Source organism: Bacillus sp. TH22 (assembly GCF_016651015.1).
In the GTDB taxonomy this organism is placed as follows: Bacteria; Bacillota; Bacilli; order Bacillales; family Bacillaceae_G; genus Bacillus_A; species Bacillus_A mycoides.
The window spans coordinates 3,700,697-3,758,367 of sequence record NZ_JAEKER010000001.1 but is presented as its reverse complement, the minus strand read 5'-3'; the positions used below and the strand labels follow the sequence as shown (position 1 = coordinate 3,758,367).

The 57,671-nt window shown below is 34.7% G+C and carries 58 protein-coding genes and 1 riboswitch (1 of these 59 cut by a window edge); of the genes, 17 read left to right on the top strand and 41 right to left on the bottom strand.

The features are described from left to right. Together cydA and cydB are read left to right on the top strand one after the other, a co-directional pair. Positions 1-13, top strand: partial view of a cytochrome ubiquinol oxidase subunit I gene (gene cydA / locus JFU18_RS19100; RefSeq protein ID WP_201034403.1) — the 3' end only. It extends 1,337 nt beyond the left edge of the window; the window shows 13 of its 1,350 coding nt (coding positions 1,338-1,350); its start codon lies off the left edge, out of view; the stop codon is at positions 11-13. Further along, entirely contained in the window at positions 3-1,031 is a 1,029-nt protein-coding gene (gene cydB, locus JFU18_RS19095; RefSeq protein ID WP_002164909.1) for a cytochrome d ubiquinol oxidase subunit II, read from the top strand. Before cydA ends, cydB begins: the two co-directional genes overlap by 11 nt. A 165-nt stretch (positions 1,032-1,196) precedes the next feature. On the opposite strand, the gene JFU18_RS19090 is transcribed toward cydB, so the two are convergent. Beyond that, complete coding sequence (locus tag JFU18_RS19090) at positions 1,197-1,430, bottom strand: spore germination protein (protein WP_002015747.1); 234 nt, start codon at positions 1,428-1,430, stop codon at positions 1,197-1,199. Positions 1,431-1,514: 84 nt separating this feature from the next. Further along, positions 1,515-2,315: an S-layer homology domain-containing protein gene (locus JFU18_RS19085; RefSeq protein WP_201034404.1), complete on the bottom strand. Its 801-nt coding sequence runs from the start codon at positions 2,313-2,315 to the stop codon at positions 1,515-1,517. 744 nt (positions 2,316-3,059) lie between these two features. Here JFU18_RS19085 and JFU18_RS19080 point away from each other — a divergent pair. Together JFU18_RS19080 and JFU18_RS19075 are read left to right on the top strand one after the other, a co-directional pair. Continuing rightward, on the top strand, positions 3,060-4,094 hold the full coding sequence (locus tag JFU18_RS19080; RefSeq protein ID WP_201034405.1) for a YdcF family protein: 1,035 nt from the start codon (positions 3,060-3,062) through the stop codon (positions 4,092-4,094). Positions 4,095-4,281: 187 nt separating this feature from the next. Then, entirely contained in the window at positions 4,282-5,154 is an 873-nt protein-coding gene (locus JFU18_RS19075) for a YitT family protein (protein WP_201034406.1), read from the top strand. Positions 5,155-5,760: 606 nt separating this feature from the next. On the opposite strand, the gene JFU18_RS19070 is transcribed toward JFU18_RS19075, so the two are convergent. The 4 genes from JFU18_RS19070 to JFU18_RS19055 form a co-directional block, all read right to left on the bottom strand. Continuing rightward, complete coding sequence (locus JFU18_RS19070) at positions 5,761-6,579, bottom strand: DUF4247 domain-containing protein (protein WP_002129590.1); 819 nt, start codon at positions 6,577-6,579, stop codon at positions 5,761-5,763. Positions 6,580-6,592: 13 nt separating this feature from the next. Then, positions 6,593-7,099, bottom strand: coding sequence for a DUF4178 domain-containing protein (locus tag JFU18_RS19065; RefSeq protein WP_201031961.1), 507 nt, complete (start codon positions 7,097-7,099; stop codon positions 6,593-6,595). A gap of 21 nt (positions 7,100-7,120) precedes the next feature. Continuing rightward, entirely contained in the window at positions 7,121-7,525 is a 405-nt protein-coding gene (locus JFU18_RS19060; protein ID WP_137058501.1) for a DUF350 domain-containing protein, read from the bottom strand. 230 nt (positions 7,526-7,755) lie between these two features. Then, the gene (locus tag JFU18_RS19055; RefSeq protein ID WP_002015754.1) at positions 7,756-8,421 is read right to left on the bottom strand and encodes a PspA/IM30 family protein; all 666 of its coding nucleotides are present in this window, start codon (positions 8,419-8,421) and stop codon (positions 7,756-7,758) included. 402 nt (positions 8,422-8,823) lie between these two features. On the opposite strand from JFU18_RS19055, the gene JFU18_RS19050 reads away from it, so the two are divergent. Beyond that, a complete protein-coding gene (locus JFU18_RS19050) occupies positions 8,824-9,402 on the top strand; it encodes a lipoprotein BA_5634 family protein (protein WP_201031962.1) in 579 nt (192 codons plus the stop codon). 35 nt (positions 9,403-9,437) lie between these two features. Here JFU18_RS19050 and JFU18_RS19045 read toward each other — a convergent pair whose 3' ends face one another. From JFU18_RS19045 to JFU18_RS19035, 3 genes are read right to left on the bottom strand one after another with little or no spacing between them, the layout of a single operon-like run. Beyond that, entirely contained in the window at positions 9,438-9,605 is a 168-nt protein-coding gene (locus JFU18_RS19045) for a FeoB-associated Cys-rich membrane protein (RefSeq protein ID WP_033708410.1), read from the bottom strand. A gap of 16 nt (positions 9,606-9,621) precedes the next feature. Continuing rightward, positions 9,622-11,610: a ferrous iron transport protein B gene (feoB, locus tag JFU18_RS19040; RefSeq protein ID WP_201034407.1), complete on the bottom strand. Its 1,989-nt coding sequence runs from the start codon at positions 11,608-11,610 to the stop codon at positions 9,622-9,624. Beyond that, positions 11,607-11,834: a FeoA family protein gene (locus JFU18_RS19035; protein ID WP_201034408.1), complete on the bottom strand. Its 228-nt coding sequence runs from the start codon at positions 11,832-11,834 to the stop codon at positions 11,607-11,609. Before JFU18_RS19035 ends, feoB begins: the two co-directional genes overlap by 4 nt. Positions 11,835-12,028: 194 nt before the next feature. Then, positions 12,029-12,130: riboswitch (TPP riboswitch) on the top strand. 86 nt (positions 12,131-12,216) lie between these two features. Here JFU18_RS19035 and thiT point away from each other — a divergent pair. Beyond that, complete coding sequence (gene thiT, locus JFU18_RS19030; protein ID WP_201034409.1) at positions 12,217-12,876, top strand: energy-coupled thiamine transporter ThiT; 660 nt, start codon at positions 12,217-12,219, stop codon at positions 12,874-12,876. Between the two features lie 219 nt (positions 12,877-13,095). Here thiT and JFU18_RS19025 read toward each other — a convergent pair whose 3' ends face one another. The 6 genes from JFU18_RS19025 to JFU18_RS19000 all read right to left on the bottom strand — a co-directional run bounded on the left by JFU18_RS19025 (position 13,096) and on the right by JFU18_RS19000 (position 17,798). Then, on the bottom strand, positions 13,096-14,949 hold the full coding sequence (locus JFU18_RS19025) for a sensor histidine kinase (protein ID WP_201034410.1): 1,854 nt from the start codon (positions 14,947-14,949) through the stop codon (positions 13,096-13,098). Then, entirely contained in the window at positions 14,946-15,635 is a 690-nt protein-coding gene (locus JFU18_RS19020; protein ID WP_201034411.1) for a response regulator transcription factor, read from the bottom strand. Before JFU18_RS19020 ends, JFU18_RS19025 begins: the two co-directional genes overlap by 4 nt. Positions 15,636-15,683: 48 nt before the next feature. Then, on the bottom strand, positions 15,684-16,304 hold the full coding sequence (locus JFU18_RS19015; RefSeq protein WP_201034412.1) for a class D sortase: 621 nt from the start codon (positions 16,302-16,304) through the stop codon (positions 15,684-15,686). A gap of 89 nt (positions 16,305-16,393) precedes the next feature. Continuing rightward, positions 16,394-16,888 carry an LPXTG cell wall anchor domain-containing protein gene (locus JFU18_RS19010; RefSeq protein ID WP_201034413.1) on the bottom strand — a complete coding sequence of 165 codons (495 nt, stop codon included), beginning with the start codon at positions 16,886-16,888 and terminating at the stop codon, positions 16,394-16,396. Positions 16,889-17,065: 177 nt separating this feature from the next. Next, positions 17,066-17,398 (bottom strand): hypothetical protein, encoded by a 333-nt coding sequence (locus tag JFU18_RS19005; RefSeq protein ID WP_201034414.1) that lies wholly within the window; start codon positions 17,396-17,398, stop codon positions 17,066-17,068. 184 nt (positions 17,399-17,582) lie between these two features. Beyond that, entirely contained in the window at positions 17,583-17,798 is a 216-nt protein-coding gene (locus JFU18_RS19000) for a hypothetical protein (protein ID WP_000976189.1), read from the bottom strand. 161 nt (positions 17,799-17,959) lie between these two features. On the opposite strand from JFU18_RS19000, the gene hpt reads away from it, so the two are divergent. The 3 genes from hpt (at position 17,960) to JFU18_RS18985 (ending at position 19,954) form a co-directional block, all read left to right on the top strand. Next, a complete protein-coding gene (gene hpt / locus JFU18_RS18995; protein ID WP_000687585.1) occupies positions 17,960-18,487 on the top strand; it encodes a hypoxanthine phosphoribosyltransferase in 528 nt (175 codons plus the stop codon). Between the two features lie 235 nt (positions 18,488-18,722). Beyond that, complete coding sequence (locus JFU18_RS18990; protein ID WP_085312640.1) at positions 18,723-19,625, top strand: diacylglycerol/lipid kinase family protein; 903 nt, start codon at positions 18,723-18,725, stop codon at positions 19,623-19,625. A 149-nt stretch (positions 19,626-19,774) separates the two neighbouring features. Then, positions 19,775-19,954, top strand: coding sequence for a cold-inducible protein YdjO-related protein (locus JFU18_RS18985; protein WP_201034415.1), 180 nt, complete (start codon positions 19,775-19,777; stop codon positions 19,952-19,954). Positions 19,955-20,171: 217 nt separating this feature from the next. Here the strand turns inward: JFU18_RS18985 and JFU18_RS18980 are convergent, their stop codons facing one another. From JFU18_RS18980 to JFU18_RS18925, 12 genes are all read right to left on the bottom strand, one after another. After that, positions 20,172-22,019: an FtsX-like permease family protein gene (locus JFU18_RS18980; RefSeq protein WP_201034416.1), complete on the bottom strand. Its 1,848-nt coding sequence runs from the start codon at positions 22,017-22,019 to the stop codon at positions 20,172-20,174. A gap of 15 nt (positions 22,020-22,034) precedes the next feature. After that, a complete protein-coding gene (locus JFU18_RS18975; RefSeq protein ID WP_201034417.1) occupies positions 22,035-22,796 on the bottom strand; it encodes an ABC transporter ATP-binding protein in 762 nt (253 codons plus the stop codon). Between the two features lie 503 nt (positions 22,797-23,299). Beyond that, the gene (locus JFU18_RS18970; RefSeq protein ID WP_085312643.1) at positions 23,300-23,764 is read right to left on the bottom strand and encodes an LPXTG cell wall anchor domain-containing protein; all 465 of its coding nucleotides are present in this window, start codon (positions 23,762-23,764) and stop codon (positions 23,300-23,302) included. 333 nt (positions 23,765-24,097) lie between these two features. Continuing rightward, entirely contained in the window at positions 24,098-24,754 is a 657-nt protein-coding gene (locus tag JFU18_RS18965) for a YkyA family protein (protein WP_201034418.1), read from the bottom strand. Positions 24,755-24,771: 17 nt separating this feature from the next. Next, a complete protein-coding gene (locus JFU18_RS18960) occupies positions 24,772-25,593 on the bottom strand; it encodes a peptidoglycan-N-acetylglucosamine deacetylase (RefSeq protein WP_201034419.1) in 822 nt (273 codons plus the stop codon). 77 nt (positions 25,594-25,670) lie between these two features. Continuing rightward, on the bottom strand, positions 25,671-27,533 hold the full coding sequence (locus tag JFU18_RS18955; protein ID WP_201050335.1) for an FtsX-like permease family protein: 1,863 nt from the start codon (positions 27,531-27,533) through the stop codon (positions 25,671-25,673). A 666-nt stretch (positions 27,534-28,199) separates the two neighbouring features. Continuing rightward, a complete protein-coding gene (gene mreC / locus JFU18_RS18950; protein ID WP_201034420.1) occupies positions 28,200-28,967 on the bottom strand; it encodes a rod shape-determining protein MreC in 768 nt (255 codons plus the stop codon). Between the two features lie 194 nt (positions 28,968-29,161). Beyond that, positions 29,162-29,527: a YxeA family protein gene (locus JFU18_RS18945; RefSeq protein ID WP_085312648.1), complete on the bottom strand. Its 366-nt coding sequence runs from the start codon at positions 29,525-29,527 to the stop codon at positions 29,162-29,164. Between the two features lie 112 nt (positions 29,528-29,639). Beyond that, positions 29,640-31,148: a sensor histidine kinase gene (locus JFU18_RS18940; protein ID WP_201034421.1), complete on the bottom strand. Its 1,509-nt coding sequence runs from the start codon at positions 31,146-31,148 to the stop codon at positions 29,640-29,642. Then, complete coding sequence (locus JFU18_RS18935; RefSeq protein ID WP_201031978.1) at positions 31,132-31,833, bottom strand: response regulator transcription factor; 702 nt, start codon at positions 31,831-31,833, stop codon at positions 31,132-31,134. Before JFU18_RS18935 ends, JFU18_RS18940 begins: the two co-directional genes overlap by 17 nt. A 28-nt stretch (positions 31,834-31,861) precedes the next feature. Further along, on the bottom strand, positions 31,862-32,476 hold the full coding sequence (locus JFU18_RS18930; RefSeq protein WP_201031979.1) for a DedA family protein: 615 nt from the start codon (positions 32,474-32,476) through the stop codon (positions 31,862-31,864). After that, the gene (locus tag JFU18_RS18925) at positions 32,476-33,054 is read right to left on the bottom strand and encodes a class I SAM-dependent methyltransferase (protein WP_201031980.1); all 579 of its coding nucleotides are present in this window, start codon (positions 33,052-33,054) and stop codon (positions 32,476-32,478) included. The genes JFU18_RS18930 and JFU18_RS18925 overlap by 1 nt, the downstream gene beginning before the upstream one ends. Before the next feature lie 308 nt (positions 33,055-33,362). Here JFU18_RS18925 and JFU18_RS18920 point away from each other — a divergent pair, with 308 nt between their 5' ends. Beyond that, a complete protein-coding gene (locus tag JFU18_RS18920) occupies positions 33,363-33,821 on the top strand; it encodes an epimerase (RefSeq protein WP_201034422.1) in 459 nt (152 codons plus the stop codon). A gap of 66 nt (positions 33,822-33,887) precedes the next feature. Here the strand turns inward: JFU18_RS18920 and JFU18_RS18915 are convergent, their stop codons facing one another. Together JFU18_RS18915 and JFU18_RS18910 are read right to left on the bottom strand one after the other, a co-directional pair. Next, the gene (locus JFU18_RS18915; protein ID WP_201034423.1) at positions 33,888-35,837 is read right to left on the bottom strand and encodes an ABC transporter permease; all 1,950 of its coding nucleotides are present in this window, start codon (positions 35,835-35,837) and stop codon (positions 33,888-33,890) included. Further along, complete coding sequence (locus JFU18_RS18910; protein ID WP_000859659.1) at positions 35,824-36,594, bottom strand: ABC transporter ATP-binding protein; 771 nt, start codon at positions 36,592-36,594, stop codon at positions 35,824-35,826. Before JFU18_RS18910 ends, JFU18_RS18915 begins: the two co-directional genes overlap by 14 nt. A gap of 305 nt (positions 36,595-36,899) precedes the next feature. Between JFU18_RS18910 and JFU18_RS18905 the strand changes: the two genes are divergently transcribed. Beyond that, entirely contained in the window at positions 36,900-37,772 is an 873-nt protein-coding gene (locus tag JFU18_RS18905) for an AraC family transcriptional regulator (protein WP_201034424.1), read from the top strand. A gap of 190 nt (positions 37,773-37,962) precedes the next feature. On the opposite strand, the gene JFU18_RS18900 is transcribed toward JFU18_RS18905, so the two are convergent. From JFU18_RS18900 to JFU18_RS18880, 5 genes are all read right to left on the bottom strand, one after another. Continuing rightward, the gene (locus JFU18_RS18900; protein WP_201034425.1) at positions 37,963-39,537 is read right to left on the bottom strand and encodes a putative ABC transporter permease subunit; all 1,575 of its coding nucleotides are present in this window, start codon (positions 39,535-39,537) and stop codon (positions 37,963-37,965) included. Continuing rightward, the gene (locus tag JFU18_RS18895; RefSeq protein ID WP_002067760.1) at positions 39,527-40,243 is read right to left on the bottom strand and encodes an ABC transporter ATP-binding protein; all 717 of its coding nucleotides are present in this window, start codon (positions 40,241-40,243) and stop codon (positions 39,527-39,529) included. The genes JFU18_RS18900 and JFU18_RS18895 overlap by 11 nt, the downstream gene beginning before the upstream one ends. 160 nt (positions 40,244-40,403) lie before the next feature. Continuing rightward, positions 40,404-41,042, bottom strand: coding sequence for an SdpI family protein (locus JFU18_RS18890; protein WP_016092519.1), 639 nt, complete (start codon positions 41,040-41,042; stop codon positions 40,404-40,406). Positions 41,043-41,066: 24 nt separating this feature from the next. Continuing rightward, complete coding sequence (locus JFU18_RS18885; RefSeq protein WP_078421880.1) at positions 41,067-41,705, bottom strand: SdpI family protein; 639 nt, start codon at positions 41,703-41,705, stop codon at positions 41,067-41,069. Further along, positions 41,702-41,974 carry an autorepressor SdpR family transcription factor gene (locus tag JFU18_RS18880; protein WP_001070536.1) on the bottom strand — a complete coding sequence of 91 codons (273 nt, stop codon included), beginning with the start codon at positions 41,972-41,974 and terminating at the stop codon, positions 41,702-41,704. The genes JFU18_RS18885 and JFU18_RS18880 overlap by 4 nt, the downstream gene beginning before the upstream one ends. Before the next feature lie 415 nt (positions 41,975-42,389). On the opposite strand from JFU18_RS18880, the gene JFU18_RS18875 reads away from it, so the two are divergent. The 6 genes from JFU18_RS18875 to JFU18_RS18850 all read left to right on the top strand — a co-directional run bounded on the left by JFU18_RS18875 (position 42,390) and on the right by JFU18_RS18850 (position 50,961). Then, the gene (locus JFU18_RS18875; RefSeq protein WP_002089212.1) at positions 42,390-43,085 is read left to right on the top strand and encodes a response regulator transcription factor; all 696 of its coding nucleotides are present in this window, start codon (positions 42,390-42,392) and stop codon (positions 43,083-43,085) included. 2 nt (positions 43,086-43,087) lie between these two features. After that, complete coding sequence (locus JFU18_RS18870) at positions 43,088-44,110, top strand: sensor histidine kinase (protein WP_002015836.1); 1,023 nt, start codon at positions 43,088-43,090, stop codon at positions 44,108-44,110. A gap of 94 nt (positions 44,111-44,204) precedes the next feature. Next, positions 44,205-46,175, top strand: a complete 1,971-nt coding sequence (locus JFU18_RS18865; protein WP_201050332.1) for an FtsX-like permease family protein — start codon at positions 44,205-44,207, stop codon at positions 46,173-46,175. An 85-nt stretch (positions 46,176-46,260) separates the two neighbouring features. Then, positions 46,261-48,219: an FtsX-like permease family protein gene (locus JFU18_RS18860; protein WP_201034426.1), complete on the top strand. Its 1,959-nt coding sequence runs from the start codon at positions 46,261-46,263 to the stop codon at positions 48,217-48,219. A gap of 19 nt (positions 48,220-48,238) precedes the next feature. Further along, entirely contained in the window at positions 48,239-48,991 is a 753-nt protein-coding gene (locus JFU18_RS18855) for an ABC transporter ATP-binding protein (RefSeq protein ID WP_085312659.1), read from the top strand. Further along, positions 48,988-50,961 carry an FtsX-like permease family protein gene (locus JFU18_RS18850; protein ID WP_201034427.1) on the top strand — a complete coding sequence of 658 codons (1,974 nt, stop codon included), beginning with the start codon at positions 48,988-48,990 and terminating at the stop codon, positions 50,959-50,961. The genes JFU18_RS18855 and JFU18_RS18850 overlap by 4 nt, the downstream gene beginning before the upstream one ends. Before the next feature lie 54 nt (positions 50,962-51,015). Here the strand turns inward: JFU18_RS18850 and JFU18_RS30380 are convergent, their stop codons facing one another. From JFU18_RS30380 to JFU18_RS18815, 7 genes are all read right to left on the bottom strand, one after another. Next, positions 51,016-51,210 carry a YjcZ family sporulation protein gene (locus JFU18_RS30380; protein WP_061674573.1) on the bottom strand — a complete coding sequence of 65 codons (195 nt, stop codon included), beginning with the start codon at positions 51,208-51,210 and terminating at the stop codon, positions 51,016-51,018. Between the two features lie 179 nt (positions 51,211-51,389). Further along, positions 51,390-52,715 (bottom strand): gluconate permease GntP, encoded by a 1,326-nt coding sequence (gene gntP, locus JFU18_RS18840; RefSeq protein WP_201034428.1) that lies wholly within the window; start codon positions 52,713-52,715, stop codon positions 51,390-51,392. A gap of 65 nt (positions 52,716-52,780) precedes the next feature. Next, positions 52,781-53,506: a GntR family transcriptional regulator gene (locus tag JFU18_RS18835; RefSeq protein WP_002015828.1), complete on the bottom strand. Its 726-nt coding sequence runs from the start codon at positions 53,504-53,506 to the stop codon at positions 52,781-52,783. Continuing rightward, positions 53,506-54,522 carry a sugar kinase gene (locus JFU18_RS18830; RefSeq protein ID WP_201031989.1) on the bottom strand — a complete coding sequence of 339 codons (1,017 nt, stop codon included), beginning with the start codon at positions 54,520-54,522 and terminating at the stop codon, positions 53,506-53,508. The genes JFU18_RS18835 and JFU18_RS18830 overlap by 1 nt, the downstream gene beginning before the upstream one ends. Next, positions 54,515-55,270 carry a 2-dehydro-3-deoxy-phosphogluconate aldolase gene (gene dagF / locus JFU18_RS18825; RefSeq protein WP_201034429.1) on the bottom strand — a complete coding sequence of 252 codons (756 nt, stop codon included), beginning with the start codon at positions 55,268-55,270 and terminating at the stop codon, positions 54,515-54,517. The genes JFU18_RS18830 and dagF overlap by 8 nt, the downstream gene beginning before the upstream one ends. A 1-nt stretch (position 55,271) precedes the next feature. Next, complete coding sequence (locus tag JFU18_RS18820) at positions 55,272-56,375, bottom strand: DgaE family pyridoxal phosphate-dependent ammonia lyase (protein WP_201034430.1); 1,104 nt, start codon at positions 56,373-56,375, stop codon at positions 55,272-55,274. Then, positions 56,353-57,453, bottom strand: coding sequence for an amidohydrolase/deacetylase family metallohydrolase (locus JFU18_RS18815; protein WP_201034431.1), 1,101 nt, complete (start codon positions 57,451-57,453; stop codon positions 56,353-56,355). The genes JFU18_RS18820 and JFU18_RS18815 overlap by 23 nt, the downstream gene beginning before the upstream one ends. Positions 57,454-57,671: the final 218 nt, after the last annotated feature.

Below are 57,671 nucleotides of genomic sequence, written 5' to 3'. Positions count from 1 at the left end.
TCATGTCTCATGATATGCTTGCAATTATCTGGTTCGGTTTATGGGGCGTAATTTGGACAGTTTACTTCATTCTTGATGGCTACGCACTCGGTAACGGGATGATTTTCCCATTCGTGGCGAAAGACCGACAAGAACGAAATCAATTACAAGAAGCTATCGGCCCGTTCTGGGGTGGTAATGAAGTATGGTTAATTACAGCTGGTGGCGCAACATTTGCTGCCTTCCCAATCACATATGCAAATATGTTTAGTTACCTATATACACCACTGTTTTTAGTATTACTTGCACTATTTGCTCGTGCCGCTGGACTTGAATTTATGCATAAAGACGATTCACCAATTTGGCAAAAAACTTGTAAATGGGCATTTACAATTGGTAGTTTCCTAATCGCCTTCTTATTCGGCGTTACATTCGCTAACCTATATTACGGGCTGCAAATCGGAAAAGATGGTTATGAAGGAACTTTACTTAGCTTACTAAACCATTATGGTATTTTAGGTGGTCTTTTCTTCACTGCTATATTCGTCGTATCTGGTGCCCTTTGGATTATGATTAAAACAACTGGCGAAGTATCTGATCGTGCTTATAAAATCGCAAGACCATTTTCAATGGCAGCTGCTATCATTTTAGCTATTTTCTACGTAGCAACTGCAAATCGTACAAATTTATTCCAAAACTTCACGGAATATCCTGTACTATTCATTCTTCCAGTACTTGCAATGTTAATGAGTGTACTCACACTTATTATGGTGTACAAACATAAAATCGGCCTTGCCTTCACATTCGTTTGCTTAACAATCGCAATGTTTATGACAACCGGTTTTGCAGGTATGTTCCCGAGAATGTTACCATCACGTATTAACGACGCATACAGTACAACGTTATATAACGCAGCTGGTAGTCAATTAAACTTAAAAATTATGTTCTTCGTTGCAATCGTCATGGTACCAATCGTTATTGGATATCAGCTTTGGAGCTACAGCATATTTAAAAATAAAATTCATAAAGACTCTGCTAAAGGATATCACTAAAATGAAAAAGACACTTCGCTTGAAGTGTCTTTTTTTACGTATGATTTTCGATAAGATGTTACATTTCTAATCTAACAACTATGATAAAGAAGAATCACTAACAGCTCACAACTAAATTGTATCACAGGGCAAGCACATCATTTTATGCAATTTTACATACAAAAATTATAACGTAGATTGAATTACTTGGTCATACACATCGTTATCCGTTACATCTGCCGTACTAATACCACTGAATGTCCTCACATTTAGTCCCGTATTTGAAGATCCAGATCCATTATAAGCTTTCGTTTTTTCAATTGGATGTACGTTATATTTATCACCTAAGTTAATTGTCCCGTTACAGTTCTCAATAATAACCCCTTCCACAATAGCTGGCATTTTGTCACCTACTTTCATTTCGTTACTCCCATTCTATGAGAAACGCCTACAAAAATAGCATGTGTAAATAAGAAAAAAGCACTCAGGCTGAGTGCTTTTTTCTTATTTACCGCTCTTCTTTCTCTCACAAGCAATTCCATCGCCATCACGATCTAAATGCTTACCGTAATACGGACTATCTCTTGTAATATCGTAAACCCCAGCATCATTTGCTTCTTTACAGTTAGCAAAGCGTTTTGGTTCCGGCTTCACCTCTGGTTCTGGTTGTTCTTGTCTTGCTCCTGGTCTTTCTTCAAGCGGTAATGTCGCGTTATATAAGAACTGAACGTATTGCTCACGACTTACATGCATTCTAGGTGCGAATTTACCATCACCAGTTCCAGCTGTAATATAATTTGATTTAACTGCAGTAATCGCAGGATTCGCCCATCCATTTCTATCTACGTCCGGGAAATTATGATCCCCTCTTATTTGCAATTGGAACCCTTTTGTTAAAATTTGTGCCATTTCATCGCGAGTTAACGAATCTTTCGGTCTAAAGTTCCCTGTGCCATCTCCAGCGAATACACCGATCTCTGTTAAAGCAAGAATCTCTTTTTTAAACTGAGTCGAACGATCAGTAACATCTTTATACGGATTATTATACTGTTCTTTTACTGCTGGCTTTAATTGACGGAACATAAGGGCTGCAACTTGCTCACGAGTTACATCATCACCAAATCCAAAAATCCCATTTCCATATCCAGCAACAATATTTTTATTTGCTAAATCCATAATTGCCTTATAAGCCCAATGATTGTTTGGAACATCTTTAAACTCTATACTTGCCTGCGCTGTCCCGATTGAAGTAAATGCTGTAGTTGCAACAATTGCACCTGTTAAAAGTAATTTTTTAAATCCCATACTTAAGTCTCCTTCTCTTTTCCATAATAACCATCTAACAATATAACAAATTATATAGCTTCGTTTTGTCATATTCTGTCGAATACAAAAAAGAACCCCGAAGGATTCTTTTTTGCTAAGCACAAATGGCAATTTTGGAGACAGTTGACTTTTTCAAAAATTTATTAGGGGTAATATTTTGAAAAAGAAAGCCTTTCATATTTAACTTAACACCACTGGAATATATAGTAAATTGATAATATTTATACGGAAGATTGCTAATGTTTAGTATAGATAGTTTGCACTACGTTAATAGTGGAAATTATCTATACTAAGAAACAAAAAGACGCCTTTCAAGAAGACGTCCTTTCCCCTGTTTATATATACCCCATCCCGCTTTTTGTAAACACACACTAGAAAACAGAATCATGAATTATTACAAGATTGTTAGGTACAAAAAGAGTAGAGGTAAATATTAATATAAAATTCTGCTTTATAGCGTGTATCCACAACTTATATTTTAATCCTCTTCTCTTGAAAATAAACATAATATGCATAATTACATACCAAAAAGAAAAAGACACTCCACAGAGTGCCTCCTCAACCATTTTACTTTTAATATATCGCTTTGAATACATTTTACCATATTTAACTATATCGGTTGTTTAGAAAATTCAAAATCGTTATTTTTTTATCAACATCTTCAAAATCATGTAATATTAAGGATGCAATAAAACATTATACAAATTGAGGTGTACTATATTTATGTATTTCGGAATTATTCCTCTTATATTGTTTATTATTTTTCTTATCTCTTACTTAAAGGATCCACGAAAAATAATAAACGGCTTTTTATTTAATGCCTTTTTCTGTTTTTTCCTTATTTTTTGTATGCTTGTAGCTTATGACTCAGGTAATGATACTCTACACTACATCATGTTTTTACCTATTTTAGCACTTATCATTATGATTCCTTTCGGTATTGTTGCTTTAATGTTTGGGTTATTTCTTAACGCAAGAATTTTAATGAAACGAGAAGGAAGACGTTTCACTAACTGTTTAACACTCATTGCTGCTTTAGGGATTTTATTCTTGATGTTACTCCCTATTATAAATCCAGCAAGTTTATTCTCATCACATTTAAGGCCTATTTTCGCTGGTATTTCTCTTATAACTTTATATTTCTTTATACACTTATCTAACTTCTTAACCGCTTATTTTTTATACCAATTCAACAGACCAAGACGTAATCAAGATTTCATCATCGTTCTTGGTAGCGGCTTAATTAATGATAAAGTACCGCCTTTACTTGCAAGTCGTATTAATAAAGCAATCGACTTTTATTGGAAACAAGCTGCTGTGAATACACCACCAACAATCATTTTCTCTGGTGGACAAGGTCCGGATGAAGGCCTTCCAGAAGCAGAAGCGATGCAAAAGTACGCTGTTGAAAAAGGAATTCCTCTTGAACATACAGTGCAAGAAAATCGCTCTGTAAACACATATCAAAATATGTCGTTCTCTAAAGAAATTATGGATTCTTTAAAGCCTGAAGATAAGTATAGAAGTATTTTTACAACGAACAATTTCCACCTTTTCCGTGCTGGTATATATGCAAGACAAGCTGGTCTTAATAGCCAAGGAATTGGATCCAAAACTGCGTTTTATTACTGGCCTAACGCAATGATTCGTGAATATGTTGCGATTGTCGTAATGGGACGTAAACGTCATATGAAAGTTTGCGGAGCTATTTTAGGATTCGCTTTATTCCTATCAGTGCTTAGTTTTATAATTTCTTAATAGCCTCCCATCCTTTGAAAGGATGGGATTTCTTATACTCATTTCAAAAATATTTTAAAGGTAATATGGTGATAATATTCCCTGCATACATCCATTAAAGGAGAATTTTTTCAAATTAAATGTTAAAATGAAATTTAGGTGTGAATTACGTAACAAATAAGAAACTAGTTTGAAACGAGGAAATTACATGGAGAAAATTATCAAAAACAAGCCCAATAAGCTAAAAATCGCTTCAAAAGCTTTGATGATTATTATTGGAGCACTTATCACAGCGTACGGATTAGAAGCTGTATTAATTCCAAACAACGTATCCGACGGTGGTGTAACTGGTTTAAGCATCGTTAGTTCAAGATTATTTGGATTACCATTAGGACTTCTAATCGCAGTCGTTAACATCCCTTTCGTTTGGTTAGGATATAAACAAATCGGTAAAAGCTTTGCGCTTTACTCAATTATCGGTATCGCTTCGTTAGCAGTGGGTACGGTTGTCATGCACGGAGTACCAACAATTATTGAAGGCGATACGCTTTTAATTACTGTTGTTGGTGGTATTATTATCGGTTTTGGTATGGGACTTGCATTACGTAACGGCGGCGCATTAGATGGAATCGATATGCTAGCCGTATTACTTTCTCGAAAGTTACCATTTGGAACAAGTGACCTTATTTTATTCTTAAATATGTTTGTCTTTATTTTTGTTTCAACAGTATTTGGTCTTCAAGGAGCTATCCTTTCGGCAATTGCTTACTTTATCGCTTCGAAAGTGATTCATATCGTTGAGGTTGGTTTAAGTGGTTCTAAAACATTTAAAATCATCACAAAAGAACCTGAACTAATGGTTGAAACAATTCGTGATCGTTTAGGCCGAAGCGCAACATATAATGAAGTTTATGGCGGTTATTCAAGAGAGAAATTCAAAGAAATCTCTTGTGTAATTAACCGTTTAGAAGAAAGTAAAATGAAAGACCTTATTAATGAAATCGATCCTAATGCCTTTATTACAGTTTATGACGTAGCAGAAGTAAAAGGCGGTAATTTCAAGAAACGTGATATTCATTAATCGTTATGAAAAAAGAGGCTGTGCCAAAATATTGGTTCAGCCTCTTTTTATTATGAAGTTGGTAAATCGATATTCCTTTTCGAATCGTTGATATATTTTGAGCTACGATAGATATAATCGAAAAACCGTTGATATATTTTACTCCCTCCATCTCCCCCCGCTTTTAATCCAATCGACGTACTTTTGAAAGGCGGGCACTTCATGATGAAAGCGAAGCGGAACATATAGAAAGAGAGTACATGTACACAGTATCCATAGAATACCTACTATAAAGTGAAACTATAATCAGTGGGGGTTTTGTTCATCCCCCACTGATTATTAGTTGAACCAATCGGGCGTTTACGGGCAGTTGATCTCCCACCTAACTTCTTTGCTCCAACCGAATTTTGAGGTGAGAGTTTTACTGCCCGTTAATGCGGGATAAAGTGAAATTTCATCGTTGTGCTAATAAACAAACTGAGGAATAAGACGAGGAACATAATCAAACTAAACCTTTTATATATAGTCATAATAATCTCCTCCTTATAACTTAATTGTACCAGCTATAAGGAATTAATTCCCATAATAAAAAGACCGAAAAGCAAATTCCACTTTTCAGTCTCTATACTATCTTCTCTTCATAATTTTCCCTGAACCGCCAACCCTTGTTTTCGGGGGCGACGTATTCTTTGGTGGGGTTTTAATGGATGATTTCGGCTTCACATCAGATCCACTCGAGCCACCCGGGTTTTTCGTAATTTTCCCCTTGCTTCCGGTAGAAGGCGGTGGCGTCGTTTTACTTCCTTTTTCCGTAATACTTCCTTTATCACCTACAGATGATTTCGGATCTACATTATCGCCTCGCTTAATAATAGATCCTTTCCCTTCCTTCGTAATTGGAGGCGGGGTTTTCTTTTCCTCTTTCGTAGGTGGTCTTTCCGGGATCACCGGTTTATGATTTTGTCTGTCATTATATCCGCGATAATCACCGTATGATGATTTGCGTGAACCAAATATATCGTTTAATATACTCCCCATAATATATCCTTGTAAGAAGGATGGTTGGTAATTTTGACGGACAAATTCTTCATTACTTATTTCAATTAATGTATCAGATGGTTTCTCTTTATCCTTTTGTAAATTATACATTTTATCAGAATAAACGAGGAACATTTGATTTTCGTCTTCTTTAGATGCTTGCTTCGGTTTCCTTTCGGCTATAAGTTCCTTTGCAACTTCAGGAACTGACCGATTGGCGGCCCTATACACGTAAGATTCTTGTTTACCATCCTTTGCGACAGACTCTAGTGGGTAACGGTCCTGAATTGACTTCGCCTGACCACTTTGACAGCCCGATAAAGCATAACCGGCAATAACAAGTAATGTAACGATAGCAAGTATAGGGATCACGAACGATTTAATCATGGTAAACAATCGGTTTGACATGATTACGCCCCCCTTATGTTGCTCTTATGATTTGTACATCAGCAGGAATAATTACTTCTCCCTCATACATCATTGTGCGACCATTTTGCCATTCAACACGTAATAATTTGCGGTTATCAGATTGGAATTCCCATACGTACTGTTCTTCTGAAGCAGCGAATGGTGTTTTCCCCATAACAACAACACGTCCATTATATTGTTCTTCCATATGATACTCTATATTATCCATTTCAATCGTCGTCGGAATTTCATCGATTGAATCTAAACGACCATCAATCGGTGTATACAATTTGTAATACGTATTTTCACGGTCTTCGATTTTCAAATAACGAATATCTTTCCCATCCTGCAAAGTTAAAATAATCTCCTTGCGAGAATGCATGCTCGTTTTCCCAGTTAATTCGTACATGACTAACGAGACTTCAATCATATCGCCAGGAGCCAACGTTAAAAGACTCTTTTCTGGCTTTGGCGGCTCCGGACTCTTCATTATATTTTTAATACGTTTAAATAAACTCACAATCTACCCCTCCTTTTCTCTTTATAAACAAGCACCTAAAATAAGTGCACCAACGATATGTAATGAACCAGCTAACAACGCATGTGCTACGCTGCCTTCTTTCGTTCCTTCTTCTAAATCTAAACCAGACACTTTCTTTAACACAAACTCAATGAACATTTCTACAATTAATAAAATAGCGAATGAAACTGCTGAGGCAAGAAGCGCTTGCCATAAGTCATTCGCTTTCGTTATAGATTGAGATAAAATGTACCCTTGCGCAAATAATTTCATAACGAAACGCGTTGTCACTGCTGTATTTCCATTTTTCATTTCTTTTAAATCATTGTATTTTGTAAAAATCGAATCAACCCACATAATTGCAAATAAAAGTACTGCACTCGCTCCAGTCCATACAAGCATAGCTAAAACATTCATCCACGTCATTACAAAACCTCCTCTAAAAAAGTAAAGTGAAACTTTAATCAGTGGGGAGTTTTCCATCCCCTACTAATTATTAGCCCACACCAATCGGGCATTTACGGGCAGCCCGACTCCCACCAATCTCTCTGCTTTCACAAAATGTTGAGGTGGGAGTCTTTGCCCGCAAATAGCGGGGTAATAGAAAACCGACATGAATTCTCTTCAGACATGTCGGTTTCTTTGTCTATTCTATATTATTTCTCGTACTGCTTCATAATACGAGCTAATTCATCGTCAACAACAGAATTTTTGTTTAAGCTTGCGAATTCATCATCTAACGACTTTTCTTTCTTGTAAATTTCACCGCTTGCTTCTGCTTCAGCCTCTAATTGAAGTGCTTTCTCTTCCATACGGCTTAAACCAGCTTTTGCTGAATTTGAATCGAATCCAGACATCGCCTGATTAATATTCTTTTGTGCTTTCGCTGCATTTACACGTGCTACAAGTGTTTCACGCTTATTTTTCAGCTCTGTTAATTGTTTACGCATTTCTTCTAGCTTAAGGCGAAGGTTATCAGCAGCAGCTTTGTTTTGCTCATAGCTTGCTTTATACTCATTCATCTTTTGCTCTGCATTTTGTTTTTCTTCTAAAGCACGGCGCGCAAGATCTAAGTTACTAGCTTGAACAGCCATATGAGCTTGCTCTTCACGTTTTTTCACAAGTGCTTCTTGCTCTTCAAATAATATTTTAAATTTCTTCTCAAGTGCGATTTGAGCTGCTACACTTTTCTCAGCTTCTTGTACATCCGCTTGCATATCGCGTAAATATTGATCCGTCATCTTAACTGGATCTTCCGCTTTTTCAATTAATGAATACACATTCGACATTGTTAAATCTCTTAATCGTTTAAATACAGACATCCAAATTCCTCCTATGATATACCTCATATTTCAAATTCACTACTTGGAAAACTGAAAAATCTCCCTTAACAGTAAAGAATATTCATTTTTACAGCCTATGTGTTTATTATAACAAAACTAATATGTCCTTACATGTTATTTCCAAAATACAGCCAATATAATATGACATTCTAGATAAAACATTGTATTCCTAATATATTCTCATTAACCCTCTTCAGAATTGACTTATTTTTATGCAATTTCACTAAATTACATTATTGTAATGTTACTGTAAGCTAACTCGATAGTTACGTTGCAATATTTCTTATACACTAATACCAGAAGCAACGAACAAGCTTCTCATCATTTCAGAACTAATACAAAAATGTATTTACTATAAAACATATAAAAGGAGAAATCATCATGAAAAAATTAGTAGGAATCGGATTAGCAGCAGCAATTTCATTCGGAGCATTATCAGGTTGTTCTTTATTAGGAGAAAAAGCGAACGGCTTTGTACTATATGGAACAGATGAGCAAGTTCAGAAAATTACAGATCAAAATAAAAAAGAAGTGAAAGAAAAAGACTTCTATAAAATGAAAATGACAACATTAGAGGGTAAAAAAGTTCTTGTCATGGATAAGAAAACTGGTGAAGAACTGGTGAAGAAAGAGTTACTTAGCAAAGTTAATGAAAAAGACGACACGAAACCACTTGATAAATTACCAGCTGTAACAGCAGAGCAAGGTGTATTATTTGCTAAAGAAAAAGTAGAAAATGCTACACTTGATGGAGCAAAATTAAAATACGAAAGCAATACAATTATCGGAAGTGGCCGTGCATATGCCGACATGTTCGCTATTGTTGATGATGCAACTTACGTAAATGTAAAAGGCGATGAAAAATCTGTTGGGGTATTAAAATTTGATAAAGACCCTAGTAAAGAATTCCCTGGCTACAACGGCGTAGAAGCTTCTCAACTTGTAAAAATTAAAAAGTAAACAAAAAAGCTTTGCGAAATGCGCAAAGCTTTTTTCTATTTCTGAGCAATTTGCTCCATATCTGGACTACAAGTTTGCGACTGACATGACTTACTTAAAGAGCATGCTGCGCATTTTCCCTTTTTACTTCTCTTTACAAAATTAACTAACGTATATGCTGCATAACCAAAAATGATAGCTCCAATTATTATATTGACCATCACCCTAATACATCTCCTTCTAGAATCCGAGTAAGGACCCAACTTGGTATATAATGAGCGTTAATACATAAGCAACAACGAGCGGATAAACGACAGAGAAAACTGTCCATTTCATCGATCCTGTTTCACGTTTAATAACAGCTACTGTCGCTAAGCACGGAACATATAATAAAATAAAGAACATAAATGCATAGGCTGATAGCGCAGTATAATGTGCTCCCATTACATTTCCTAGCACATCTTCTTTAACCGCATAAATAATTGCCATCGTAGAAACGACAACTTCTTTCGCTAAAAATCCTGTTAAAAGGGATGCTGCAGCTTGCCACGTTCCAAAGCCGAGCGGTGCAAAAAGTGGTGCAATAAATCCACCAATCATCGCTAAGAAACTGTCTCCCATATCAACACCAAATCCTGATGGACCTGCATAGTTTAATAACCAAATGACAACAGAACCACCGAAGATGAATGTACCCGCTTTACGAACAAATCCTTTACCTTTCTCCCACGTGCTCAGCCATAACGTTTTCGCTTGCGGCACACGGTAAGGTGGTAGTTCAATTACAAAAATAGATTTTTCCGCTTTTAAAATAGTAAGTGACATAATTTTTGTAACGAGTAATGCAAGAACAATACCTGCAATGTATAAAGAGAACACAACAGTCGCTTGACTATTAGGGAAGAATATTCCCGCAAATAATGCATATACAGGTAAACGTGCTGAACAAGACATAAATGGTGTTACAAGAACGGTAAGTAATCTTTCTTTTTCTTGTTCAATCGTTCTCGCTGCCATAATACCTGGAACGTTACATCCAAAGCCGATAATCATCGGAATGAACGCTTTTCCGTTTAAACCGAAAAACTCCATAATTCTATCCATAACAACTGCAATTCGTGCCATATATCCCGAGTCTTCTAATAATGAAATGAAAAAGAATAGTGCAAAGATTTGTGGAACGAATACTAATACCGCACCAACACCAGCAATAATACCTTCTGTAACGAGTGCTTGAATAAAGTCAGAAGCCCCAACACTTGTGAGCCCAGCTGTAACCCAATCAGTAAGTTGTCCGCCAAAAAATCCATCAAGCATATCAGATAAAGGTGTACCAATCCACGTAAACGTAACCTGAAAAATAAAAAACATAACTGCTAAAAAGATTGGAAGTCCTAAAATTTTATGTGTAATTAACCTATCAATTTTTTCTGAAAAAGGAATTTTCCCTTCTTTCTCATGTTGCATAACATTTGTTTTTAACTTTTCAATATACGCTTCACGAGTCTTGTAAATGTGCTCTTCCAACGTACAATCAAGTTTTCCATCTAAACGAGATCGAATGGCTATAAGTTCCTTATAAATTGGTAATGCTTTCATTTCTTTTTCTACTACTTCGTTATTGCTTAAAAATTGAAGGGCTAACCATCTCGGATGCTCATAATTCGCTGTCTCTAAAAGAGCGATTACCTCTCCAATTCCTTCATCCATTTGTACACCATATGAAATAATGAATGGCTTTTTCTCTTTTTGTTTCTCTTCATGAAGAGTAGTAAGTAATTCTTCACAGCCTTTTCCGGTTCTTGCGATGACAGGAACGACTGTTACACCTAATATTTCTGATAGCCTTTTTACATTAATCACAATTCCTCTTTGCTTTGCCACATCAATCATATTTAAACCAATTGAAACGGGCTTACCAAATTCAAGTAATTGCAATGTTAAATGCATATTTCGCTCAAATTGAGAAGAATCCACTATATTTAACATATGATGAAATTCATCTGTTAGTAGAAAATTCGTCACGACACCTTCATCACGTGAAACTGGATTCAAATCATAAACGCCTGGTAAATCAATTAATGTTCCTTGCTTATCTTTTAATTTACCAACCTTCTTTTCTACTGTTACACCGCTCCAGTTTCCTACATATTCATAAGAACCAGTAAGTGCATTAAATAATGATGTTTTCCCTGTATTCGGATTCCCTAGCAAAGCAACCTTATTCACGCTAATTCCACCTTTATCATTTTCGCGTCACAATGACGAATACTAATTAACTGTCCACGACACTCCAATGTACAAGGACCTTTAAACATCGCTTTCTGTTTCAAGCGAAGTTCGCTTCCTTCCGCGAGACCGAAGGCAGCTAGTCTACGCTTTAATAACTGATTTAGAGACTGCATGCTTTTTACTAACACTTTCTCACCGATTTTAATATCTACTAAACTCATAACCTTCCCCCTCAGAAGAGAATGATAATTATTTTCAGAAAAATTATATCATACTCTATTTCAATTGGACTATACCCTTTTGCTTCATATTTATTAACATTTCGCTACAATTCTATTTCAATAATTGTCATACGGTATTCATTTGCCATTCTCATCCATTTCGCTTACAATGAACAATAGCAAATAAAGAATCTCGTTATCACAGGGGGAGCCTTACCGCTGAGAGGGAACAATTCGTTCCGACCCTTTGAACCTGTTAGTTAATGCTAACGCAGGAATTGTGCAAACGTCCGAAATACACACCTCTTTTTTTATTTACGTATTTCGTATCCTCCTATGATAATGTTCTTTTTTGTGCAACTTGGATATAGGGGGAGACAACATGCGTAACACCAATTTACAAGCGATGATCGAATCTGCTATTCTTGCAGCCTTCGCCTTGATTATCGACATTCTACCATTATCAATTAAACTTCCAACAGGCGGTTCCATCTCATTCGCTATGATTCCTATTTTTATTATCGCATACCGCTGGGGCTTCAAAAGAGCTTTCTTAGGAGGCTTAATTTGGGGGCTATTACAAATCGTCGTAGGCGATGCTTACATTCTAACACCAGTTCAAGCATTCATTGAGTACTTCATTGCCTTTGCCTTTATCGGCTTTGCTGGTTTATTCTATCGTCCAATTCAAAAAGCACTTGCCTCAGACAACAGTAATGCAGAGCATTCAAATTTTGGTAGTCGCAAAGATAAACCAAAACAAAACAAAGGAAAAAAAGCACTTGTTTACATTATCCTTGCCACATTTGTCGGTAGCTTTGCACGTTATTTCTGTCACTTTATTGCTGGTATTATTTTCTTTGGTCAATATGCACCTAAAGGACAATCAGCTGTTTTATATTCATTAATCGTAAACGGCAGTACAATGATCGGTTCTTTCATACTATGTACTGTATTACTAATTCTTTTATTTACTACTTCACCACGCTTATTCAAAAGCATCGGTGCTTATCAAATGAATTCACAAAAAAAGGGCGCTTAATTAGCGCTCTTTTTTTATCAAAGCTCTCAATGAGTAATATCAATAATAAATACGATAAATGCACAAAAGAAAATAAATACCATCACACCTAGTAAATTGCTATTCACGGCTAATCTACTCCTTACATAACCTCATTTTCTATCCAAATTATACTGCTTAAAAATAAAGATTAGGTAAAGATAATATGAAAATAAATTAAAAAAGCGTAGATTGTATTATCTACGCTTTTTTCGGTAAATAGAAGTAAAATAACACACCATCTTCGGTATTCTTGACCCCATATTTAGCATTGTGCAGTTCTAAAATATTTTTTGAAATCGCAAGGCCAAGCCCTGTTCCACCTTGTGAACGTTTCCGTGCCGCATCCACACGATAAAAACGATCCCAAATTTTATCTAATTGTTCTTCTTCAATGTGAGTACCTTTATTTTCAATACACACTTTTATATGATTCGTCTCGTCAATTGTGGAAATAATAACATCTTCTTTTTCTGGTGTATAACGTATTGCATTCGTAATAAAATTCACAATTACTTGTTCAATTCTATTTTGATTCCCAATCACTTCTGCTGGACATATATGTTTGTGCACACTCAGTTCTTTTTTCTCTATCTCCGATGAAAGCTGTTCACATATTTCTTCAATCATTCCATCGATATAGAAAGAATCCATCTTCATGTTATATGTACCAGACTCAAATTTAGCTAATTCAAGCATATCCAAAATTAGTATATCCATCTTGTCTACTTCTTTTTCCATCGCCTGAAAATAGTGGTCTTTCTTATGTTCAGCTACCCCATCTTTTAAAATGGAAATACAGCTTTTCATAATACTCAGCGGCGTTTTTAGTTCATGCGATACACCTGCAATAAATTCTTTCCTTGTGTTTTCTAACTTTCTTTCTTTTTCAATATCTTGTTCAAGCTGTCCAATATGTGAATGTAGTTTATTAGATAATGTATTAATATTTTTTGATAAATCACCAATTTCATCTTTTGAAGTAATCGGGATTTTTTCTGTAAAGTCTAAATGTGCTATTTTCTTCGTTGTATCATTTATTTTTAATAACGGTTTCGCAATTTGTTTTGAGTAATAAAACGAAGCTAGAAAAATTAGAATGACTACAAATGCAACAATATAGATGTAATAATCTTGCACCATTTGTACAGCCTCATCTACAGGCTGTAAAGAAGCCATCGCATATATATATGTTACCGATCCGTCTTTTTCTTTTTTTGGTTTAATTAATAATTTATATTTTATATCATTTTTTTCATAGTCCATTATTTGTGTTGAATACTGTATATGATTATTCTCTTTTAATAATAAATCAGTTTGAAATTCCTTTATGCTATCTAAGAATAAACTATTTTTATAAATTGGATTCACAGGACCTTTTACATCGGGGAACTGTACTTTCGTAACACGTCCTACTATGACAGCATCTAATTCCTGAGCAGCTTGCTCCTGAACGGCCGGCTTCTTTTCCTTAACAACTTGTTCCTCAGCTGCTTTCTTTTTCTCCTGATCTAATTTAATCATTTTCTCATTAAATGCTTTTTCTAACGGTTTATTAGATCCACTTAAATTTTGCTTACCTAACGAGAAAGAGAATGGAATAAAACTTTCTTCTTTTCTCACTCCAGAAAAATAAATTTCTTGTCCTAAAAACTTCTCTGATAATTTATTATCAATCTCCTCTATATTGACGAGATTACCTAAGGGAATCTTGAATATTTGTTGTCCAAAGCTCTTTTGTTGCCTACGGTCTATCGTTACTTCAAAATAAAAATCATCCACATGTTTTAAATTCCCATTCTGATCTAATATCGTAATCCACGTATTATTTTCTCTTAAAAAATCTTGCTCCAGCTTCTGAATTCCTTCTGTACTTCCTGCATCAAGTAAATAGTTCTTTTCAAAGGAATTTAAATTCACTTTAATATCTTCCACTTTTCGATTCGCATAATATTGTTTAAAAAATATTGTTTGTCCAATAAAGATTGTCGCTAAAATCAACATACATAACGCTGTTGTAAGAGTAAATAATTTAAGTACAATCCCTTTTCTCATATGTTCCCCTCGAATTTATAACCGGTTCGCACTACAGTTGTAATGTACTTTGCTTTCTCTCCTAATTTATTTCGCAAATTACGAATATGACTATTAACCGTTCGATCATCGCCAGCAAATTCGTACCCCCAAATTCTTGAAATTAACTGTTCTCTTGTTAAAACAATCCCTTGATTTTTCATGAAATAAGCTAATATTTCAAATTCTGTATGTGTTAAAGTAATGTCTGCCTCATCAACAGTAACAGTACGTGACGGAAAATGGACATGAATGCCATGAATTGCTAACGTATCATCTTCATTTTCTAAAGGTTTCTTTGTTGCTTTTCTACTTTCTAACAATCTTTTCGCTCTCGCTAATAAAATAGGCGGACTATATGGTTTCGCAACATAATCATCTGCCCCAAGCTCAAACCCAAGTAACGTATCATCTTCGTCTACACGCGCTGTCAGCATAATAATAGGAACCCCGGACGTCTTACGAATTCTCCGGCAAACAGACCATCCATCGAGTTCCGGCAACATAATATCAAGAATAACTAAATCAACCTCTTCTTCTTCAAATACAACTAAAGCTTCTTTTCCATCTCTTGCTTCAAACACTATATATTGTTCGCTCAAAAAATAATCTTTTAAAATTTCACGTAAAATATCTTCATCTTCAACAATTAAAATATTTTTTGACATAGTATATGCCTTCCCCTCTCATTTTAAATAGCTAGGCATTTTATACCTTTATTTTGAATTACTCGTAATTAACTTCGCCTCGATAATATATCTATCCGGTGCATCCCCTATATAATCAAAAGGATAGCAAGTCGTCAGTGTTAATATTGGTTCTTCTTTTTTTATAATAACAGTACGATCATCCGCATGGGTAATCCATGTCTTTTGAATTTCATATGTGTACGTTTTATTATCATACTCTAAAATAAGGGTATCCTTTTCTTTTAACTCTCCTAAATCTGTAAAAACAGTATCTCGGTGCCCACTCAGTACAGTATGTCCCCCTCCAGATGGCGTTGTCGTTAAATCACTAACGAACATACCGACTCCTTTTTTCAATGTTGCATCGTTTGCTCCCCAATATATAGAAAACTTCTTCTTTATTTTCGGTATCTTTAACATGGCTACCTTTTCACCTTCTTTATGCTCGGTTTGAGAAGAAGGCACTTGAGAAGTTACAGGTGTTTCATGAGAAAGCTGATTATCTTTTATATTATTAAGACTCTTGATTTCTTCTTTCGTTAATTCTTGAGCAGAGCTTTTTCCTTTATACCATTCCACAGCGTAATATGATCCCATGAATAGCCCTATAGCCATCAATAGGATACCGATATAATTGAGTAACTTCATGTTTCATCCCTCCATGCAAAAAATGGTAGGAATAACCTACCATTTTTAATATATGAAATTATCCCATTCTTTATAGGACAATATTTGATTTACGCCTTAACTTTATTACGACGATTCAAACCAAATAATGTACCTAGTGCTACAAGACATGCGCTTAGTCCCATCATTGCTACATTATTTGATGCTGTGTTTGGTAATTTTTCACCTTGTACAGCTGGCTTTGCTACTTCCTTTTTCGCTGCATCATTCTTTTGCCCGGCCTTAATTGCTTCTTCTTTTTTTGCAAGAGCTTCCTTTTCTTGAACTTGTGGTGTTACTTCTTTTTTCGCTGTATCATTCTTTTGCCCTGCTTTTATTGCTTCTTCTTTTTTAGCCATATCACTTTTTTCTTGTACTTGTGCTGCTTCTTTTTTCTCTACTTCGCTCTTTTGCTGTTCCTGAATTGCTGCTTCCTTTTTAGCTACATCTGACTGTACTTGCGCTGCTTCTTCCTTTGTCAGTGTTCCAGTTGAAGCACTCGCTACCGAAGAATAACCTACTGTTAAAAGTGCCATTGCACAAATTGGTAATAGTTTCTTTTTCATTTTCATTCTCTCCTCTTATACGTTTTACATCACGTCGCATCGGATGTAACACTAGAATAAACAATAGATATAAATATAAGATGCAGATGAAATGGAATTCTGTTAAAGATTTCATTTTAGAAAAATAAAAAAACACCGTAATATATACGATGTTTTTTCGGGTGTGTGTCTCGATATTTATTTGTTACTTTCGCGTGATTGAGAAGTAGAAAGGGCCGGAGTGATAACTAATTGTCTCGGCTCAGTTTTCTTGAAGTGATTTTTGACGTTACACTTACGACATTGAACGACCCATGCTTTAATAGGATTTGTTAAAATAATTTTTTGCCTTTCGTTAGGGGTCTCTTCTTCCAATTTACAACTATCGCTCCACTTACTCCATTTCATTGTAAATTTAGAAGAAGAATGATCGTCTTCTCGATCAAACGTATGCAAAAAATCCATTTCTCCAGCTAGCATTACGGTGTTACTAGTTGCTAAAAAAGAAAAGGTCGTCCAATGTTTCTCCATGCCCTCCTACTCCTTTTTCACATATAGAGTGCCTAAAACTTAATTTACCTAAAATATTCTTGCCCTTTACCTTACACTTATAGTTTATCCAAAACACTACTATGCAACTATCGATTTGTCTTACAAATCACCTTACATTTTTGTAAGAAACGAAAAACCTTCACTCTATATACGTGAAGGTTTCTCATTTCTTATCTATAGAATCTTTCATATCATCAAGTCCAGCCTCTTGCAGCTGCGACATCATACCGTGGGAAATTGCGCCTAATACTAAAGTCATTCCAATTAGTGAAATGCGAATTGCAGGTACATCAATTATGTAAGCCAACATACCAAGAACAATTGTTAAAAGCAATGCTTTTATAAATGTTACACTTGTATACTGTTTCTTTTTCATCATAATCACCCTTTTTGGAAGCGTTTTCTTAATATTATCAGTATATCATATCATCTGACTATTTTGTGGAGACTTCTGTAAAAACCTTATATCTTCTTTGACTTTTTTCTTTCTATCCTTTACAGTCGAAATGTTCACAAGTTTTACACTGTAGGAGGATTCAAATGAAAATTGAAATAAAAGACACTTTAATTTCTGAAGAACAATTACAAGAAAAAGTAAAAGAACTAGCGCTTCAAATCGAACGTGATTTTGAAGGAGAAGAAATCGTTGTAATCGCTGTATTAAAAGGATCTTTCGTATTCGCTGCTGATTTAATTCGTCATATTAAAAACGAATTAACTATCGACTTTATCTCTGCATCTAGCTACGGAAATCAAACAGAAACAACTGGAAAAGTAAAACTATTAAAAGATATCGATGTAAACATTACTGGAAAAAACGTAATTGTCGTAGAAGACATTATCGATTCTGGTTTAACACTTCACTTCTTAAAAGATCACTTCTTCATGCATAAACCAAAAGCATTGAAATTCTGTACGTTACTTGATAAACCTGAACGCCGTAAAGTGGACTTAAAAGCTGAATATGTTGGCTTCCAAATTCCAGACGAATTTATCGTTGGCTACGGTATCGACTGCGCAGAAAAATATCGTAACTTACCATTTATCGCTTCAGTTGTAACGGAATAATATAAAAAAATAAAGTGAAACTTTAATCAGTGGGGGTTTTGTCTATCTCCCACTGATTATTAGTTGAACCAATCGGGCTTTTACGGGCAGTTGATCTCCCACCTAACTTCCTCGTATTCGTCGAAATTTGAGGTGGGAGTCTTACTGCCCGTTAATGCGGGGTAAACTTCCATCAATTACTGATGGAAGTTTATTTTCTATCACAATTCGTAAAAAACAAAGGGAGAGAATAAAAATGACAAAGACAAAATTTGAAAAAGTACTCCTCATCGTAAATCCGAAAGCAGGACAAGGCGATTTACATACGAACTTAACGAAAATCGTACCACCTCTTGCTACGGCTTTTCCTGATTTACGCATCCTACATACGAAAAGGCAAGGTGATGCAACAAAATATTGCCAAGAGTTTGCTAGTAAAGTAGATTTAATTATCGTCTTTGGTGGTGACGGAACTGTATTCGAATGCACAAATGGCTTAGCCCCTCTTAAAACTAGACCTACACTTGCAATTATTCCAGGGGGAACTTGCAACGATTTCTCTCGTACACTTGGTGTTCCGCAAAACATTGCAGAAGCTGCAAAACTCATTACAAAAGGACATGTAAAACCAATTGATGTCGCAAAAGCAAACGGACAACACTTCTTAAACTTCTGGGGCATTGGACTCGTATCTGAAGTATCAAACAATATCGATGCAGAAGAGAAAGCAAAGCTTGGTAAAATCGGTTACTATTTAAGCACCATCCGAACTGTCAAAAATGCTGAAACATTCCCAGTAAAAATCACTTACGACGGACAAGTATATGAAGACGAAGCTGTCCTTGTTATGGTTGGAAACGGTGAATATCTTGGCGGTATTCCTTCCTTTATTCCGAACGTAAAATGTGACGACGGAACACTTGATATTTTCGTTGTAAAATCAACAGGCATCCAGGCGTTTAAAGATTACATCGGAAAGAAACTATTTGAAGACTCAAATGAAAATGACATCTTCCATGTAAAAGCAAAATCAATTCATATTGAAACAGAAGAAGAAAAAGAAGTAGATACAGACGGAGAAAGCTCGCTTCATACACCGTGTCATATTGAACTATTACAAGGACACTTTACGATGATTTATAATCCTAAGCTTGTATAATCGCTATTTCAATATAACTTTAATAATTACTAAACTTCGCATTTTTCAAAAAAATATAGTATAATGAATAAATAAAAGGTTGTTAACAAAAACGTTAACAACCTTTTTTGTTTTTTCTAAAAAACTTTTCAATTTAAAGGAGCGATCACATGTATTGGAGAAAAAATGATAAACCTGTAGAAGAACCAGAAGCAATTGCTGTGTGGGAATGCGAAGCAGACGACTGCCTTGGATGGATGCGTAAAAACTTTTCTTTAGAAGATAAGCCACAATGCCCGTTGTGTAAAGGCGTCATGAAAAGCGGCGAACGATTACTACAGAAATTATAATACTTTTCCCTCTTTATCTTTTATATACTGAAAAGATAGAGGATTTTATTTCTCCTTATCTACAGTACAAGTTGCTTCCTAATTATAAATAATGAAAGAAGCAGCTATTCTACGTAGTAGCTGCTTCTTTCATTATTTAACTTCTTCATCGCTATAAATTCCATATAATATTTCCCTAAATTTAGCTTTATTCATCATCCCCCTTATTCACTACATACTACACTTCTTTCGGAAGAACAATTTTTTTATACAATTGAACTGTAATGAAATAATAAAACACATAAATGACTAAGAAAATAATAATCGGCAGCCAAATCCGGAAATATGGATTATCTATTAAGAACGAGAACATGTTCATTCCGACTAATACGTGCGTTATACCTACGATCGCTGGGAACAAGAAAATGAAAAGTAACTCTTTATAAATTGATTTCGTTAATAGCTCATAACGTACACCAATTTTACGAAGCATTTGATAGCGAATAATATCTTTTGAAGCACCAGAAAGAATTTTAAACATTAAACAACTTGCCAACATTGCTAAGAAAGCTATGCCTAAGAAAAAACCCATAAATACTGTTCCACTGTAAGTACTGTAATATCCTTCATACAGCATATATTTACTCAAAAGATGTACTTCTTTCATATCTTTATATTTAGCTAGTTCTAATTCATCGATTTTTTTCCATTCTTCTTTATACGTTATAAAATTGTCCGTTTTCCCCAGTATTATAATTTCTTCTTTACCTTGTATCCCGTCATACATCTTTTGATCTACAATTTGTATCTTTTGACTAGGTTTCATATATGTCTTTTGAAGAGACCGTAAAACATTTCCCCACTCTTCTGGAATTACATTGGTATTATTCTCATGTTTTTCTTGGCTATGACTTAAAACGGATCCCGCAATTAGTTCCCTCGAAACAGGAACGAATCGGCTACTATTCTCGTCCTTTCCAGTACGTGTTAGCGGACGATTTCTTTCCAAATCTTCTTTCAACTGATAAATAAACTGCTCATCTACTTTGTATCGATATTCATTCTTTTCTTTAAATGTAATACTATCTAGTATTTTCTTTTCTTCTGCTGTGGGATTTTTAATTTCGACATCATAGTATTCTGCACTCTCCACCATATTTGTGACATTATTTTTAAACGCCATACCACTGGAGATTGCACCCGCACCGAGAGCCACTAACATAGCAACTGTTGCTAATACTTTAGTTAAGCTATTAATAGAAAAACTTAACTGAGCAAACGTAAACGCATTGATTCCTTTTTCACTACGATTTTTATTCGCTTTCAGTCTGTTAATAATAATCGGAAGAAATGATGCAAATAGCATATAAGTTCCTAATGTTACTGTAATTGTAGCAATGATAAATCCTGATTCCTTTAGCTCCTTCATATAAATCATCGAAACATAACCAACTACTAATAAAATAATTGATAAAAGTGCTACTATACTTGTTAGTTTCCCTTTAGTAGACGTACGCTCTGTTTTACTATTGGAGTGAACGAGTTGTAATAGCGAATTACGCACTAGTTTCATACCATTCATAATTGCGGACAACATAAATAGTGCAATGAAAAAGATGAAAGTAACAACGATTGATGGTACATAAAATGCATGATAACCACCGCCAGTAAATTCCAGCTCCTTCATCAGTAAATGTCCAACACCTTGTGCCAAGATTATACCGACTATCACACCTACTATAAGAGATACTATTCCTAATACAATTGTTTCAATAAACATGAGCAATGTAATTTTATGCTTTTTTGCCCCTAATACCATATACATACCAAATTCTTTTTGCCGAAGTGATAATAAAAATGAATTGGCGTATAAAATATAAAATAATGTAATAAATCCTAATAAAAATGAGCCCGTTTGAAAGACGGAAAAAATCCCATCCATAGAATTCCCTTCAATAAACGTTTTATTTAACGCTAACGTTTGAAACATATAAAAAATTGAAATAGACATAATAAGCCCAACTAATAAGACCATATAGTCTTTTCGTTTACTTTTTAGTCCCGACATGGAAAGTTTGAATAACATGTTGAACCTTCTTTCTTATGCTTTTTGTGTGCCTAAACCCGCAAGCACATCTAAAATTTCTTTATAGAACTCATCACGCGTACCTCTGCGATGAATTTCTTTATACAGTTCTCCGTCTTGGATGAATAAAATACGTCGGCAGTAACTCGCACTAAATGGATCATGTGTAACCATCATAATCGAAACATCCTGTTCTTCATTTAAGTTGGTCATCGACTCTAATAAACTTTTCGCATTTTTAGAATCAAGCGCTCCTGTTGGCTCATCTCCTAAAATAATGGCTGGCTCATGTACAAGTGCACGGGCCGCTGCCGAACGTTGTTTTTGTCCACCAGATACTTCGGACGGATATTTTTGAAGAATCTCTGAAATTCCTAACATTTCTACTACCTTTTTCACCTTTGATTCAATTCTTTTCGAATGAACACCTTGCAGAGAAAGCGGTAATGCAATGTTTTCATAGATTGATAAGTTTTCAAGTAAGTTAAAATCTTGAAAGATAAACCCTAGTTTCTCTGAGCGAAAATCAGATAATTCCCCCTGCTTCATTTTCGTAATATCTATTCCAGCAATTTCAACAATTCCACCTGTTGCCTTATCTAATGTAGAAATTACATTCAATAATGTTGTTTTTCCTGAACCAGATGGTCCCATAATTCCAACGAATTCACCCTCTTGAATTGAGAACGATACATTCTTTAGCGCATGTGATTGACTCTCATCTTTTTTACCGTATACCTTTTGTACATTCTTTACCTCTACAACTGATGCTTTCATATATATCCTCCTACACTTCTTTTTCCTATCTTTTATTTTCCCTACATATTTTCCGAGCACTTCTTAACCCATTTCTAAGTATAGATAGCATTTCTTAATAAATAGCAGCGGATATTCTTAACATTTCTTTAAGAATACGAAAAAGCCCCAAATCATAGTAGATTGGGGCTTTTGGATTCTATATTCTATTTTTGAGTAACAAATAAAGTATTTATTTCTCCTCTTTAATTTTTGCTTGTTTATTGTAGAAATAACAACATCTTTTTCTCTGGCGTATAACGGATTACATTCGTTATATTGTTGACAATTACTTTTTCAATACGATGTCGATTGGCAATAACCTGCATTGCAAATACATGTTTGTAAACATGTATTTTTTCTCTATGTCTAATAATAACTGTTCACATATATGCTCAATAACCCAATCAATGTAAAAGCAAATCCAATACGATTTACAAGTCGCACTTTTAATTCATCCATTTTTTATAGGCTAATGTAAAATTTTATGCTTTAATCTTACGACGAGTAAATCCAAATACTGATCCTAATGCTACAAGGCATGCACTTAGTATCATCATTGTTACGCTATTTGATGCTGTATTTGGTAGTTTTTCTCCTTTTACAGCTTGTTTGGCTATTTCTTTTTTCTCTACTTCATTCTTTTGTTGGGCTTGAATCGCCGCGTTCTTTTTCTCTAATGCTTCTTTTTGTTGATCCTGAATCGCTGCTTCTGCTTTTTCTAATGATTTTTTTTCTTGCTCCTGCATTGCTGCTTTCTTTTTCTCTAACGCCTCTTTTTGCCAAGCCTGAAATTCTGCTTCTTTTTTTTCTAACGCCTCTTTTTGCTGTTCTTGCGCTTGTACTGATACTTCTTCCTTTGACATTGTTCCAGTAGATGCACTAGCTACCGATGAGTATCCTATTGATAAAATTGCCATTGCACAAATTGGTAAAAATTTCTTTTTCATTTCATTTCTCTCCCTGTATACTTTTTTAAACACCACCTTGGGTGTATTTATAGAATAAATAAGCTATGTAAATATAAGATGCAGATACGATATATTTCACTTAAAGATTCAATTATTATAATTAATTAATCTATAAATACAGATGTAAACCATTGAAAAATAGTAGAGGAATTTCTTGATTTCCCCCTTAAGAATATTAAAAAGCCCCAAACTATAATAGTTTGAGACCTTTGAATTCTATATTCTATTTTTGAGTAAGAAACAAACTTTTATTTTTGATTTTTTCTTTTTGTGCTTATATAAATAAGATTAAATTATATAAGAATAAAGTATTTACTTCTCATCCTTAATTTTAATTTTAACTTGTTTATAAAAATCTAATTTCTCTTTGTTATATTCTTGTGTATATCTATTAAATTTCTCTTTTTCTCGTTGAATGTCCTCATTCATTTGATTTACACCTTTAATCTTTTCACTAACCCTTTTTAAGTTCGTTTCTTTTTCACCTAAGCTTTTATATAATTCTCTTTCAGATTTCATTAATTTTTGATATGAATCATTTATCTTACTAAAAGATGAATAACGCTTTTTATAAATATCCTGTATGTTTTTCGCTTGTTTCTGAAGAGCTGCATCTTCCATTTTATCTATAGTTTTATGAACTGATTTTACTTCTTCTTGTGCTTTTCCAAAAGCTTCTTTTTCTTTGTTCCATACTTTTTCACGTTCATCAATACTTTTTGTAGCTTGCTCTAACTTCGGCATAATTGCTTGGTTACTATCTTTACCCTCATTTATAATTTGATTGTATAACTCTTGACCTTCTTTTTCTAAAACCTCTAGTTTTTTCACATCTTCAGAAACCGTCTTTTCTTGCTTCGTTGCATTTTCAAATGCAACGAACAATTCTGCTTCTGGCTTCGTGCCAAAACACCCTGTTAATAAGCTTATGGATATAATTCCCGTAATCGCTAACGCTTTATAAGTCAATGTCAATTCCCCCTATGTTACATACGTTTATCATGCATAAAGTTCAATGGGAAATGATCATCTTCATGATATGCTTCAAATTCATACCCTTTTTCTTTTAAACCTTTAATAATAGCAGGTACTGCTGCAACGGATTGCGGATGAATGTCATGCATCAAAATCACTTCTTTTTGATCTGTCGCACCAGCCAGTACATTTTGAACAATTTTTGCTGTTGCTGTATTTATTGGCATTCCACTGTATTCCCAATCTAATGAATCAATTGTCCAATCCCATACTTTAAGACCATTTTCTACAACTTTATTACGAAGTTCTTCGTGTAATCCTGGCTTTGAACCATATGGTGGGCGTGTTAGTTTTGGGGCATGTCCGAGAATACTAGCAATTAAACCTTGATCCTCTTTCATTTCATCTACGTAGCCACCTTGGGCATATAATTTCTTGTTATTGTGCGTCATGCTATGCATTCCCACATAGTGTCCTTCTACTTCTTCTCTTTTTACTAAATCAGGATACGATTTTACATTTTGACCGATTAGAAAAAATGTTGCTTTCGCATCATTTTCCTTTAATATATCTAGCAACTGTGCCGTATACTTTCCTGGACCGTCATCAAAGGTAAGATAGGCAATTTTTCTAGTTTGACCATTAAATTGCGTTGGTGCTACCTTATTCATCTCCACTTTTATTTGTTCATTTGCATATTGAACTGGATTCTCTTGATTTGCTATCGCTTTTGCAGGTGAGGTTATCGATTGAAATACGAAAAAAGCTCCTCCCACTACAACTGTAGCTACTGTCATTACAACTATGTTTTTTACCTTTAACAATTTCCCCATTCTATTAATTCCTTTCTACATCCCTTACTTATTAATGAAATATTAATCTAACTTTTCAAGTCTTCCTCGTTATTTATTCATCTTTCCTTCGGAAGAACAATCCTCTTATATAATTGTACAGTGATTAAATAGTAGACTATATAAATCCCCAGGAATATACAAATCGGCATCCAGATGTTCACATATGGATTCACAAAAAATTTAACAAATGTAAATATGTTCATTCCTACCAAAACATGAATGAGACCCAATATTGCTGGAAATAGAAATACGATACCTAATTCTTTATACATAGATTTTATAAGTAATTCTTTACGCACCCCAATTTTCCGAAGCATCTCATACCGCCCTATATCTTTCGTAGCCCCAGAAAGGATTTTAAACATTAAACAACTTGCCATCATAGCTAAAAAAGCAAGACCTAAAAAGAATCCCATAAAGGAAGTTCCTTTTGAAAAGGCGAGCATAGATTCATAATCACCATAGTTTGTTGGTAAATATACGTCTTCCTTAGACCTATTAGTAGCAGCAGCTATTTTTTCAATTTGACGATTATCCATCTCTTTTAACTCTGTTTTATACTGTAAAATATTATCTACTTTAGCAATAAAAAACGTATGCTCATTCCCTTGAATTGTTTCATAACGGTTTTTATCGACAATATAGACAGGCTTACGATTATATACAGTAATATTCGACCTAAAATCACTATCCACAATCTTGTCCCAGTTCATCGGTAACGTAGAACTAGATGGATCAACTTCCTCTCCCTTAAACATCCTATAACTCGAAGATGGAAGTTGTTCAGAAATATGTGTTGTCTCTTTCTTTCTGAATAGAAGTGGAGGATTCTCTAATAACTCCTCTTTTAAATAATAAACAGCCTCATTATCAACTTTATATTTATACTGTTTTTTATCTATAATTTTCATTTTTTCCATAGCTTTATAATCCGCTGCTTCTGGATTATGAATTGTAATATCATACCCTGGCATTTTTTCTGCTGTAAGGATTACATTTTTCTGTAAAGACATGCCACCGGCCATTGCCCCCACGCCTAGTCCAATTAGCATCGTTACCGTTCCTAATATTTTCGCTAAACTACTTACACGGAACTGCAATTGTGCAAATGTAAATGCATTTAATTTCTTTTCGTTTAAATAGCGCGTTTTTTTTAATCTATTAACAAACGTGGGTAAAAGAGAAATAAATATAAGATATGTTCCCAATGTAATTGTGAATAATGGGAATAAAATGGCGCCAGCACCTTTTATTCCTACAAAGATTACGAAATAATATCCTACACTTAGTCCTAATAAACTACATAAAGTTAACGCCATTGTGACAGGACCCTTTTTTCGTATCTGCTCCGCCTTTTGCTCTGTACGAATTAAATCTAATTCTGTTTTAAGTGTTATTCGAATTGCATTCACAACAGATGTAAGCAGAAACAATGCACTAAAGAATATAAATGTTATTTTGAATGCAGGACCATAAAATGCTTGATAACCTTCAGCTGATATTTCCAATTGTTTTGTTAAAAATCTACTTATGAAATTAGAAAGAATAGCTCCGAATACACTACCTAATACTAGTGAAATCATTCCCATAGACAATGTCTCAAAGAATAAGAGTTGACTGATTTTACTCTTTTTGGCTCCTAACACAAGATACATGCCAAGTTCTTTCCGCCGGAGTGAGAGAAGAAATGAGTTTGCATAAAAAATATAAAAGAAGGTAATAAACGCCACCAAAATCGATCCTATTTGAAATACAAATACGATCGAACCAATAATACTGTTATTCATTGTAAACTCTTTATTTAACGCAAGTGTTTGAAACATATAAAATATAGAAATAGAGATTACAAGACCTATTAATAAAACGATATAATCCTTAATCATTTTTTTCATACTGGAAATAGAAAGCTTTAATAACATACTCTACGCCCACGCTTCTCTTCAATATGGTGTACTACATTCACCTTTTTACTATGTACTTTTTGTACAACGTTTTCATCAAATATTAAAGTTTTCATATTTCCTCCTGTCATATGGCTAGTGTTACGATTACGCTATTTTTATAGACACTAACTATCATTTTATCTTTTCTTTACAAACAGCAATATTGATTCCCCTTACATTATCCTTACATTTTTGTAATGTATATTCCCGAAAATAATTACAATATATAAATTAAATGTTTTATAACCCAATTCATATACCATTACTTTGTTCTCACGAAGATGGCGTCAATAATGTTTTCGAAGAGCCATTATTCTCGCGCTCAAATAATGCATTTACAAATATAAATTCGAAGGATGTTGTATAGTTTTTCTAGCCTACTGGAGAGGTTATATAAATAATTAATATTAAAAATGGACAAAAAAAAAGATCCACTGTAATACTTAATAACTTTGCACTTATCATCAGTTTACCTCTTCATTATAATTGTCCGAGATAAAGATAAAATAAAAACGATATAAAGATATAACTACATATTATTAAATTTAGTACCATTTTATTTTCCCTTATCCTTCTTACTCTTTACTTTACATTAATTCTCTTCGTTTCTAATTCACCTCTCATAGACACTATATAAAACTATTATTTAGGTTCTATTAAAATTACATCTTCTAAATCATATAAATTTGCCTTTGGTTTTGCATAAATAATATAAGCAAGACCATATTGATCTGGTTCTTGCTCTATCACCTCTGCTACTTCAAGACCGGGTGGTATTTTCTGACTTAATTCAGAGGTAATAACGCTATCACCTATTTTTATTTCTTTCACTTTATCTGATGGAATATTATCAATTCGAAGGGCTTGTTTTTTCTTATCGTACCCTGTAACAAATCCTAAAATAGATGAATCATTTTGGAAGGTGATTGCTAAACGATTTGTTCGTTCATCTTTCGTAATTAATTTCACAACAGATGTATATTGATCTACACTCTCTACCTTTCCGATAAAACCGTTCACTGTAATAACAGCCATATCAGCCTTTACACCATGTTGTGAACCTCTATCAAGAGTAATTTCTCTATACCACTCTTCTGCTACACGGGTTACTACTGTAGCTTGAATGAAATCATATTTTCCCTGTTCCTTTAATTCTTTCGTTTTGTTGATAATTTTAGTAAGGCTTTCTTTCTCCTCACTTAACATTTGCACTTTACTCTTTAACGATTCTTGATGTTCAATTTTCCCTTTCAATACTTGATTCTCTTTATATACTTTATAAATGTCTTCTATATTATGAACAATATTTTGGACATGCTTATTATTTGTACATACATATACCATCAATAAAGCCAAAAGAATAATTGAAAGAAATACTAATATTTTCTTCTTAGAAACCTGCATGATCATCTTGCTACTCCTTACTATTTTTTATCTACATACTATAGAATACTAGTCATTGTACACAGAAGAAATGCAGTTTAAATAAAGTTAAGATAAACTTTATCTTCTTTATAAAAAATTTAGAACTTATCATATACTGCCACAATATTCGAAGCTTGCTCGTTACCTTATCCATGGAATGCCACTTATAATTTCTATAACTAATTGTGTTGTATCTGTACTTTCTCTTTTACTTTCGTAGGTATTTCATCTATTTGTACTTCTTCCCATTTCATACCATAACTTCCTTTAGATCTAATCTTTAAATATGCTCCTATTCTTAAATGTTTTGAAGCAGTCATCGCAATCTTTTGCTCTTGACCAGATTCATTATATCCTTTGAATTTATATTCCCATCTAGCAAAACCTTTGTTTTCAGCTCCATATTTACCATCATTATCAACAACAGCATAATAAATATCTTCTTTAATAAATGGATTGAGTTGATCTACAATCGGTCCACCCTTTCCTATAAGTAATGTAACTCCAACTATAATCAATACGATAAACGAACTTATTTTTTTCATGAAACTTTCTATTCTCCTCTTCTCAGATACTTCTCCTTAAAGGACTTCCTCTAAATCCATCGCGGCACTATTACGTATTAAAATGTAACCAAATTTCCTAATGCTCTTCTAATTAAATTGGCAATAAGATAATAAATTGAATAACCCCATTTTCATATTCTGCTCGAATTTCTCCTTTGTGCAATTCAACAATGCTTTTTGCAATTGCAAGCCCCAAACCTGAACCTTCTACAGCTCTACTTCTCGATTGATCTTTTTTATAAAAACGCTCAAACAAATTCTCTAATTCTTTTTTTGTAAATTCTTCACTATGATTCGCTATAGCAATTTTGATATGCTGTTCTTCTCTTTGAAGTAAAATCCGAATTTCTGCTTTATCTATACTGTATTTAATTGCATTTATTAAAAGATTTTCAAACACACGTACCATTTTTTCTGAGTCCACAACAGCGTATATACGATCTTCCTGAAATTCTTTCACAAAAGAAAGATTATGCTCCTCCGCTTGTGGTACTAGCTCTTCTATTAACTGATCAAGTAGTTCATTCATACACACTTCTTGCGAATCTAACGACATATTTTCATCTGTTAGTTTTGTATACTCAAACAAATCCTCTATTAACATCTTCAACTGCTCTGATTTTGAGAAAGCAATTTTTATATACTCATCATGCTGTTCTTTATTTTCATATTTTGCATCACCTAGTAAACGTAAATACCCCATAATAGAAGTAAGTGGTGTTCTTAAATCATGTGATACATTTGTAATCAATTCACTTTTTTGTTTCTCTATTTGTTTTTCCTTTTCTATATTAGCCAAAAGCTTTTCTGCCATTTGATTAATATTTGAAGTTAATAACCCTATTTCATCTTGACCTGCCTGCTTGATTTTATATTGTAAATTACCTTTCGAAAATTCCCTTACTCCTTCTGCCATCGCTTCAATCTGATTCATCTTCCTTTTCGTTATATAAAAGAAAGACAGTATAAACGTGATAAAACCTAGTAAAGATGGAAATGGGCTACTATCATTCACGATATACTTCACATTTCCTTGTGGTATACCACTTGCAATGATATACATATTTTTCGTATTAACAGTAACCGGATAAAAGGTTGTAAACTCCTTACGCTTTTGTTCAGTTCCATCTTGAATTAAATTTTGCGCCTCTACATATCGTACTTGATCCATTTTAAAATCCATCACATTACGCATCGTCTCATGAAGATTGATTTGTTCTTCCGGCGCTCCCTTTGTTTTATAAACGACTTTCCCATTCTCATCTATTATTAAAATTTTTAGTTGATTTTGATGATTCGATTGATCAAGCAGTTCTTGTATATTAATTTCCTTACCTTCCTCTGTTATACTTCCAACAAGCCATTGTGTCTGTCCATCAATGGCTTCCATACCTGATGCATAATCAATGATAGAAATTTTATTCGCATCCTCGAAAAAGGAAGATGAAGACCACCCTACTAATACACCGAGTACCGTACAGAAAGTAAATGTAGCAATTAGCTGTATCCGTATACTTTTTTCCAAATAACTCACTGTTTTATCTATCATTTTTTTAAAAATTTGATTCATCCATATTATCGGTTCAAATATCTTTCCCAATCTTGTAGCCAACTCCCCATACTGTTTTAATATAACGAGGCTTTCTTGGAATCGCCTCTATCTTTTCGCGTATTTTCCGAATATGTACCATCACAGTATTATCGGATTGGAAAGCTTGTTCTTTCCATACTCTTTCATAAATTTGCGCTGCATTTAATACTATTCCTTGATTTCGTGCAAGCAATTCTAATACCTCAAACTCTCTCGGTGTCAATTTCACTTCTTCATTTGCAATAATGACCTGACGCGTTACTATATTTATCTTTATATCTCCAACTTCAAATACATTTTCATCTTTTACGCTTGTCCCGCTCATTTTCATATATCTCCGAAGTTGTGATTTAATCCGGGCAATGAGTTCCAGCGGATTAAATGGTTTTGCTACGTAATCATCTGCCCCAGTTGTTAACCCCAAAATCTTGTCCATATCTTGCGTTTTTGCCGACAGCATAATAATAGGCATTTCTGCTATTTCTCTCACTTTCATACACATATGAATGCCATCTATTTTCGGCATCATAATATCAAGTACAATTAGATGCACGTCTCTTTTCTTTACTATTTCTAACCCCTCTTCACCATCTACAGCTTGTAATACTTCGTATCCTTCATTCTTTAAATAGATAGCGATAAGTTTTCTAATTTCCTTCTCATCGTCCACGATTAGTATCGTTCCTTTACTCACAAAATCTCCTCCAGCATCATTTACCAAACTAAGAATGTTGCTTTATTTCACTCACTACTGCATTCTTCTTATGCATATACACATAAGAAATACTACAAACTACAATAACGATGCCACCAAAATATATACCGTACTCGGTCGCAAGGGTTACTATCACTTCTATATGCTTTCCAAATATAGAACCTAGTACAAAATAAACTAACGTCCAGACAAATCCTGTTACATATGAATAAATCGCATATGTCTTAAAAGACATGTTATTCATTCCTACTAAATACGGTACGATATGCCTCACAACAGGTATAAAATAACTTATAACTAATGCATAATGACCATATTTTCCTATCATCTCTTGCGATTTTAAAAGATACTTCATCTTTTTCTTTTTCATCAATTTATTAAGCACTTTTATGCCAAAGATTTTCCCGGCTATATACCCTAAAGAAAGGCCGGATACAACGCCTAAATACGTTAATAAAAAGGCGGGAATCAAATTCAATATACCCATCGATGATACAAATCCACCACTCATTACAATCATTTCATCTGGAATCGGCATACCGATAATACCAAGCCATAAACAAAAAAATAGTGCCCAATAACCATACTGCTCAATGTATGACATTAATTCATGTAACTCCATTATGCATATGCTCCCCTTAACTCTTTTCTACAGCTAAATACGTAAGCTGGTGGGAAATTAAGCCACACTTTTTCTAGTGTAATTTCAGGGAAGAAATGCTGTATAAATCCTTTTTTCACAAGTGAATATTGAAATGTAATAAATTCCCCGTTCTCATGTATCGTTTCCATTACACTGTTTAAAATGCGCTTGGAAACCTCTTCTGGTAAAGAAGCAAAAGGTAATCCTGATAAGACGTAATCAATACATTCTATATTTAATTGTTCCATATACTTCTTTATATTTTCAGCTGAACCGTGTATAACAATCACGTTCTGCTCATCTTTATATTTTCTCTTTAACTCTTTAAAAAACACTTCATTAATTTCAACAAGAAGAAATATTGTCTCCTTCTTCTTTCTCTTCATAATCTCTTTCGTAAAAGCTCCTGTACCAGGACCTAGCTCAACAATGCATTTCGCTCTATTAAAATCAATTACATCTACCATTTTCTTTGCTAATATTTTTGAACTCGGTGCAACCGCACCAGTATGTTTCGGATGTTTTATAAATTCAGTTAAGAATGTTATGAGCTGCATGTACTCTCTCTCCATTCGTTCAATAGTTTTAACTTGTGTTTAAGTATAACTATCGTTTCTTAACAAATATTGAGGAGATTTCTTAAGATTTTATGAAGATGAAGAAAATCTTCTTATTTACTATAAGCAAACATAAAAAATTGAATTCCAAGGATAAAGGATTCAAACATATACGAATATGGCATCTTGTTTATTTACTATGAAGGATCATGATCCTACTCCGATTTTGTATAGCGAAGTTACTATTTTTATGTTAGAATCCTCTAAGACATTTGGAGTTAGTATAGAAATCATTTTTTGGAGGCTTTATGAATAATCAAAACGATAATAAATCAAATGCATTTTTTGCAGCCTTACAAATAATGCTACTACTTTTATTGCCTATTCTTGTCCCTACATTTTTAATAGTGGGAATGAAAAAGTGGCTACCTGATGAAGTTAAGTATCCAAGCATACTATCATTGTTCGCATTATGTATTGGATTTTTCATAGTAGGAATTCTCTTCTCTATTGTTTTACGTTTATGTAAATTATCTGAGGAAAAATTAAAAGAATTAGGATTTTTAGGATTTACACTTTCGGCTGTTAGCACATTTCTAAGTTTTTATGTAGGTTACTTTTGGTTGGCAGACCTTAACTTCACATCAGTTGAATTATCACCTCATGCCGTATTAATTTTCGCTATTTTATGTACCTTGCTATTGGAAGGTATTTTTAAAGTAATGGACATGTTTGATAGTTCGGACGAAAATAAAGCTCACGTATAGACAAAAAAAGCATTCGACTAACATATTAGTCGGATGCTTTTTTACTAAGATAAAACAACTCTTTCATTACTTCGCGCTCACAATCTTATAATAAGAGCGAACTGTTAAGAAGTAATATCCGATATAAATAACGCTGTATACTCCAATACTAATTAGGAGCGGGATCATAATTTCGAATGGTAGTATGTTCCCTAAACCTTTTAGTGCAAACAAACTGTGTAGAATTCCGATTACTAGTGGAATTGCAAAGATAAAGCTCACTTGTTTTGCGATAGCTTTTTTCATTTCTTGTTTCGTTACACCCACTTTATGAAGGACAACGTAACGCTCACGATCTGCACTTGCTTCTGTTAACTGTTTGAAGTAAATAATAGAACCTGTTGCTAGTAAGAATACAAGTCCTAAGAACATTCCGATGAACATCATTAGTCCAGTTGCTTCAAGTCCCATATGGAAACCAGTATAGAAGTCTCTAAATGGTGGTGCCATTTCTGATTCACCAGCCGGCATCACTTTTGTTAATTTTTCTGTTAACACTTTACTGTTTCTTTCATCTTTTACATCAATATTTTTTACAACACGTGTTCCAAATGCTTGCTTCGCTTGTTCATACATTTCATCTGGAACGACAACAACTAATTCACCTAAATTCGTAATTGCAGTATTATTTACACTTTGGATCGTCAATGTCTTCGTTTCATTTCCAATTTGGAATACCGCTTTATTTCCTTTATATTCAGGGCTAAACTCATACCCTTCCATATAAGAACTATCATATATAAATGCTTCGCCAGTAGCTACATTCACTGTTTCCGCATCGATTTTTTTCGCAAGTTTGTTGAATTCAGATTGAGATATAAACTGATATTTCTCTGAAATCGTGTAATTCATATTAAGAATGAAATCAACTTTATCTCCTTCGAACTTCCCTTTGACAGGAACTGTTTCAATTTCAAATTGATCTTTAACAGGATGATCCTGCTTCTCCTCCGCAAGAATCGCATTTACTTTCTTATCCAGTTCTACATCTTTTCTCTCATAAGAGTAACTGTATGGCATGGCTGCTTTTGATTGCGTAAATATGTTGTAATACATCGTAACTGACGTACCAACCGCTGTTAATGTTACTGCACTTAAAATAGAAATTGTCGCAAGTGACTTTGCATTTCCTTTAATACGATATAGTAACTGTGACGTCGTTATCATATTCATACCGTTATAAAACGATGATTTATTATTTCTTGCACGTTTCAATACGAATACTGTAAAGAACATAAATAGTAAATACGTACCTAATACTGTCGCAAGTAATATATAAAGTGCGACTGCCATAAAGTTTACATACATAACTGCCTTCATAAACATTAACGCTAAGAAATAACCTGAGCCGATTAAGAAAACTGAAATTAACGCCATAATTACGGATCCTTTTGGCATTGCTTCTCCTTCACGTTCTGCGCGGAAAAGTTCAATTAACTTAAAGCGATAAATTAAACGATACCCTTGAAGTGATGTATATAAAATAATCACAAAGAAAATAATTGCTGTATCAACAATTGCAGCCATCGGTACTTCAAAATGAACATTTAAATTTAACCCCATCATACTTACTAGTAATTCAAGGAATAGTTTCGAAAGGACGCTACCGAACGCAATCCCGATAATTAAAGACATTAATCCCATTAACATATTTTCATAAAAGAGCATTTTACCGATCTGTCTTTTACGAATACCAAGTAACGAATATAATCCAACTTCTTTTTTACGTTTACGTGTAAAGAATCCGTTTGAATATATAATGAACACCGCTACGAAGATGATAAGCATTACACTGGAAACTTGGAACGCTCCGCTAATTTTTTTAGAACCTTCCGCAGCTTTTTCCATTTGTGAATTATACTGCAACGCCTTAAATGTAAAATAAATGACGATGCTAAATATCATAGATGCAAAATATACAAAGTAGTCTTTAAAGTTCCGCTGTATGTTGCGGAGGGCAATGCTAGATAAGGTCATCGGCCATACCTCCAGAAATGGAAGACATTACGTCAACGACTTTTTGGAAGAACTGTTTACGTGTTGATTCACCACGGTGTAATTCTTTATATAGCTCACCATCTTTAATGAAAATAACTCGTTTACAGTAACTTGCGGCAAACGCATCATGCGTTACCATTAAAATTGTAGAGTTATCATATTCATTTAACGACTTCATACTTTCTAGTAAGTCTGTTGCCGATTTTGAATCAAGTGCTCCAGTCGGCTCGTCTCCGAAAATCATACTAGGACTTGTAACGATCGCACGCGATGCTGCGCAGCGCTGCTTCTGTCCACCAGATACTTGATATGGGAACTGACTTAAAATATGATCAATACCGAACTTCTTCGAGATTTCAAGAACGCGGCGATCAATCTCACTCGCTTTCACCTTTGATAACGCAAGAGGTAAAGCAATATTTTCTTTCACCGTTAACGTATCTAATAAATTATAATCTTGGAAAATGAACCCTAAATGATCGCGGCGGAATAACGCTAACTTATCATCATTCATCTTCACGATATCTTTTCCATCAATTAAAATTTCACCGTTCGTCGCATTATCAATTGTAGAAAGAACGTTTAGTAGAGTCGTCTTACCCGAACCAGAAGGTCCCATAATTCCAACGAACTCACCTTCTTTTACTTGCAAGTTAATACCTTTTAAAGCTGCAAATTTATTCCCACCCGTGTCATATACTTTTTCAATATTTTTTGCTTCTAACACTGTTTTCATCTCGACATCCCTCATTTCTTCTATTCTCTATTTTTAACTATATACACTCTCTACTCTTGCCACTATCGATGTTTCTTACACAAACATGACAGTTATGTAAGGCGCATAAGTAAAGATATAAAAATTTAACCTACTGAATGAAAGTACTTTGTTACTATAACATTGGGATATCATGCCATCCATTCATTCTCCTTACAGGAACATTACATTTTTGTAAGGTTAAAAATGGACCTACAAAGTTGTGCACGAAATGTCGGATGGAGCTATTTCATTCTTGCTATTCTATATACGAAGGAGGTCATAGTATGGATTCACTTAAAAATATGAATGCGGCAATGCAGTATATTGAAGACAACCTTACACACGAAATTGATTTTAAAGAAATAGCAAAAATAGCTTTTTGCTCCGAATATCATTTCAAAAGAATGTTTTCTTTTTTAGCTGGCATATCACTATCAGAATATATTCGCTGTAGACGTCTTACTCTTGCTGCTTTTGAACTAAAAAACAGCAATGCAAAAGTCATTGATGTCGCTATAAAATATGGATACAACTCACCAGATTCATTTACACGTGCATTTCAAAACTTGCACGGAATAACGCCTTCAGAAGCTCGAAGTACAATTCGTTCTTTGAAAGCTTATTCACCAATGACCTTCCAATTATCCATTCAAGGAGGAACTGAAATGAACTATCGAATTGAAGAAAAAGACTCATTTCGAATTATAGGTATTACAAAACGAGTGCCAATCGTTTTCAATGGTGTAAATGAAGAAATTGCTTCTATGTGGAAAAGTTTAAACCCACAGTCCATTCAAACATTAAAGATGCTTTCAAATGTGGAACCAAATGGAATCATTAGTGCTTCTACAAATTTTTCTGAAGGAAGAATGGAGGAAAAAGGCGAACTCGATCACTATATTGGAGTAGCCACAACGAAAGATTGTCCAGAGCAATTCAAGCAACTTGAGGTTGCAGCTTCAACATGGGCTATATTTGAAGCTGTCGGTCCATTCCCTGATGCATTACAAAATGTATGGGGGCGTATTTATTCAGAATGGTTCCCCTCTTCGAACTATGAGCTAGCGAAAGGACCAGAAATACTGTGGAATGAAAGTAAAGACGTATCATCGCCGAATTTCAGAAGTGAGATATGGGTACCTATTTTGAAAAAGTAATATACGGGTCTAAACTTTTTCAAAATAAAGAAGCTGCTCTTCCTCTTTAAAGGAAAAGCAGCTTCTTATTTTATCCCGCTATTTGTGGGCAGTAAAACCCCCACCTCAAAATTCAGGTGGAGCAAAGAAGTTAGGTGGGAATCGGGCTAATAATCAGTGGGGATGAACAAAACCCCCACTGATTAAAGTTTCACTTTATACTTCTTCTCGACTCGTTCTTATACAAGAAAATAGTAATAATCGCAAGCACTATAATAACTCCAAAAGTAAATACCCTGTAGTTCGAGATAGCCTCAGTACCGATTAACAAAGCAGGTATAACAGCCATAATTAAGCCACCAAACATACCGACAAACGATCCTATGCTTTGTTTTACTACTTGCGTTTCTGATACCCAATCATAATACCCAAATCGATTGTTAATAAAAATCCCCCATACTGCCGAAAATAATGAATATGTTATCGGTGTTATTACGATGAAAAGAGAACTCCAAACATCTAGTTTTAACCCTATTATCAGTAATACGGAACTGATAAGTGATGCAGGTATACTTAATGAAAGATTCATAAGTACTTTACTGTCATAAATCATCTTTGGCGTAATAGGTAACGACTTAATAATCCATACATTTTTTCCTTCTAATGACAATGACACACATGTTGTACACGTCATCGAAATCGCTGCTGCAATAGCAAATGGCGCAACCTTTTGCAACAGGGTCTCAATTCCAGGGTACGCTATTAATTGACTTGGTCCTACTACAACTATAGCTAGCGAGAAAGCTATCGCCATCACGACTCCCATTCCACTATTTATGACATAAACTGTAGAAGAGAAGAAACGTTTCAGCTCTTTTTTATACAATGCGACCAATACACTTTCTTTTCTCATGCCATGAATCTCATAATTTGAAAGCATATGATAAGTGGTAATCTCTGTATTTATTTGCTTATATTTTAACGAAAGTATTTTTACAAAAAGATAATACCAAATAACTGATATCCCAACGAATAGGATGAAAGCTACAATATCAGCATGAACAATTGCTTTTTGAAACATGTTAGCTAGTGGATACACTTTAGTTAATTGCTCCGAAACAATTGCACCAATCCCGTTCATATCATTAAGGCTATATTGAGCATTTCCGTTTTCTAGCATAAAGAAACCGAATGTAATAATTACTATGAAACTTAAAATCGTAGTTATTTTATTCGTATTTTTAAATTTAGAAGCGATTGCCGTAATCGCAGCTCCAAAGACCGCTGCGATTGTTGTTGGAATTAAAGATGCTATAAACATACTGATGAACCACATAAAGTAAAAAGAAACTGATGGCTTCTCATGTATGCCATAAACAACTCCCATTGGTAGCATGATTATGATTGAAAAGATCGTATTCAGCAAATATAAATACAAAAACCTACTTGTAATAACAGTACTTACACGAATCGGTAATGACATTAAAAGGTCGTAGTCCTTAAAAGCAAAAATCTCTCCGTTTGCCTTAAATATAGTGAAAAACAACGTCAATACACTGCTAATAACTAATGCATAAACTGGGATAATTTCACTTATTCCTAGTTTCACCAACCCATATGCTGAGGCACCACAATATAGCATTAACATGACACCCACCAAGGCAATAGACACTGACAACAAAATCTTATTCTGCTTCTTCTTTTTATCTTTTTCGTATTTAAAAGTATTTAAACCAAGCTGTGTTATCAAGCGGATTTTTAAAAGATCTAGACTACTAATATTCATTAGCAAGCTCCTTCATAAAGAGCTCTTCCAATGAACCTTCCTTTATTAAAGAATTCACTTCCCCTGAAAGTGCTAATTTCCCTCTATTAATCATCGCTATTTTATTACATAGCTTCTCCGCCACATCTAAAACATGCGTAGAAAAGAAAATCGCACTTCCCTTTTCACAAAGCTCTTTCATAATCCCTTTCAATACTACCGCAGCCTTTGGATCAAGACCAACGAAAGGTTCATCTAAAACTAATAATTTCGGTTTATGTAAAACCGCCGATATAATCGCTACTTTTTGTTTCATACCGTGTGAATAAGAAGAAATTAAGTCTCCTAAGTAAGGTGTAATCTCAAAGGCATCCCCATACTTCTGTATCTGTTCTTCCCGATCCTTCGCAGACACTTTAAACACGTCAGCAACAAAGTTCAAATATTGAATTCCTGTTAATTGCTCATATAAATCTGGATTATCAGGAATATACGCCATTACTCTTTTACATGCAATCGGATCCTTTTTTACTGAATGGCCATCAACAAAAATTTCGCCCTCTTCAAAATCTATAACTCCTACTAATGACTTAATCGTTGTACTTTTCCCCGCACCGTTATGTCCAATAAATCCAAAGATATCTCCTGCTTGAACAGTAATATTTAACTGATCTACTGCCTTTTTTCCACCTTTGTATGTCTTACTAAAATTTATAATTTCTAACATGTGATTTCCCCCAAACTATCTTTTAAACTGAATTTTCAGACCTAAAAACAAAAAATTTACTCAGCGAGCTTTTTCATTATCCCCACTGAGTATTTAAATCTCTTAACACATAGAAACTATAAATATATAATTTGATTAGTGTAGTTCAATCGCTTATTACTTACAATTGCATTTCTTTTTTATAAATAACATATGACTTTATCGTTGATATGAAGATGCATACTAATATTATTCCAATCCCCACAAAGATATTAAATGGATCTGGAAGTAACGCTCCCGCATATATACAAAGTGCACCTATTACAAATACCTTCGAAGCAAATCTGTGTGTTTTTCTCCAAACTACAGGATTTTCTAATGTCCAGTCCATTCGAATGCCTACTAAACCATTTGGCTTCGTTTGTTGCATGTGATTACCTAGTACAAGAAACAACGTTCCAAGTCCGAAATTAAAGGCGATTGAGCCTGAAGCAATATAATTAGACGCTGCTAATAGCGCAAATATGTTACAGCCGAACCCTATCAAAAGAATGGCATAATGGATTGCAGAAAGGACTTTAGCATGCTGTTTATACTTATCTTTCGTTACATCAATATACCCCATAGCTAGCCATATCAAATACAGCAACACCATACTACCTATTGAAACTGAACTCGCTTCTACTTTAGAAAAATATCCATCTACCATTCCTGCAGCATTATAATGACGTGGAATTTGTTTCGGTAAATAAGGCCATACAATGTACCAGCCAATTGCAATTGCAATAATTAAACTCCATGGTAATACGTGTCTTTTCATCCTCTCTCCCCCATAAATTTTCTATTAAGCTCCTATCTCTTTCTTATAAGCAACATAGGAATACACCATCGTACCAACAACCAGTACAACAACAACACTTAACAAACAAATCATCTTCCACATTCCCGGTAGAAACGAGGAAAATATGATTACAATACCGCCAATCATCATGATCTTTGATCCTATCCTATGCGTTTTTCTCCATACATTTTCACTACTTAACGTCCATGGCGTCTTAATACCTATGAAGAAATTTGGTTTACATTGCTGCATATAATTGCCGAGTACGATGAAAAGGATACCGACCATTATGTTCACAACGATTCCAATTGGAATGTTATACCCTAAAGCATTTGCTAGTGTCATCATATTAATAGTAAATAAGAAAAATAAAATTGCTCCATTTATCATTCCAAGTGCTTTAGGAAATCTTTTGTAGTTGTCGTACTTCGGATCTATCTTAGGCAATACAGTAACTAGTGCATATATGAAAACCATAATTGCTACATCAAAAATCAGCATTCCCATTTTTGACATATGTCCATCTACCTCACCATTAATATTCCAATGACTTGGAACTTCTCCCGGTAAATAAGGCCACGCGATGCACCATGCAATAATCGTTAAAGCAATTAATAATAACGGAAATATATGCTTCTTCATTTCCCCTCTTCCCCCTTATTCGTAAACGTAAACACCCAGGTCAATAAATCTTGAAATACAGTTGTGTTCAAAGAATACACAACGAATTGCCCTTTCTTTTCATCTTGAATAAGTTCAGCATTTTTAAGTGCATTTAAATGATGAGAAATACTTGGCTTTGTCATGTTGAACTGTTCAGCAATTTCCCCAGCTGTTAAATCGCCTTCTTTTAATAAATCTAAAATTTTTCGCCTTGTTGGGTCTGCTAATGCTTTGAATGCTTGATTCAATGTCTTTCTTCCTTTCACTAATTAGACATTTAGATATTTATCTAAATGTTAAAATGATTTCAGTCAATTGTCAATTATATATAAGGCCCTTTTTACTTTTTCCACTTTTGACCCATACTGTTTACTATATAAATCCTGTTTAATCTTTCATCATATAAATACGCCACAACTATGCTACGTATAACAAAAAAGGAAAGCCTATTCATTTGATTTCTTTGTTTTTACTTCGTACGGGGCAGAAAAAGGCTCTGACCGCTTCTATGCATGGCTAGATCCTCTCTCTCCCCTAAAAAGACAAGTTCTATGTCGTCTTTTAAATTTTTATATTTATATAGCTCCCATTTCAACATAATGAAAAGACTTGAAACACATGATACACTATAGCTACAATTGTTTTTTTAGGAGGAATATACATATGTATAAAATTTTAATCGTTGAAGACGATCCAAATATTTCAACATTACTACAATCTCACATTCAAAAATATGGCTATGATGCTGTTGTTGCGGAGAACTTCGATGATATTATGGAATCGTTTAACGCTGTGAAACCACATCTTGTTTTACTTGATGTAAACTTACCGAAATTCGATGGATTCTACTGGTGCCGTCAAATTCGCCATGAATCTACTTGTCCAATTATTTTCATTTCGGCACGCGCAGGTGAAATGGAGCAAATTATGGCGATTGAAAGCGGTGCGGATGATTACATTACAAAACCGTTCCACTATGACGTTGTAATGGCGAAAATCAAAGGTCAATTACGCCGTATTTACGGTGATTATGCACCAAATATTTCTGAACGTATCGTTGAAGTTGAAGGACTAAAACTATTCCCTGAGCGTCCCGAAATTCATTTTGGCGCTGAGCAAGTTCTTTTAACGAAGAAAGAGGCAATTTTAGCAGAAATGTTATTATCTAAATTCCCGCGTACAGCGAGTCGTGAAGATTTACTAGCCGCTCTTTGGGACGACGAAAGCTTCGTTGAGGAAAATACATTAAACGTAAACATCACGCGTCTTCGTAAAAAGTTCAATGAGCTTGGTATTGAAAATGCTATTGAAACAGTACGTGGACTTGGGTATCGTTTTAACGCAACTTGGAGTGAATAAGCATGAAACTATTTTTACGTGATCATTTTGCATTTTTCCTACTATATGTATTAAACTTCGGAATCATTTTCGTTCTTTATGATGCAGTAGACGGATTTCAAAATAATAAGTTTTACTTCATCGTTTTAAGTTTATATTTATTCATCTGTTTCCTCGCTTATCGTTACGTTCGTAACCGTAGAATGTATCACAGATTAAGTGAACCACCAGAGAAACTGGAAGATGCGTTTATTGAAAGAGCGACTGCTCCTATGCCACACGGTGTAAACGAGCTCGTTCGTACGCAATATCGTCTATTCCAAAAAGACCTACAAACATTCGAAGTAAAACAGCAAGAACACCAATTATTTATTAACCATTGGGTGCATCAAATGAAAACGCCTGTTTCTGTTATGCAGCTTATGGTGCTTGAAATGGAAGATGAACATTTAATCCCGAAATTCAAAAAAGAATTAGAACGATTAAATCAAGGACTCGATATGGCTTTATATATGGCAAGGCTAAATAACTTCCATGAAGACTTCCATGTTGAGACGATTTCATTAAAAGATGCTGTGACAAAAAATATTAACGGATTGAAAGAATTATTCATTCGAAACGGAGTCTTCCCCGTTTTAGAAGTTCATTCAGATTTAAAGGTTGCTTCTGATGCGAAGTGGCTAAAGTTCATCATTTATCAGTTAATGACAAATGCAGTTCGCTACTCTGGTGAGCGCGGAAAGAAAGTTTTCTTATCAGCTTATCGCAATGGTAAAGATATTATTTTGGAAGTTCGTGACGAAGGCGTTGGTATTCCGCAAGAAGATATTCGAAGAGTATTTGAACCTTTTTACACTGGAAAAAACGGTCGTGCATTCGGAGAATCTACTGGTATGGGGCTTTATATTGTAAGTAAAATTTGTGATTATTTAGGTCACTCTGTGAAACTAGACTCTGAAGTTGGTAAAGGAACGACGATTAAAATCATCTTCCACAACGCTGCAAATAATCAAGCAGAAAATACGGAGAAGGTGACCGAAGCATGATCGTAATATATGCTAGCAAAATGTATGAGAACTCACTCTCATACATTTTTTGCAATAAAACTACATATTGGCCTTCTAGCGGGAGGTTCATATTATGACATTTTGGCAATTTGCATTTAAAAATGTAACGCGCAACTCAAGAGCCTATTTTGCCTACTTTGTAAGCAGTGCTTTTTCCATTGCTGTTTTCTTTTCGTTTGCCGTTTATTTATTCCATCCGAAATTACAAAACTTCAATATGATCTCTGAAGTTTCTGGATTAATGATATTTTCAGAAGTTGTAATTGTATTCTTTTCTTTCTTCTTTTTACTATATTCCATCGGTACTTTTTTAAAAGTTCGAAAAAAACAATTCGGAGTTTTGATCGTTTTAGGAATATCGAGAAAACAATTACATCGTCTCGTTTTTATGGAAAACATGTTAATTGGGATTTTATCTATCTTTTTTGGCATACAGTTTGGGTTTGTCTTTTCGCAATTTTTCTTATTAGTAACAGCGAAAATTACGCACGTCCCAGGAATTTATTTATACGGGCCTACAAATGCTTTCATTTTAACGACAATTGTTTTTCTTAGCCTTTTTATCATTGTATCTGCTTTTACACCAATGCTCATTCGAACAAAAAAAACTGTGCATCTTTTAAAAGCAAATGGTGGGAAACAAAAAGAACGAAAGCCATCCATACTCATTTCTCTATTTGGCGCTTTATGTTTATTAGGTGGCTACGCGTTAGCTAGTAAACCAGTATACTTCGTATCATTAAGCCCGCAAATAGGGATGATTTACATGTTCTCTAGTATTTTTGTTATTCCGGCACTCGTTTCAATTGGAACGTATTTCTTCTTTTCACAAATTAGTTTCTTACTCATTCATATTTTGAAAAAGAGACGAAAATTTTATATGAAACGTATTAATATGCTTTGGATTTCAGACTTAGCTAGCCGTATTCGATCAAATATTAATATGCTTTTCATTGTAGCAATGCTATCTACAATTGCTTTTACGATGATTACATTTCTATATGGATTCGGGAAATTTATGAAACTTGATGTTGCACGAAATTCACCATTTGCATTTTCTTATTTCTCATATGAGGCGAATCCATTTACTTCCCAGCACTTAAATTGGCTAGAAAAACAATTACGAGACGGGAATTTTTCTTATAAAAAAATCAAATTAAATTTATATACTACACCTGTAAAATCTAGAAATGGTACGGAAACTTATAATGACACGTATGCCATAAAACAAAGTGACTATAATAAACTCGCTACGTCATTACAATTGAAAAAACTATTTATAAATGATAATGAAACATATGTATTGTCTGGTGCGGCATATGTCCCGTTGTTTAGTGCATTTGATCAAAATTACAACAGCACACATATTACACTCGCTAATAACAATTATAAATTACAAGTAAAAGGGTTTGAGGCAGATAATGCACTTCCGGCTAATTTTGCGTACGAAACGTTAGTATTAGCTGATTCTGTCATTAATAATTCATCAAATTATACAAAGCGTGTAACAGCCTATAACTACAACGTGGAGAACTGGGAGAATACGTATGCTATTGCTGATGAGTTTGTAAAACGAGTGAATAAAGACCGTACGAGTTTTGAACATGAAGAAATGCTCGTCCGTGTTTTCGAAACGAGTAATGCCCTATACAAAATCAAATCTGGAAGTGCTTCCTACTTCCTCATTGGTACATTCCTTGGGATCATTTTCTTTATTGGAGCTGGTAGTGTACTGTACTTCCGTATGTATACAGATTTAACAAACGAGCAAGAAAAATATGTAACGATTACGAAGATTGGCTTAACAGAATCAGAAATGAAGCGTTCAGCGACCATTCAACTTGGAATCTTATTTTTCGTTCCATACATTATGGCTTCTATTCATACGATGTTTGCGACAAAGATGTTGCAAGATATTATTAACTTATCATTGTTCGCTGAAATTACGGTTGTACTTGTGATTTTTGGAACAGTTGAGATTATCTTTTTCCTATTAATTCGTTCACTTTATATGCAAAAATTATCGCAACATATTAAGTTTTAAATAAGCAAAAGGTGAGCTTTATGAAAAGAGTATGCGGACCCCCTCATACTCCTTTCACATTAACTCTATTAGGAGGTTTAGGCGCATGACATTTTGGCAGTTTGCATTTAAAAACGTGACGCGGAACGCCAGAGCTTATTTCGCCTATTTTGTAAGTAGTGCGTTTTCCATTGCAATTTTCTTCTCGTTTGCAGTTTATTTATTTCATCCTAAATTGCATATGACAGGCGTGAATGCTGCTCTGAACATATTAATGACAATCTCAGAAGTTGTCATTGTATTCTTTTCATTTTTCTTTTTACTATATTCAATCGGTACTTTCTTAAAAGTACGAAAAAAACAGTTCGGGATTTTAACAGTACTTGGCATATCTCCAAAGCAATTAAAGAGGCTCGTATTTCTAGAAAACATGCTAATTGGTGGCCTATCCATATTTTTCGGCATTCAATTTGGCCTTGTCTTTTCACAGTTCTTTTTATTAGTTACCGCCAAAATTACGCATGTACCTGGTTTATATTTATATTGGTGGCCTACAGCTGCTATCGTTTTAACTATAATTATCTTTCTTGGACTCTTCATTCTCGTATCATCTTTTACACCGATGCTAATCCGTACGAGAAAAGCTGTACGTCTTTTAAAAGAAGGAACAAAACAAAAAGAAAGAAAAGCATCTGTACTCATCTCTCTCTTTGGTGCGATATGTTTAATATCTGGATATGTTTTAGCAGCAAACCCACTATATTTTATGTCATTAGGAGATATCGCTGGGCTTTTGTACGCTGCCTCCTGTATATTTGTCATCCCATCACTTGCTGCAGCTGGGACATATTTTTTCTTCTCACAAATTAGCTTCTTACTCATTCGCATATTAAAGACGAGAAGAAAATTTTATATGAAACGTATTAATATGCTTTGGGTTTCTGATTTAGCAACTCGGATTCGGACAAATATTAACATGCTCTTTATCGTGACGATGTTATCAACGCTCGCTTTCACAATGATTACATTCTTATATGGGTTTGGGAAATTCACAAAGTTTGATGAAATAAGGCAAAATCCTTTCCCGTTTACTTATTTATCACATACTGAAAATACGTTAGCTGATGAACATTTAAATTGGTTAGAACAAAAATTTAACGAAGAGCAGTTTGCTTATAAGAAATTTAAAACGGATATATATGAAGTGTCTTCGGCAGAAGATAACGCGCAGCTCTATTATGCAATTAAACAAAGTGAATATAATATACTTGCTAAAGCATTAAATTGGGAAACGCTCACCGTAAGTAATAATGAGTCTTATATCCTTATTAAAGACATAGATGATCAATTCATTGGAACAGTTTTTGATCAAGAAAAGAGAAATACTCTGACACTTACTCAAAACTCTTTACAGCTACAAGTGAAAGAATATAAAAGTTATAACCCTTTCCCGAATAGCTTAATATCACAACTTCTCGTATTATCTGATGAAAATGTAGAAGCCTTATCAACCGCTTCAAAACAGATGAGTGTATATAGCTTCAAAGTTCCAGATTGGGAAAAGGCACATAATATCGGTTCAGCATTTATAACAAAAATTGATAATGACAATGCAGCTATTCAGGCAGAACATCCACCGTTTCATGCAAGTGAAGCAAGCGATTCTCTATACAAAACAAAATTAAATGTTGCTTCGTTTTTCTTAATTGGTACTTTCCTAGGTGTTATTTTCTTTATCGGAGCTGGCAGTGTTCTTTACTTCCGTATGTATACAGATTTAACAAATGAGCAAGAAAAGTATATAACGATTACAAAAATCGGTTTAACAGAAGTCGAAATGAAGCAATCCGCTACAATTCAACTTGCGATTCTTTTCTTTGTTCCTTACATTATGGCATCGATCCATACGATGTTTGCGACAAAGATGTTACAAGAAATATTACATCTATCATTATTCGCTGAGATTACAGTTGTACTTGTAATCTTTGGAACGGTTGAAATTATCTTTTTCCTTTTAATTCGTTCCTTTTATATGCAAAAATTATCACAACATATTAAGTTTTAAAAATAGAAAGGTGATTATTATGGAAGAAGTATTACACATAAAAAACGTCTCAAAAGTGTATGAAGGAAAGGTCCCTCATACTGCTTTAAAAAATATAAATTTACATGTAGATAAAGGAGAATTTGTTGCTATCATGGGACCATCTGGTAGCGGTAAATCTACATTTTTAAACGTTATCTCTACAATTGACTCCCCTACTTCTGGTGATGTCGTGATTAATGGAAAAAAACCGCACACATTTCGTAGAGAGAAACTAGCTATTTTCCGCCGCCAAGAGTTAGGGTTTGTTTTCCAAAACTTTAACCTATTAGATACACTAACAATCGGTGAAAATATCGTACTGCCTTTAACGTTAGATAATGTTCCTTTAAAAGAGATGGACGAAAAACTCGATAACATTTCAAAGAAACTTGGAATTGATCATATTTTGGACAAGCGTATTTTTGAAGTTTCTGGAGGACAAGCACAGCGTACCGCAGTAGCACGCGCTGTTATTCATCATCCGTCTCTTTTACTCGCTGATGAACCGACAGGAAACTTGGATTCTAAGTCAGCGATTGACGTAATGGAGTTATTTACGAAGTTAAACAAAGAAGAAGATGCAACAATTTTAATGGTTACTCATGATCCGTTTGCAGCAAGTTATTGTAACCGCGTTATTTTCATTAAAGATGGTGGGCTTTACAATGAATTACACCGCGGACTATATCGCGAGAAATTTTATCAAGAAATATTAGATGTTTTAGCATTATTAGGAGGAAGACGTGGATGACGTTTTGGCAATTTGCATTTAAAAATGTCTCACGTAATTCTAAAGCATATTTTGCTTATTTTGTAAGTAGTGCTTTTTCTATAATGGTTTTCTTTTCATTTACTGTATATGCGTATCATCCACGCTTGCAAAATTTACAAAAATTTCAAGAACGGGATCCTCTCATGAACTTAGCTAGTACTGCACAGTTTATTATCGTTTTGTTCTCGTTCTTCTTTCTCTTATATTCAGTCGGAACATTTTTAAATGTACGAAAGCAGCAATTTGGGATACTCACTATTCTTGGTATCTCACAGAGACAATTAAAAAGACTTTTATTTACCGAAAACATGATAATCGGGATATTATCTATCTTTATCGGCATTCAAGGTGGCCTTGTGTTTTCTAATTTCTTCTTATTAGTCACTTCGAAATTAACAAGTGCGAAAGGCCTCTATTTATATTGGCCAGCAGAAGCAATCATCGTTACAACCGTAACGTTTATCATTTTATTTTTAATCGTTTCTACATTTACACCTATGTTTATTCGGACTCGTAAAACAGTCCATCTTATTAAAGGGAACAAGAAAGTGACAGCCGAAAAAAGGCCGTCTATACTTATTTCGATATTTGCTTTAACTTGTTTAGGGTTATGTTATTATATTGCTGGTTATCCACAAGGCTATGTAACCGAAAAAAATGTGCAAAACGGATCTGTCTTCTTTATTATATTATCTATTTTGCCACTCGTAGTAGTCGGAACATATTTTTTCTTTTCACAAACATTTCTTCTTTTTATTTATATTTTAAAGAAGCGTAGAAAGTTTTATTTGAAACAAATAAACATGTTATGGATTTCAGACTTAGTTGCCCGTACCCGTAGTAATATTAATGTACTCTTTATCGTTTCTATGCTATCTGCGCTTGCATTTACGATTATTATCGGGTTATTTGCCGCTAATAACAATACGAAGGCATCAGTACTAGAGCGATATCCTATCCCCTTCACTTATACATCAGAAGGTGACAATTCCCTTGAACAAAAGCATATTACTACAATTGAAACTGAGCTTACAAATAGTAATTTTCAGTACAGAAAATATAAGCTTACAGTATTAAAAGATACAGCTTCAAAAGAAGACATTATGCTTATGAAGATGAGTGATTATAATGCAATTGCTAAACAATTGAAGAGACTGGAAATCACTCTTGATTCTACACAAGTTTATATTATTTCTCGTCATTCGCCAGAGCTTTTAAACCTTGTCTCAAATCCATTTGCAAAACAAGACACAATTACACTCGGATCTAATAAAAAAGAATTTCATATTAAAGGGTTTATTAATAAAGGGATTGAACCATCCTTCGCATTCCCCTATTTAATTGTTATACAAGATTATGTATTTGATAATATGATTCCTCATATTGAAACGACCATAGTTTATAATTATTTCGTGGAGAACTGGGAAAATGCGATTGTTCCGACGAAAAATATTTTACGTACAATTAGTAATGATGCAAGTGATTTTTTTGAAAAACATAAAGAAGAAAATGCTCAAACTCCTTTTTACATTCATACAGCTACTGATGAGCTAAACTACAGTAAAGGAAATTCAATTGCTCAATTCTTTATTTGGGCATTTCTTGGCTTTATCTTCTTTATCGGTGCGGCTAGCGTTTTATACTTCCGTATGTATAACGACTTAACGAATGAAAAACAAAAGTACATTACGATTACAAAACTGGGCTTAACTGAATCAGAAATGTTTCGCTCCGCAACGATTCAATTAGGAATTTTATTTTTCGTTCCTTACATCGTTGCTGGTGTTCACACGTTATTTGCGGTTAAGTTTTTACAAAGCATGTTTTCTTTCTCATTACTAAAAGAGTTACTGATTGTACTCACCTTTTTCGGGATTATCGAGATTATTTTCTTTTTCTTAATCCGCTCTCTGTACATTAATAAATTATCACAGCATATAAAACTATGAATAAAATAGCCTTGTGCATATTGCACAAGGCTATTTTCAATAGTTTTTAAATAATTAGCAGCAATATCCACCATAGCCGCCGCCATAGCCACCATAACCGCCGTAACCACAACCACCGCCGCCTCCGCCGAAGCAGCTAGCACCGATGATAATTAATAAAATAAACAATACGATTAGAAGCGCAAAACCGCCTCCGCACCCACGTCTGCGGTCGCAATCATCATGTCTGTGTTCACACTTTTCGCTCATTACTCTATTCCTCCTTTAGTATCATTCATAACAAGATCGTCTTGCTCTAAATGAGGGGATTCCATTTATATTATGTTTTCAGGGCAAATAGGAAGCTTGGCACTCCTAAAAACGGGCTTGTTTCATGAAAAGAGCCCCAACACAAAAAGAGGATACCTTTAAATAGGCACCCCCTTCTTCTAAACAAACATATTAAGTAAAAGCGCAAAGCCGAATGCAATAAATGATAACAATGTCTCCAGCACCGTCCACGTTTTAAACGTTTCTTTTACTGTCAAACCTAAATACTCTTTTACAAGCCAGAATCCTGCATCATTTACGTGAGAAAACATTAATGAACCTGCACCGGTTGCAATAACGAGTAATTCTAAATTTACACCAGACATGTGCTGAATAACCGGTGAAACAATTCCAGCTGCTGTCGTTAATGCTACAGTAGCTGAACCTGTTGCAATTCGGATTAATCCCGCTACCATGAACGCTAAGACGATTGGTGATAATGAAATATGTTCTGCCATTTGAGCGATGGCTGTTCCAACGCCGCTTTCAATTAATATTTGTTTAAATCCACCGCCTGCACCAATTATTAAAATAATGGAACCGACAGGTAGTAAACTTTCATCTGTTAATTTTTTAATCATCTTTTTATTAATTCCTTGTTTTATACCTAGCAAATAAAACGCTGCGAAACATGAAATAAGTAAAGCGATTACCGGACTTCCCACAAATACTAAAAATTCAGTTATTTTTTTCGGTAATGAAATATATGGTTCGACTACTGATAAAATCATTAAAACTACTGGCAGTAAAATAATAAAAAATGAAACTTTACGACTCGGTAAATCAGTTGATACTGTCGTAACTCGAACAAGCTCCGGTTCATTTTCAGGTATAACCCTCTTATGTACCCACTTTGCAAATACCGGTCCTGCGATAATTGCTGTTGGTAACGCGATAATTAATGAATACAATAGTACCTTTCCTAAATTCGCATTATAAATACCGATTGCTGTCATCGCACCTGGATGCGGCGGCACTAGCCCATGTACAATCGATAATCCAGCAATAACAGGTAACGCAATTAACAATATATTTTGTTTCGTTGTTTTCCGAATTGAAATAACAAGTGGTAATAAAATGACGATTCCCACTTCAAAAAACACTGGAATACCTATAACAAATCCGGCGAATAACATTGCCCAAGGTAATTTTTTCACCCCGAAGAATCGAATGAAGAAATCTGCTACTTGCATGCCAGCCCCTGAATCGGACATCATTTTCCCTAAAATTGTTCCGAGAGCCAAAATACCAACTAAATGCCCTAGTACACTACCAACACCAGTTTCATAGGCAGTAACAATTTTGGTCAAGTTCAACCCAGACATAATAGCTAAAAATAGACTAGCAACTGTTAAACTAATAAACGCATGCCATTTCCACCATGATACCCCTAAAATAACAATTGCGATCGCAATTAACGTGACGATTAATAAGTATATATCCATATCCCATTCCCCTTCGATATGAAATTTTTTTACAAAAAAAGAGGGAATTGGTCCCTCTTCATTTTTTACACATCATAATTTACAACGTAATGCTGCATTTCCGTATTGTAGTAGCCTTCACTATATTCAATTACTTCGCCAACTTCATCGTAAGAATAGCGCATACGTTTTAATAACGCTGTTCCCTCTTTTTCTCCTAACGCTTCTGCAACAAAATTAGGCGCAAATCCAACAGCGAATTCATCTCTGAAGTTTTCTAAATGTATACCACGGTCCTCGACTAGATCATAAAGCGATTGTAAGTCAAAGTCCGCTAAGTCTGTACTTGCCATTTGTGCTGAGAAATAGTGCGTATAATGAATGTACGGAGTATCATTTAAAGCATATAGACGCTCAATACGAAAACTCTCTTTACCAAACAAACGAAATGGTACTGTTCCTTCTTCATTATGAACCACTTCTGCCTTTAGCAATTTCTTTTGTACTTTATAGCCTTCTTCCACTAACACTTCTGTAAATTTCTTTCCCTTTGAAAGCTTTGTCGCAGAAGTATTTCGAATGACTTTCGTTCCTTTACCGCTTTTCTTTTCTAAATATCCTTCTTGAACGAGTTCTTTAATTGCGTTTCGCACTGTAATTTTACTCACTTTGAACTCTTCTTCTAATTGTGGTTCAGAAGGAATATTTGTATGAATGGCATAAACACCATGTAATATTCGATCACGAATAATATTTTTAATTTGTAAATATAATGGACCTCTTTTTCTCGTTACGTTCACCGTTACACCCACTACCTTTCTACATCACCTACTGATGCCATCATTGCCCGAAGTATATCTTTCTCTGATGACATTGGCGTATCACCGACGATTGTATGTGCAAGCATTCCAGCTGCTGACGCAAATGAAACAGCTTTCTCTGGTGCAAACTCTTCTATCTCGCCATGAATAATTCCGCTCGTATAAGCATCTCCAGCACCTATTCTATCATATACAGAAAACGTAAGTGTTTTGGCAAAAGTGAACGTCCCATCTTTACATATGAATCCGCGAAGTGAGTGTGTATTATCGCTATTAATAGAACGATGTGTCCCAGCAATTGTAGCGATATTATATATTTCAGCGACTTTTGGAATAAGATCAACAAGCTGTGCTTCTCGCTCCGTCTCTTCCGTTTTCATTCCGAGAACAAACATCGCATCTTTTTCATTCATCATTACAATATCGGCAAGGCCTAGCATTTCTTCATAATGAGGTTTCGCCTGTTCATACCCATCTTCTCCCCAAAGCGATGGACGATAGTTGCAATCGAAAACGACAGTGCCTCCATTTTCTTTAACTGCCTTCGCCAAAGATTTCATATGATGGCGCACAGTATTATTCATCGCAAGGGTAATCCCGCAAAAATGAACGATATCAATTTCTTTTGCAATTTCTTCAAATTGGTACATCTCTTCACATGCCGTATTGAAACTACTTTCTAATCGGTTCGAATATGTAACGCGGCTTGCGCGTGCTCCAAATCCATTTTCTAAAAAGTACATACCAACATATTTACCGCCTCTTGAAACAAACGGTGCCTGAATGCCTAACTTTTGAATATGTGATACCGCAGCATCCCCAACAGAGTTTTCCGGTAAAGTTGAAATAAGAAAACCTTCATGCCCTAGATGAGAAAGTGCTGCTGCAACGTTCACACCTGTACCTGAAAATGAGTAATTTAATGTGTTTGCTTGCGATAGCAATTCATATCCTGGCACTTGCAGGCGCATCATTACTTCACCGAATGCTGCAATTTTCTTACGCATATTGATCAACTAACTTCTTCACGACCGCTAGTAATTCACGAACATCTTCTGTTTTCGTATTGCCAGTTTCTTTATCAATAATAGAAGAGTACACGTGCGGGATAACTTGCTCTACGTTTGCTTCTAATGCAATACGTACAATTGTTTCAAAGTTTTCTTTATCAATTCCGCCCGTTGGCTCTAATGCAAATCCTTCTTCCGCACAAGCTTTCGCAACTGCGCGATATTCTTCTTCATGCGCTAAACCTTTCATTGGGAAGTATTTCAATGAATTCCCGCCCATATCACGTACAAGTGCAATAGCTGTTTTAATTGGAACGATTGCTTTCTCTTCTCCAGCTGCACTAATTGGACCAGTAGAAATATTTACGTACCCTACTTTTCCTGTAGGTGATACTAAACTATTAATCCAGCTATCTTTTCCGCCAAGATTTGCGCGCGTTGCTCCAACTGAAGGGAACACTTGGTTAATATGACTACCTGGATAATGTTTCGCAATTTCAGCCACAACTGCCGCTTGACGATTATCTCCTGCTCCTAGTCCGATTGATACAGCGTCATCAATTTCTTTTCCGTATGCTTTCATCGCAGTTACTGCTTCTTCTAATGTTGGATAATCTTTTGATAACACACCGACTACTACATAACCTTCTGCTGCTTCAAAAATGTCTTTCGCATTTCGGATATTGTTCGCTAATACATTTAATGCTACGCGGCCTTTATAAAAACGTTTTTGAATGTTTGTCATCTTAGTTTCCCCCTACAATTTCTCTCACTTTTTCTTCAATCACATGTATGTCATCGCCTTGAAGTGGACGTGGATCAATATCAAAGAACCCTTGTCTTACTCCGTAATCACGTGTGTAAATTGCGATTTCCCCTTCGCGTAACGCGGTCACAACACCTTTTGCAGTTTTATTTAATTCGTTCTCGTTAATATGAATACGCGCTCTAAAAATTGCTCTTCCAGCTTCATCTTGAACGATTGTTACATTTACACCGTTTAACTCTTTCAGCGGCATAAGTACTTGTAACAACTCTTTTTCTTGCTCACTCTTATCTTCTTTCACTCCGTACTCATCAAGCGCTTGAAGTAAGCCGAAAGTCGTTTCTTTCCCAACTTTCATACTTCTTCCGATGCAATGTAATTGTACTTTTAGCCATTCAATATATTTTCGTTTACCGCCGACAATACCAGAAGTAGGTCCTTCAATTGCCTTTGAACCGCTATAAATTGCAAGGTCTGAATACTTCACATACTTTTGAATATCTTCTTCAGCTGCCGCATCGACGATAAGTGGTACGTTATTTCGCTGCGCAACTTCCCATGCTTCTTCAACAGAAATCATATTTTTTTGTACTGCATGATGGGATTTCACATATAGAATCGCTGCTGTATTTTCGCCAATTGCATCTTCAATATGCTCCGCTTTCCCTTCATTTGCGTAACCTACTTCAACGAGCTTACCTCCGCCTAAATAAATCATCGTTTCAACAGGAGCACCGTATTGAACGTTATGACCTTTTAACATAATCACTTCGTTTTTCAGGATTACTTCTTGATGAAGTCGTTCACTTTTACGGCGATTTCCCTCTGTAACGATACCAGCGATAGAAAGCGCAATTCCGCTTGATGCTGAGTTCACAACGACCGCTGCCTCTGAATCTAAAATTCTCGCAATATGGTCTCCCGCTTTATCTACTAAATCGGCAATTTCCACATAATTTTGTCCACCATGTTTCATCGCATCCATCACTGTATTTGTCGGAGCGGATACACCTAAAATACTCATTCTACCGCTCGCATTAATAACTCTTTTTAATCCGTACTTAGCATTCAATGAATGACCCATTGATTACAACCCCTTTCGTATCAATTCTTCTTTCAGCAATGCGCTGATCCCCTTCTGAATCAATTAACGTAATCGGCTCATCTTTAACCGTAAACAAAGTTAAGTTTGCAATATCCCCTTCTTGAATGCGGCCAAGCTCTGGTTTCTTAAGCCACTCTGCTGCATTTTTCGTAACCGCATCAATTACTTCTTCTAGCGGATAACCTAAGTAAAGGAATTTCGAAAGAACGTTAGCCATACTGTAAACTGGACCGTGTATACGATTCTTCCGGTAAATATCTGTACTAATTGTATTAAAAGCAATATCGTGACGCTTCGCCGCCTCTGCTACTTTAAAAGAAAAACTAGCATTACCGTGACCAACATCTAAATGCACACCGCGTTTCACTGCATCTAATAACACAGATATCGGTTTGCCTTCTTCATCAAATAAATTATTTTCTTTCCCGTTTAAGTAATGTGTAATGACATCACCTTTTTCTAAAAGAGGTACAACTTCCTCTATACGTGGAGGCGCTGAACCGATATGTACCATAATCGACAATGATGTTTCACGAGATAAAGAGCGCGCTACGTGCAGCGGTTCAATTCCGCTATCACAAACGACACTTTTACTCATTCTCGCTTTTAATCCAACGATTACATCTTTATACTTTTCTACTGCATCTATTACTTTCTCTTTATCTATCCATTCCATATTGGATAATTCATCAATTCGTTTCAAACCGATGCGAGAAATATTTAAAAAGGCAAATAAATTCGTTTTTGCCTGTTCTCTACTTTGTACTAAATCTGCGATACGATCAGCTCCGCAGCTTCCCGCATCAACAATTGTCGTTACCCCTTGCTTAACGCCAATTTCATCTACCTCATCGCCATACGGATCAAACTCTGGAAAAGCATGAACGTGCAAATCAATCCATCCACTCGATACGTAAGTACCTGAGTAATCAAGAACCTTTCCACCCTCGCCAGCACCAGCTTTCGTCACCTGTGCGATTTTATTATTTTCAACTACAATGTCAATCTCTTCCCCGTTCACACGCTTCACATTACGTAGCACGAATCGTTCTGTCATTGTATTTCCACCCTTTTCTATAAGAAGCCATAAGAATACGCTTACATTAAAATTTCATTTTATATCTCTTTCACACGTTTAGCGTAACACAAAAAAAGGAAGAAGTAAATATAACGTTATAATGTTTAATAGTAAATAAAAAAACAATCCACAAAATGTTGATAGTACAGGAAATTATATCAATGATTCGACAAGGAATATCGATCTACCGACAAAAA

Coding starts and splice junctions, on each gene's coding strand:
- cydB (WP_002164909.1), top strand. CDS start 3: ATGTCTCATGATATGCTTGCAATTATCTGGTTCGGTTTATGGGGCGTA.
- JFU18_RS19090 (WP_002015747.1), bottom strand. CDS start 1,430: ATGAAAGTAGGTGACAAAATGCCAGCTATTGTGGAAGGGGTTATTATT.
- JFU18_RS19085 (WP_201034404.1), bottom strand. CDS start 2,315: ATGGGATTTAAAAAATTACTTTTAACAGGTGCAATTGTTGCAACTACA.
- JFU18_RS19080 (WP_201034405.1), top strand. CDS start 3,060: ATGTATTTCGGAATTATTCCTCTTATATTGTTTATTATTTTTCTTATC.
- JFU18_RS19075 (WP_201034406.1), top strand. CDS start 4,282: ATGGAGAAAATTATCAAAAACAAGCCCAATAAGCTAAAAATCGCTTCA.
- JFU18_RS19070 (WP_002129590.1), bottom strand. CDS start 6,579: ATGTCAAACCGATTGTTTACCATGATTAAATCGTTCGTGATCCCTATA.
- JFU18_RS19060 (WP_137058501.1), bottom strand. CDS start 7,525: ATGACGTGGATGAATGTTTTAGCTATGCTTGTATGGACTGGAGCGAGT.
- JFU18_RS19055 (WP_002015754.1), bottom strand. CDS start 8,421: ATGTCTGTATTTAAACGATTAAGAGATTTAACAATGTCGAATGTGTAT.
- JFU18_RS19050 (WP_201031962.1), top strand. CDS start 8,824: ATGAAAAAATTAGTAGGAATCGGATTAGCAGCAGCAATTTCATTCGGA.
- JFU18_RS19035 (WP_201034408.1), bottom strand. CDS start 11,834: ATGAGTTTAGTAGATATTAAAATCGGTGAGAAAGTGTTAGTAAAAAGC.
- thiT (WP_201034409.1), top strand. CDS start 12,217: ATGCGTAACACCAATTTACAAGCGATGATCGAATCTGCTATTCTTGCA.
- JFU18_RS19025 (WP_201034410.1), bottom strand. CDS start 14,949: ATGAGAAAAGGGATTGTACTTAAATTATTTACTCTTACAACAGCGTTA.
- JFU18_RS19020 (WP_201034411.1), bottom strand. CDS start 15,635: ATGTCAAAAAATATTTTAATTGTTGAAGATGAAGATATTTTACGTGAA.
- JFU18_RS19015 (WP_201034412.1), bottom strand. CDS start 16,304: ATGAAGTTACTCAATTATATCGGTATCCTATTGATGGCTATAGGGCTA.
- JFU18_RS19010 (WP_201034413.1), bottom strand. CDS start 16,888: ATGAAAAAGAAACTATTACCAATTTGTGCAATGGCACTTTTAACAGTA.
- JFU18_RS19005 (WP_201034414.1), bottom strand. CDS start 17,398: ATGGAGAAACATTGGACGACCTTTTCTTTTTTAGCAACTAGTAACACC.
- JFU18_RS19000 (WP_000976189.1), bottom strand. CDS start 17,798: ATGATGAAAAAGAAACAGTATACAAGTGTAACATTTATAAAAGCATTG.
- hpt (WP_000687585.1), top strand. CDS start 17,960: ATGAAAATTGAAATAAAAGACACTTTAATTTCTGAAGAACAATTACAA.
- JFU18_RS18990 (WP_085312640.1), top strand. CDS start 18,723: ATGACAAAGACAAAATTTGAAAAAGTACTCCTCATCGTAAATCCGAAA.
- JFU18_RS18985 (WP_201034415.1), top strand. CDS start 19,775: ATGTATTGGAGAAAAAATGATAAACCTGTAGAAGAACCAGAAGCAATT.
- JFU18_RS18980 (WP_201034416.1), bottom strand. CDS start 22,019: ATGTTATTCAAACTTTCCATGTCGGGACTAAAAAGTAAACGAAAAGAC.
- JFU18_RS18975 (WP_201034417.1), bottom strand. CDS start 22,796: ATGAAAGCATCAGTTGTAGAGGTAAAGAATGTACAAAAGGTATACGGT.
- JFU18_RS18970 (WP_085312643.1), bottom strand. CDS start 23,764: ATGAAAAAGAAATTTTTACCAATTTGTGCAATGGCAATTTTATCAATA.
- JFU18_RS18960 (WP_201034419.1), bottom strand. CDS start 25,593: ATGGGGAAATTGTTAAAGGTAAAAAACATAGTTGTAATGACAGTAGCT.
- JFU18_RS18955 (WP_201050335.1), bottom strand. CDS start 27,533: ATGTTATTAAAGCTTTCTATTTCCAGTATGAAAAAAATGATTAAGGAT.
- mreC (WP_201034420.1), bottom strand. CDS start 28,967: ATGATCATGCAGGTTTCTAAGAAGAAAATATTAGTATTTCTTTCAATT.
- JFU18_RS18945 (WP_085312648.1), bottom strand. CDS start 29,527: ATGAAAAAAATAAGTTCGTTTATCGTATTGATTATAGTTGGAGTTACA.
- JFU18_RS18930 (WP_201031979.1), bottom strand. CDS start 32,476: ATGGAGTTACATGAATTAATGTCATACATTGAGCAGTATGGTTATTGG.
- JFU18_RS18925 (WP_201031980.1), bottom strand. CDS start 33,054: ATGCAGCTCATAACATTCTTAACTGAATTTATAAAACATCCGAAACAT.
- JFU18_RS18920 (WP_201034422.1), top strand. CDS start 33,363: ATGAATAATCAAAACGATAATAAATCAAATGCATTTTTTGCAGCCTTA.
- JFU18_RS18915 (WP_201034423.1), bottom strand. CDS start 35,837: ATGACCTTATCTAGCATTGCCCTCCGCAACATACAGCGGAACTTTAAA.
- JFU18_RS18910 (WP_000859659.1), bottom strand. CDS start 36,594: ATGAAAACAGTGTTAGAAGCAAAAAATATTGAAAAAGTATATGACACG.
- JFU18_RS18905 (WP_201034424.1), top strand. CDS start 36,900: ATGGATTCACTTAAAAATATGAATGCGGCAATGCAGTATATTGAAGAC.
- JFU18_RS18900 (WP_201034425.1), bottom strand. CDS start 39,537: ATGAATATTAGTAGTCTAGATCTTTTAAAAATCCGCTTGATAACACAG.
- JFU18_RS18895 (WP_002067760.1), bottom strand. CDS start 40,243: ATGTTAGAAATTATAAATTTTAGTAAGACATACAAAGGTGGAAAAAAG.
- JFU18_RS18890 (WP_016092519.1), bottom strand. CDS start 41,042: ATGAAAAGACACGTATTACCATGGAGTTTAATTATTGCAATTGCAATT.
- JFU18_RS18885 (WP_078421880.1), bottom strand. CDS start 41,705: ATGAAGAAGCATATATTTCCGTTATTATTAATTGCTTTAACGATTATT.
- JFU18_RS18875 (WP_002089212.1), top strand. CDS start 42,390: ATGTATAAAATTTTAATCGTTGAAGACGATCCAAATATTTCAACATTA.
- JFU18_RS18870 (WP_002015836.1), top strand. CDS start 43,088: ATGAAACTATTTTTACGTGATCATTTTGCATTTTTCCTACTATATGTA.
- JFU18_RS18865 (WP_201050332.1), top strand. CDS start 44,205: ATGACATTTTGGCAATTTGCATTTAAAAATGTAACGCGCAACTCAAGA.
- JFU18_RS18860 (WP_201034426.1), top strand. CDS start 46,261: ATGACATTTTGGCAGTTTGCATTTAAAAACGTGACGCGGAACGCCAGA.
- JFU18_RS18855 (WP_085312659.1), top strand. CDS start 48,239: ATGGAAGAAGTATTACACATAAAAAACGTCTCAAAAGTGTATGAAGGA.
- JFU18_RS18850 (WP_201034427.1), top strand. CDS start 48,988: ATGACGTTTTGGCAATTTGCATTTAAAAATGTCTCACGTAATTCTAAA.
- JFU18_RS30380 (WP_061674573.1), bottom strand. CDS start 51,210: ATGAGCGAAAAGTGTGAACACAGACATGATGATTGCGACCGCAGACGT.
- gntP (WP_201034428.1), bottom strand. CDS start 52,715: ATGGATATATACTTATTAATCGTCACGTTAATTGCGATCGCAATTGTT.
- JFU18_RS18830 (WP_201031989.1), bottom strand. CDS start 54,522: ATGCGTAAGAAAATTGCAGCATTCGGTGAAGTAATGATGCGCCTGCAA.
- dagF (WP_201034429.1), bottom strand. CDS start 55,270: ATGACAAACATTCAAAAACGTTTTTATAAAGGCCGCGTAGCATTAAAT.
- JFU18_RS18820 (WP_201034430.1), bottom strand. CDS start 56,375: ATGGGTCATTCATTGAATGCTAAGTACGGATTAAAAAGAGTTATTAAT.
- JFU18_RS18815 (WP_201034431.1), bottom strand. CDS start 57,453: ATGACAGAACGATTCGTGCTACGTAATGTGAAGCGTGTGAACGGGGAA.